The organism is Streptomyces sp. NPDC001890 (assembly GCF_042891445.1).
Lineage (GTDB): Bacteria > Actinomycetota > Actinomycetes > Streptomycetales > Streptomycetaceae > Streptomyces.
Genome location: NZ_JBIATE010000015.1, coordinates 1 through 55,341, shown reverse-complemented (window position 1 = coordinate 55,341; position 55,341 = coordinate 1). Strand labels below are relative to the sequence as shown.

The window sequence follows — 55,341 nt, the reverse complement described above, 5'->3', positions numbered from 1 at the left end:
CCGCTGCTCGGTATTCCGGTGACGGTCAAGGAGTCCTACAACATGGCTGGGCTGCCCACGACCTGGGGCATGTCACAACACCGGGACCATGTGCCGGCCGAGGACGCGGTACAGGTGTCTCGGCTCAAGGCCGCGGGCGCGGTGGTGCTGGGCAAGACCAATGTGCCCTTGGGGCTGCAAGACATCCAGAGCTTCAACGAGATCTACGGCACCACCAACAATCCGTGGGATCACGGTCGCACGTCGGGCGGATCCTCCGGCGGATCAGCGGCGGCCCTGGCATCCGGATTCGGCGCGCTGTCCATCGGCTCCGACCTCGCCGGTTCGCTGCGCACCCCCGCGCATTTCTGCGGCATCCATGCACACAAGCCGACACTCGGACTGGCGGCAACCCGCGGCATGGTCGCGCCGCCGGCACCGCCTTTGCCGGTCGACCTCGACCTCGCCGTCGTCGGCCCGATGGCGCGCACTGCCCGCGACCTCGCGCTCCTGCTCGACGTCATGGCCGGACCGGACCCACTGACGCTCGGCAAGGCGTACGACGTGACGCTGCCGCCCGCGCGCCACCGGCGGCTCTGCGACTTCCGGGTCCTGATCGTCGACGAGCATCCGCTCATCCCGACCGGGTCCGCTGTGCGGGCGGGCGTGAACCGGGTGGCCGACGCTCTTGCCGACGGCGGCGCCCGCGTCGAACGGCACACTTCGCTGCTGCCCGATCTGACCGAAGCCGCCCTGCTCTACACGCAGTTGCTGTTCTCGGGCTTTGTCGCACGTTTTCCCGTCGAGGCGTACGAGCAGCTGCGGGCCCGCGCCGCCGGACTGAGCGCAGACGACCGGAGTCTCGACGCGGCGCGGCTGCGCGGGATGGTGTTCAGCCACCGCGACTGGATCGAGGCGAACAGCCGTCGCGAGCTCCACCGCCACGGCTGGCGGCAGCTCTTCGCCGAGTTCGATGCCGTGGTGTGTCCGATCACGCCGACTCCCGCGTTCCCGCACGACCACAACCCCGATCCGCTGGAACGCCGGCTCGACATCGACGGCGTCGGGTACCCGTACTTCGACCAGCTCGTCTGGGCCGGTCTGGCCACCATGCCCGGCCTGCCCGCCACCGCGATACCAGCGGGCCGGGCCTCCGATGGCCTGCCGGTGGGAGTCCAGCTCATCGGTCCGATGTTCGAGGACCGCACCCCCCTGCGGCTGGCCGAACTGCTCGAACAGAAGATCGGCGGCTTCCAGGCACCGAAGTAGGGCGTACTACCGGGTGTCCGCCGGGGACGAGGTGCGGATGACGAGCGAGGGCTGGGGCCTGGTCCCGACACTCGCGGCCTGGCACGCGGGACGGGCCGTGCCGGCTGTCCAGTCGCCCCGACAGCCGGATCGTGTTCGCACGCCGGCGGGAGACCATGGGCCTGACCGAAGTGCCCGAGGGCCGCGCCGACGACGTCGCAGCAGTACGGGCAAACCGCTGCTGACGTTCAAGCGGATCGCTGCCGCGCTGGGCGTCGAGTCCGGTTCATCAGCCGCCGGCAGGGGTCGACCAGAGCAGCTCGTCGACCTCCTCATCGAGGACCCGGAGGTCGACGACGACGGCGGCGTGGCCGAGTGGGTCGCGTACTCCAAGACCCACCAGGCCGCCGGAGGCGAGGAGACCTGGGTCCCCGCCGACTCGGACAGCCCTCAGGCCTGCCGTGTGCCGGCTCGACGACCTCGCGGAGCCCTAAGTGGCACGCTCCTGAACGGGATCCCGGGATTCCGGATGATCCGGATGATCTGGATCAGCGGCCGGGGCGGCGGCACGCAGCGCCGCTTCGACCCGGCGGTTGCTGGTCATAGTGGCCGTGACGGTGGTCATGGTGAGGAGGAGGCCGGCAGCGGTGTAGAGCGGGGTGCGTACGTCATAGGTGGTGGCCAGCCAGCCGCCGAGGAAGGCGCCGAACGGGGCGGCGCACATGGCGAGCATGCGGGAGGTGGAGGCGACCCGGCCCATCAGGTGGGCGGGGACGATCGCCTGCCGGAGGGAGGGGCCGAGCACCATCGTGGCGCCCATGCCCGCACCGCAGACGGCGAGCGCGAGGCCGGCGACGTACGGGTTCGGGGCGGCGGCCAGGCCCAGGATGGCGAGTCCCTCGACTGCGGCCGTGCAGGTCAGCGCGGTGCCGGTGCCGAGTCGTCGGCCGAGGAAGGAGGCGATGCCCGCGCCGAGCAGACCGCCGGTGGCCTCCGCCGTGAGGAGCAGGCCGAAGCCGAAGGTGCCGATGCCGAGACGGTCGTGCGCGAAGAGGGCGAGTACGGTCTCCACGGCGAGGAAGGCGACGTTCCCGACCGCCGGACGCAGCGCGAGCCCGAGCAGCAACTGATCCCGGAATACGTACGAGGCGCCGGCCCGCGCCTGCCGCAGCAGCGACTCGCGGGCCTGCGGTACGGGCCGGGGTGCGGCGGGCAGCGACCGTACGAGCAGTGCGGAGAGGGCGAACGACACCGCGTCGGCGAGCAGCGGAACCGCCCGCCCGAGCGCGAGCAGGGCACTGCCCGCGGGCGGCCCCGCGAAGCCGGACGCGGCGGTCTGGGTGCCGCGCAGGCGGGAGTTGGCGTGCTCCAGGAGCGCGGGGTCGCGGCCGAGCAGATCCGGCAGATAGGCAGTGGCGGCCGTGTCGAAGAAGAGCCCGCCGAGGCCGAGGAGGAAGGCGACGGTCGCGAGCAGTGGAATGCTCAGCACGTCGAGCGCGGCCGCCGCCGCCGGTATCGCGAGCAGCACCGCACGTGCCGCGTCCGCGACCCACATCGTGCGCCGGCGGTCCCAGCGGTCCACCAGCGCACCGCCGAGCACCCCGAAGAGCAGCCACGGCAGTGTTCCGGCGGCCGTGACGACGGCGAGCGCCATCGGGTCCCGCGTCAACGTCAGCGCGAGCAGTGGCAGCGCGGCATGCGTCACCCCGTCACCGAGCGAGGACACCGTCTGCGCGGTCCACAGCCGCCCGAATCCGGTCGGCGGCTTCCGAACCTCTGAGGTCACTTGGCGTCCCCTTCGTCCCCTTCGACCCCTCCGGCCTGCTTGCGCGATGCCGGGTGGAACAGCGCGAAGACGAGTGACGTGTCCGGCAGCGACGGATCGGACAGCTCCCGGTACTCGTCCGCCAGTGCCTGCAGCCGTGCCCCCAGCTCAGCGAACTGCTCCTCGGTGAGGCGCAGATGCGCCATCCGTACGTGCCGCTCGCCATCGACCGGCGATGCCTCCAGGTCCGCCACCGCATGCCGCATCAGCACATCAGGGCCTCCCTCGCCCGGGTCCGGCAGCTCGATCGCCCGCGCCGCCATCGCGTAGTACCGCTCGGTGACCCCCCGGACCTTCCGCGTCCGCACCACCTTCACCAGGCCGGCCCGCTCCAGCAGTCGTACGTGATAGCTGGAACTTCCCTTCGCAAGGCCCACCCGCTCGGCGATCTGTGTGATCGTCGCGGGCTCGAAGCGGAGCACGGCCATGATCCGGTGACGCGTGAGATTGGAGACGGCGCGCAGCTGCTCGTCAGTCGTGACGTGGAACGTCTCGGGAACATCATCGGTAGGCATGCGAGCAATGGTCAATGATTCTTGACCATTGGGCAAGGGGGTTTCGCGGGGACTTCCGGAATCTGCCGTCCGGCGCGCGAGACCTTCTGCCAAGGCCCCCACCCGCTGCCGAAGCCGAAGCCATCGCGGCCCGAACCCGTACGCATCCGCCGTCCTGGAAACTCCCTCACCCCGAGGAGACCGACCTGCGTGAGCGGCTCCAGCCCCAGCCCCAGCCCCACTCGAAACGCCGAGCTGCAGTACGGGTGCCACCGAGAGGCGCAACCTTGGCGCGAGCGAGAGAGACGCGATCTCGCCCCCCCCACGCCACGACGACCAGCGGACGGGGGAGGATTCGAGCAGTGTGATTCTTCGCTGAGAGCGATCCTGAGCCGAGGCAGCGTTCTCGGGGGCTGATGCTGGTGGGCTCGCCTATTCAACTGTCGCCAGTTCCGCCTGGGGCCCAGCCTGCTGGTGACCGTACGTGGTCGTCGGCGTAGCGACTCCAGTCTTCTCCGACCTCGGATGCGAGGCGGGTCGCGATGACGTCGTGGTAGCCGAGGGCGTCGACGACGGGGCGGGCATCTCCAGGACCCACTGTGGCGGATCGCTCCGGTCCGGGCGGCGGCTGTGGGGACGCCGAGGTCGTTGAGCTGACCGGAGAGGGCAGCCGTTCTTCACGGTGGCGTCGGCGAGGGCGAGCCAGGCCGACATCGACGCCGCGGGCTCAACGAGTCACCCCGACAGGTCGCAACACCTGGTTGCGGCACTAACCTGCGGTGGTGACCGGAACCGAGCTGGATGAGTTGATCGTTGCCGACGGCGCGGCGCTGCGCGCGTGGCTGCTGGACAACCACACCGCCTCTCCTGGCGTGTGGCTCGCCCTGACCAGGAAGGGCGGCACCGTTACCACGCTGACCTGGCAGCAGGCGGTCGACGAGGCACTGTGCTTCGGCTGGATCGACGGGCAGGCCCGCAAGCGCGACGAGGAGAGCTCCTGGCGGCGGTTCACCCCGCGCCGGCCCCGCAGCGTCTGGTCCCAGCGCAACGTCGCCAACGTGGCCCGGTTGGAGGCGGCCGGCCTGATGCAGCCCGCCGGCCGCGCCGCGGTCGACGCCGCGAAGGCCGACGGGCGGTGGACGGCCGCCTATGCGCCGTCATCGGAAGCGGAGGTGCCGGCCGACCTGCGCGTCGCAATCGCCGCCGACCCAGCGGCGCAGGCGATGTTCGAGGTACTCACCAAGACCAACCGCTTCTCCCTCATCAGCCGGGTCAATGCCGTCAAGCGGGCCGAGACGCGAACCCGGAAGATCGCCGAGTGCGTGGCGATGCTGGCCCGGCACGAGACGATCCACCCGCAGAGAGCCAGGCCAGCGGACCCGCCGGCGTCGTGAACGGGCTCCTGCCGGAACGGACAAACCCAGCCTATTGAGCGGAACTGTTCTCGAAGCCCTGCCTCGTCCGCTTCACGACGGGTGAAGGTCTCCGCTGGTGCGCGGCCGGCCGTATCGTTCGACGAGGGCGTTGCCGATCGAGGCCAGGTGGTCTCGGACCCCCGGAGGGCCGGTCACCTCGACCCATTCGACCAGCCCGGAGAGCTCGCCGGCGAGGATGTACTCATTGGGGCCGCGGATCACGACCTCGATGCGGCCATCGGTCGTGGAACCTCCCACGTCGAGCCGGTCGCCGAGCGCCATCCGGAGTATGCCTATCCCGTCGGGTGTGCATACCGCCTGGACCTCCAGCGGCGTTCGTTTGCGATCGACCTCTTTGGCGATCTCATTCCAGCTCTCGGCAAGGTCGAAGTCCCCGGGTCGGTGCACAGGGTCGCCGGTCGGGTCGGCGGACGACACGCGGTCGATCCGGAAGATCCGTCGGCCGGTCTCGGTGTTGGAGACGAGGTACCACGCAGGACCTTTGGCGACGATGCCCAGCGGGTGGACGGTTCTCCGGGTTTCGACGCCTTTGCTGTCGACGTAGCCGAGCGACACCTGGACGCCGCTGATCACCGCGTCCTGGAGTTCGTCGAGGAAGCGAGGCGGCCGGTGCTCGATCCGGCTCGCCCCCCATCGCTGCGGGTCTACGACCAGCGACGCCGCCGCTGCCTCGGCCTGCACCTGGAAGGGCTTCGGTAGAGCATGGACGAGCTTACGCAGAGCTGCTTTCATCGCCGGCGTCGCATCCGAGGCCGGACCGACAGCCAGGAACAGGGCGCGTGCCTCACTGGCGGTCAACCCGGACAGGTCGGTACGAGCGCCGCCCACGAGGCGCCAGCCGCCGCCTCGGCCCTGCACGGAGTACACGGGCACCCCGGCCATGGCCAGGGCGTCGAGGTCACGGCGGGCGGTGCGCTCGGAGACGCCCAGCTCTCGGGAGACCTCTGCGGCTGTCACCTGCTCGCGCCGTTGGAGCAAGAGGAGTATGGCCACCAGCCGATCGGATCGCATACAGACAAAACTCTCAAAAAAACCGGTCATGAGGTGACCGGTTTGGGGAGCAAGCTGGCGACATGACCTCATCGAGGAGGTCGACCGCCAGCGAACGCCCCCAGAGAGGAAAAGCAGTGATCAATCCAGCAGAATTTCCCGAGCCCACCCTCATCCAGGTCAACGGTGTGGAGCTCGAAGTCTTCGAGGCAGGCCGAGAAAACAAGGGCAAGCCCATCGTGCTCTGCCACGGCTGGCCGGAGCACGCCTTCTCCTGGCGTCACCTGATGCCCGTCCTCGCAGCGGCTGGCTACCACGTCATCGCACCGAACCAGCGGGGTTATGGCAACTCATCCCGCCCGACCGAGGTGACGGACTACGACATCGAACACCTGACGGGTGACCTCGTCGCGCTCCTGGACCACTATGGCTACGAGGACGCCACCTTCGTCGGCCATGACTGGGGTGCGTTCGTCGTCTGGGGACTGACCCTGTTGCACCCCGACCGGGTGAACAAGCTGATCAACCTGAGCCTGCCTTACCAGGAGCGCGGAGAAACGCCGTGGATCGAGGTCATGGAAACCTTCCTCGGCGGCGACTTCTACTTCGTCCACTTCAACCGGCAGCCGGGCGTCGCAGACGCCGCATTTGATGCCAACACCTCCCAGTTCCTCCGCAACCTCTACCGGAAGAACGTGCCCCCCGCACCCCCTGAGCCGGGCATGGCATTTATCAACCTCGCCAAGGCGGAAACACCACTCGGTGAGCCCATCATGAGTGACAGTGATCTGGCCGTCTACGTCTCCGCGTTCGAGACGTCTGGATTCACGGGCGGCATCAACTGGTACAGGAACCTCGACCGCAACTGGCACCAGCTGGCGGACGCGGACCCGATCATCAAGCAGCCCGCCCTCATGATCTACGGCGACCAGGACTTCGCGATCCCGAGGTTCGAAAGACTGGCAGAGTTCGTGCCCAACGTGGAAGTGGTCGGCCTGGACTGCGGTCACTGGATCCAGGAGGAAATGCCAGAAGAAACCAACCAGGTGATTTCGGAATGGCTGGAACGGCAGGGCTAGTGTCCTGTGATCCGGTTCGTATCACCTGAAGGCCGAGTTCTCGCATCACACCGATGACAAATGGGCTCGCGCATTCAACTCTCGCCGGTTGTTTTGGGTGCCCAGCCGACCGGTGACCTCCCGTGGTCTCCGGCGGCGTATCGGCTCCAGGTGCCGCCGGTCTCGTTGCGGAGGCGACTGGTGGTCTTGTCGTGGTAGCCGAGAGCGTCCGCGACGACAGGTGCGGGCAGTTCGAGGAGTTGCTGTCGGATGGCGGCGCCGCGGGCGGCGGCGATTGGGATTCCGACCTCGTTCAGGAGCGCGGACAGGTGGTTGGGGCCGAGCGGCTGGCCGGTCCGGCGGCCGGGGAAGAGCCAGCGGGACGTCGGGTTGGTCGCGGTGTTCATGTTGCCGCGGTTCGTGATGTGCTCCAGCCGCAGGGCGGAGACGGGCGCCGGGACGGGCGAGGGTGGCTCACCGAGTCGTAGCAGCACGGCGTCGCCCTCGCGGATGACGTCGTCAAGGGTGAGCCGGACGACGCGGCTCAGCGGTTGTGCGTAGAGAAGAACGATGACTCCGGCGACGCGGAGTCGCATCGGTATCTCCGTGTCGATCAGAAGTCTGCCCAGGGCGGCGAGGCGTTCGTCTTCGCTCAGTGCGGGCCGGCGGGAGATCTTCATTGTGGGGATGGTCAAGGAACGTCGGCAGTGACGGCTCTGCATGGCCCAGTTGAGGAAGCCTCTCAGCCGGGTGCGGGCGTGCTCGGCGTTCTCGGCGAACCAGGCGTCGATGTCGACCTGGCTGCACGACGCGAGGGTGGTGTTCCGCTTGCCGAGCCATTGCAGGAAGGCGGTCGCGTACTTGATCTGTTCGCTGGCGAAGCGGCGGATGCTGGGTGTGATGTGGCTCCGCTCGGCTCGGGCTCGTAGTCCGGGGAGGACGTGCCAGGTCGCGAAGAGCTTGATCGTCTTGGTGTGCTCGGGTTCGGCGATGTCGGAGAGATGGCCGGGGAGCCAGCGCTGGAAAGAACAGATGTGCTTGTCGACCGCGGGCAGGACTCCGCAGGCCATGAGGAGTTCTTCCAGGTGGGAGGCTGCCCGCCAGGGCTGGAGTTCGTGGAACGCATCGTGGGTCAGCGGAATCTCGCCCAGGCCGAGTCGACGAAGCAGCTGCGAGGCGTTTCCCAGCTGCCCGCGACGCATGTCCAGCCAGGCCAGTCCGCTTCCGGGCTTGTCCATCGTCACCAGCAGGTCCAACAGTGGGACCAGCGGGGGACGGACGCGGCCCGTGCCGTCGTCGAGGAGTGCGGTGAGCCGGTCGGTGAGCGTGCAGCGTTCGCAGAGCCGGCCGCGCAGGAGCTTGCCCTCGAAGCCGCAGCGTGAGCAGTCGAAGGTCTGGGAGAAGCCGGCGCAGGTGGTGCAGATCGCGGCCCCGTCACCAGGACGGAGCCCAGGAAGAGCCCGGTCCTCGCCGCATCCCGGGCAGATCCCCCGTGTCCGGACAGCTCGGTCCGAACAGGTCCGGCAGACGTATCCGTCCGGCCAGGTGCCGGCCTTGTGCCTGCGGAGACCGCATCGGCAGCAATCGGCCATGAACCAGCGCTCGTACTGTTCGTCGGTGGCGTAGGGGCGGGTCATGCGTCGGGCAGGATGCGGGCCGCGCGGGGGCGGAGCTTCGCGACGTTCGAAGGCGGGGTAGGAAGGTCGCTGGTGGCGGTCTTGCGGACGCCGGCGTTCTCGGCGGTGGTGGCCACCAGGTCGGCCGGGGTGCAGGACAGGATGTCGCAGAGCGCGGCCATGACCTGCAACGACAGGCGTTCAGGGGTGCCGGAGACCAGACGGTGCACCTGGGAGGCGGAGAGGTCGATGCCGCGTTCGCGCAACAGCGGCACCAGTTCGGTGGCCGTGAAGATCTGGTGCTGGGCCATGACCTCGCGCAGTCGCCAGGTGTAGCCGACCTTGCGTTTCGTGCTTGCCTCCCGGTCTGGGTCTGGAGGGCGGCGGCGATGGTGGAGTCCAGATGCCGCCGCAGGGTGCGGGTACGGAAGTCAGAGGACACGCAGGTGTAGAGCGAGGTGGTGCTGGCGTGTTCGTGGCCGACCTGCTCCTGGACGAAGCGCGGGTCCCAGCCGTCCTCGATCAGGTGGGTGACGTAGGACCTGCGGAAGGAGTGAAAGTCGAGCCCGTCGTCCAGGCCGAGGGCCTTGCGGTAGGCGATGAAGCGGGAGTTGAGGCGCTGGCAGCCGATGCGCAGGCCCCGCTCGGAGGGCCAGGCTGCCGGGTTGTTGTCGGTGCCGAACAGCGGGCGGACCTCGGTGAACCACTCGGCCAGGACGTCCGGGGTCCAGTCAAAGACGGTCAGAACCCCGCGGCGTTTGGGCGGCGAGCCCTTCTTGGCCTTGCCGAACCGGACCTGGCAGCGGCCGTACTCGCCGAACTCGCCGCCGTGCGGGTTGCGGCCGAAGTCGGCGGCGTCGAGCATCCGAGTCTCGTTGCGCCGCGTCCCGAAGGCGTAGGCGGTCTTGAACAGCGTCGCGTCGCGGAAGGCGGGCAGCCAGCCCTTGCGGCCGAAGGCCCGGATGCGGGCGACCTCGTCGTCGCAGTGCGCGAAGAAGGCGTGCAGCTCGGCCTTGGTGAACGCGCGCTTCTTGGCGTCCGCCTCGTTGTCCTGGACATGCACCGCGGTGTTCCACTCGTGCACCACCTGAACCGGGTGGGTCCCGAACCGCTCCTCACAGGTGGCCGTCCACTCATAGAGCGGATCGGTGATGAAGTGGCAGAACGCCCGCACGGCCTCCGCGTACGAGCGGATCGTGGAGCGCTTCAGGTCCCGCAGTGAACGCAGGTCCCCGAGCCACTCGTCGACCATCGCCGGCGTCCAGAACCAGGGATAGGTGTTCACGTAGGCCGCGAACGCCTTGACCGTGTTCTCCCGGCCCTCGACAGTCGTTCGGGCCAGATTTCGGGCGAGCTGCTGGTTGGCGAACCCAGTCAGCATCGCCGTGAAGACCTGTTCCTCGGGCCGCAGCAAGGCGACCCCGTCGACCAGGTGCAGCCCGGCTGCCCCCGGTATCTACCCGTTGAACCCCACCGATTCACCACCCTCCGCGACTCGCATCAGATGCGAGAAAACCGGATCCTATGCGACTCGCCGGAGGAGCCCCAGGTCAACCCCCTACGTAGACCGCGATGAGGTCCGAGACGCGGGTATCGTCACTGCCCGAGACCACGCTCAAGTCCGCAGGTCCGCAGCACGATTGCCCTTGCTTCCTCGGGAGATTCACCGACCATCGCGAGTTCGCATCCGGTGCAATTGGCGGCGGTTGGAACATCCGTGTCAGATCGTGCGCCGAGGGTCCGTCGGCCCTGGTGGGCGGCTGACGGAGCATCGGCTGCGGTGCGGTGTGCTCAGTCCGTGAGGAAGGCGCCTTCACGGCAGGCGCGGCAGACGAAGACATAGCCCAGCTGGCCGCCGAGGTTCATCGCGGTCTGCGCGGAGATCCCTTCCTCCAGATGTGCGGCGAATTCCATCGTGCCGGTGCAGGAGGGGCATGCGGGCCGGCGGTCGTCCTCAAGGTAGGAGGGGCTGCCTCCGAGCGACCCGAGCACTTCGCGTTGCTTCCCGAATCGTTCTTCGGGTTCCCGCTTCCACCCCGAACGGGCAAGATCGTATGCGTCAGGTTTGAGGTCGTCGTGGTCGTCGTGGTCGTCGATCTCTTCGGGCTCAAGTGTCACGACGTGGGTACGGATGGCTGAGGTGACGGGCAGCAGCGTCACTCCCGTCTCGGGCACGGCCACCGGCTGCAGCTCCTCCCGGGGAAACAGACAGACCCGGTTCGCGCCCGAAGTCGCGTCCCAGGATTCACATGCGCCGGGGTCGTTCTGGCACACGAATACCGACAGGACACCGTCCTCGACGGGGAGATGGGCGAAGAACTGCAGCGGCCCTCCGCAGTAGGAGCCGCACATGGGCCAGATGAATCCTGCAGGAGCCAGCGGCACGCCCCCGGTACGCGGGACGTCGGAATCGGCCGGTGCGGTGCCGTCGTAGATCATCAGAGTTGTCTGCATGGCGAGAGGCTACGGGTGGCCTGTGACACGGGCCGCCTGCATGCCGTCCACTCCAGCGGTTGTGCTGGAGCTGAGGATCACCGGCTTGGCGTCAACAGCTGTGCCGACGTTCCAAGCGTCTCTTCGAACTTGTGCCCTTCGGCCGGAAACCGAACTGAAGCGGGGGCTACAGGTCCGTGAGCCAGGGATGCCCCGGGTGTACGCGGGCGAGTAGCCCGGCCAGGGTCTCGCGCTGAGCAGGTGTCATGTGCGGAACGGTCGCGTCGAAGTCTGTTTGGTCCTTCCGGCGGGCGTGCTTGGCCTTGAACAGCAGGACCAGTTCGGGTGCCAGATACGGAATGCCGTCCTGGGTGTGGTGGATGACGTCGCTGTAAGGGAACCGGATCCTCTCATCGCGGCGGCAGATCCAGGTGTCGCCGTCATGCGGTTCGCGGAACACGTCGAGGAGGTAGTCACCGGTGGCCGGATCGCGGAGCCACGTCTGATGTACGGCGGCCAGCGCCTCCGGTGTGGCGTCCTCCCAGATCCGGCCGCTGCCCACCGCGTCGAAGACGTATCCGGGGAAGCGGCAGCGGACCTCGGGGAAACTCGCTGCCGGAATCGCGACCTCGATGTCCCCGTGAACGCGCGTCTGCCTGCCGCGGAACAGGTCCAGCGCCCAGCCTGCGGCCACGTACCAGGGTGTACCGATCCCGGCCAACCGCTGCGCGACCTCGCTCGGTGTCCAGCAGGACGACCACCTGGAGTCCAGGGCTTCGATCTCGTCGGGTGACAGCTCGATGCCACCACTGGGCAGTTGCTCGCTCACCGAAGGAACCTATCAGTGGGCTCGAAGGCCCCTTGGCCGTGATCGATGACGGAGACCCGCAGGACCTGGAGCCGTACGCCGCCGGCGATCGCACCGCGGCCGGCGCCCTGCTGAACCTCGCGATGCACGCACGTACCCATGTTCCGGGCGCACTGCTGGACGCCGGCGCGCACCGCTTCCTCGCCGACCAGCAGGGATGGGCACGGCAGCGGCAGGAGAACGGCCCGACAGCCCGTCAGGGACGGGTCGAGGCACAGCGCGTGCAGCCGCCTCTCCGACGGCCGCACGGCAGCCGTGGCGGACACCGTGACGGGCTGAGCGCTCTTGCCGTCCTTGCCGTTCTTTCCTGCCGGGCCTGCGACACCGAGAGGGCCGGGCACCCCTCAGATGTCTTGGCTGTCGCTTTGCGAGCTGGGTGCTCCGGCTGGAGGAGGCGCTGCGGGCAGCGGCGGCGCTCAGTTGCGGATGAGCAGGACGAGGCCGGCGAGCACCACGGCGAGTGCCACGGCGGCGGCCCCGTATGCGAGCCGGTGTGCACGCAGTCCGGGCAGGAATCGGTCGATGGCGATCCTGCCCGGCCCGGTGAGGGCGAGTCCGGCGGCACCGGCGGCCAGCAGGACTTCGTACTCGACGCCCTGCGGAGCGAAGAAGCCGCCGCCCCACTTGACGGCCAGGGCGTTGATCATGGTGCCGAGGACGGCGGCGCCGGCGAGTGGCGTCAGCAGGCCGAGCACCAGGCCGAGCCCGCCGAGGACCTCGCTCAGTCCGGCGATGGCGGCCATCGTCTCGCCCGAGGGGTAGCCGCTCATCGTGAAGAACTGGCCGGTGCCCTTGAGACCTCCGCCGCCGAACCAGCCGAACAGCTTCTGCGCACCGTGGGCTGCGACGGTCAGCCCGAGGGCGACGCGGATGATCAGCAGCCCGACGTCGTAGGCGTGCGGCGAGGTGCCCTCGGTGACGCCGGAGTGGGAATCGAGGGAACGGGTGAGAGTGGAAGCCATGGTGAACGGATCTTTCTGAGAAGAACGAGAAGGCTTACTTGAGAGTTCAAGCATCCGTTTCACGATAGCCGATGCGTGAAGTTTCAAGTACTTCAGGTGGCATCGGCACCGCACCGCGGGCGCAGTCAGCGGCCTTGCCGCAGCGACCGGGCGTCCAGGCGTCCAGGCGTCCCGACGCCCCGACGTCCCGACGTCCCGACGTCCCGGCGTCCCGGCGTCCGGCGTCCGGGGGTTGTTTCTGCCTACGGGTGGGAGGTCTGCGGGGCCTCGGCGGGGCGGGGTGCGCGGTCGAGGTCGGCGAGCAGGCGTTCGGCGTCGGTCATCAGTGATCCGTAGACGTGCCAGGCGCCCGGCTCGGTCAGGGTGCCGTGCTCGATCTCGCCGGTCATCATCGTGTGCCACTGGGCGGCGTCGTCGATGGCCCGGCGCAGTCGCTCGCGGGCGTCGTCCCGGGCCGGGCCGTCGGCGGGGCCGGGGGCGGCGAAGTACGCCACCGCCTCGCCCGCCGCCTCCAGGGTCGCCGCGTAGCGGTCGAGGAACATCTGCCCCAGGCGGTGGTCGTCGACGGTGTCGGCCAGCGTCCGGGCGATGCCGCGGACCTGGAAGGTGATCCGGTGCAGAGCGCGCAGGGTCTCGCCGTGGCCCGACGGCTCGCGTCGTCCGCGTACCGCGACGCACCGCGTGTTCCAGCGCAGGCTCTCCTGACTCTCACGGACGTCCTCGTAAGCCCGCACCGCCAGGTCCTCCAGGCGCCGGCCCCTCTCCAGCCAGGTGTCCGCGCGGTCGGCGTGCTGCCGCTCCCTGAGCCCACGGCCCATGTCGACGAGCAGTTCCCCCATGGCCACGGCCAGGCCGCGCACCGCGGAACCGGAGGCGCCCAGGTGCACGGGCGGCAGGACGAGGGCGTTCACCGCGACCCCCACCACGGCCCCGGTCAACGCCGCAAGCGTCAGCGAGACCACGTGACCCACGGGAACGGCCGTCGCCGCGGCCAGAGCCAGCACCGCCGTCGAAGCGACCTGCACACGGCCGTCCGAACCCCGGCGCCCGGCCACGACCAGCGCGATCGCCGGAATGGCGGCGGCACTCCCCGCGGCCGGACCCAGCAGCCACACCACGCCCACGGCCACCGCCAGTCCGGCCGCACGGGCACCCACACTGCGCAACGCCTGCGTCACCGACCGGTAGACGTTGGGAGCGCTGGCCATGGCCAGCGCGGTGGCCACGGCGAGATACCGCTGTTCCCCCGGCAGCCACCACGAAGCGGCCTGCCAGGCCAGGAGGGCCGCGATCAGGACCTTGACGGTCCGTACCGCCGCCGGCCGCACCGTCGCGGACCGCGTCGCCGCAGGCCGTACAGTCGTGGACCGTATCGCCGCAGGCCGTACCGACCGGACGACTCGCGGCGGCCACCAGGCCCGGCCCGAGTCCCGCCACCACACAGCGAGGGCCTGACCTCGCGCAAGGACGTGTGCTGTCATGTTTCCGGCTCCTGCCTCATCCTTCATCCGCGACGGCGCTGCGCCGCTCATTCGATCGACGGCCCCCGACGCACCCCTTCGCGGAGCGCTCGGCAGCCTTGCGGTCCTGTGGTTCTGAACGGTGATGTCCTCGCCGCGATGATCGGGTCGCTGCCGTACGACAGAGACCCGGCACGATTGCGGTCCCGGTGCAGGGAGTCCCGGGCAGTCCCGGGCAGTCCCGGGCATTCGGAGGAGTCCCACCCGGGCCCGGCCCTCGTGCCGGGTACGTTCAAGACGCCCCGTTCAGGACGCCCCGTTCAGGAACCGGTCGAGGTGGCCGTCGAGGTCCAGCGCCTCGGCCTCCTGGGCGGCGGGCACCAGCTGGTACGTGCGCAGCAGCCAGTGCTTGAGGGCCGGGAGCGGCGTGACGAGGTGGGCGGAGCCGCCCGGAGAAGTCAGGAGAACGTGCAGGAGGGCGTCCGGGCCGGTCCCGGTCGGCCGTACCCGCACGTCGCCCTCTCCACTGGGTGCCAGCATTCCCCGGGCGAGCAGCTCGCGTGAGATGACCCAGGGCACGGGCCCTCGGACGAGGTCATGGAAGAGGAACTCCACCACCAGCGGGTCCTGGGACCTGTAGAGCAGGTGGGCCGGTACCGGAAACCGTGTGCCCAGGGGCGACACGAGCTCCATGTCGAGCATGCCGTCTACGCAAGTGATCATGGCTTTGTCTTGGTTCGGGGCCGGGGCGGCGCCTGGCCTGTGGTGACAGTGATCGCGGCGCCCACACTGTCCTGGGATGCCCGCCCGCATGCGATTCGCGCCGTGTCACTTGCCCGTCGGTGTACGGCGGACCGGGCGGTGATGGCCCTGATGCCCGCGATTCTCAGCGGTGTGAACGGTCGTGGTGCTCCAGGCTGCCCCAGTAGGTGTGCCCGTGGTCCTCGGCCCAGCGGATCTGGTCGAGGACCCACTGACGGCGGTCTACGTCGATCCGTGCCTGGTAGCCGTGGCGGTCGTCGTACCGGATCCAGTGGCGGCCCCCATCGCGGTCCTGCTTCCAGTGGCCACGGCCGTCGCTGCCCCGGCCGCAGAATGCGCCGTGCCGGTCCCCGTCGTGGTTGTGCCGGCCCCCGTCGTGGTGGTCGGTGATCCGGACGGTGGTGGATACGGCGCCCGGCTGGGTGCTGCTCGGGTGCGTCGCCGCCGAGGCGGTGCCACCGGTGGCGAGAAGCCCGGCTGCGGCGATGGCGGTCGAGGCGATCGCGACGACAGTCCGACGAACGATGCTGCTTGTCATGATTTCCCCTCTTTCTCCACCCTGTGATGCACATGGGCGAGTTAGCGCGTGTTTGCCTTGCTGGCAGTGAAGACACTAACCCCGAATGGTTGAACGATGAACTACATCTGGCGAGTGAGGTCCACCACGCGCCGAAGAGCCGTTGCGTCGGAATATTCACGCGGAACCCGATGTTGCGAGCCGGTTCCGGGGCGGCGGCCGAGGGTCTTCTCACCAGGCGCCACTGGGCTCGATCCGCTGTGACGGACAACCCGAACCAGGCGGGGGCTGAGCCTTCCGGAAACCGGACAGCCGGGCGGGAAACAGCGGTCCGGCCTGTTTGCCCAGGGCTTACAGGGGCGCCGACTCCACCGAACCGCAGGGCCATGCGTTCAGATCCCGCCGAACAGCCGCGGGATCTGGCCCCGGAGCGGCAATGAAGGGCTCGGCGCGGTCTACCGGACGACCCCGGACGCACACTCGGATCGGCAGGCGGTCTGCAGCGTGGTCGCCGACCTCCGACGAACCGTTGTGGCCGCTGTCGCACGGGCCGCTGTGCCGATGCAGGCCACAGCCGTCATGCAGCCCGCGTCCGTTGCGACGGACTCCCGAAGCAGCTGCCCGGTCGCACCGGTGTCTGTTCGGAACCCTGGAACCGCCCGAGGAGCCACCGATCGAGGCAGCGCGGAGGTCCCGGACCAGCGGCCCGCGACGGGTACTACCGCTCACGCCGGACGGTCGTCAGCCCCGGCTCTGGGCCCGGCGGCGGCGCACGACGAGGAGCGTGCCCGCACCCGTGACCACTGCCGCGGCAGCCGCGCCCGTGATCGGCAGCGTCGAGGAGCCGGTCTCTGCCAGGGTGCCGCCGCCGTTCGCCGTGGTCCCGTCGTCGCCGGCCGTCGACGACCCGCCGGCCGAGCCGCCCGAGCCGCCCGAGCCGCCCGAGACATTGGCCGAGCCGCCCGTCGAGCCGGTCGGCTCCCCACCCGTGACGTCCAGCGTGATGTCGGCCTTGTCGTTGGCCTTGTCGGGGTCGAACGGCCGTGGCTCGGTGCTCAGGGCCACCTGGCCCTTGGCGTTCGCCACCCGCTTGTCGATCTTCAGCTCGAAGGTGTAGGTCTCCTGGCTGCCCTCGTTCAGCGACCGCATGCCGCAGACGTACGCCTTGCCCTCGGCCCGGCAGAACTTGCCGCGCTTGACGACCGACGTTCCGGCGGGCGGCGTGATCATGACGCTGACGGACCGTTCCCCCGGTTTGGTCAGGATCCAGGCGGGCCCGGCGTTGATGAACTTCACCTTCATCTTCACCGTGTCACCGACGCTTCCCTTCAGCGCGGCACCCGTCACCTGGTAGTCGGCCGTGTTGACGGAGCTGACGGGCACATTGACCACTCGTGCGGTCCCCTCGCTCCCGGCCTGTCCCTCGACCAGTTTCACCGCGGGCGCGGTTCCCGCCACCGGCTCGGTGCCGTTCTCGTCCGCTCCGGGATCGACGCCCCAGACATTCACTCGCAGCTCGTCGTAGAGCGCGCGGTCCAGTGCCTCGACGCGGAGGGGCCTCTCGGGCGTGTAGACGGTGCCCGGCTCCACCACTTGGTCGAACGCACACACCGCGATCCATCTCTCGGGCATCTCGTCGTAGGGCCAGACGTGCTGTGTCCGGCAGTTGGAGGGAACCTCCTCGAAGTCGAGTCCTCGGGTGACGCCGTAGGAGACCCACACCTTCTCGGCCGACCCGGTGCCCTTGTTCGCCACGGTTGCCGACACATCGAAGCTGCTTCCAGGTTTCACCCCGCTGACCGGCGCGATGCCTCCAATGACCAACTCGGGTGCGGTTTCATCGCCGAAGGCGGCGGGAGCCGCGGCCAGTGCGATCAGGCCGGCAGCGCCGAGGGCGGCGACAGCGCAACGAGAGGCGTGACGGTTGTGCCGGGATATCGGCATAGAGGGATCCTCTGTTGGGACGTGGGTGAACGGACGGTGGCTTCCAAGAGGACAGTCTTCCGGTCGCTAGACTCCTGCCGATCCCGAACGGTTGTGCGTCCGGCGCCTTCTCCGCCTTGCGATCGCACCTACCGAACACCATGAGCCCCGCCTTGATGTCGGCACCGGCTGTGCCCTCGCCGTCACCGAGCCTGAGCCGGCTCCACCGCCAAGGGCTGTCCTGAAAGTGCGGCCGTGTCTTGACCTGAGGTCGGCTCGGTAGGGTCAGGACCGCAGCCGGCGGAAGAGGACCGTTCGATGGCGACGTACGACCAGCTGACCGAGTGGGCCGGTCCGGGGCATGTCACGCGAGCCGGACGGGGCGTGGTGGCCAACTGGCGGATCCCGGGCTTCATGAAGGCACAGCTCGTCGAGGTGGGCATCCCGGTGGCTCCGCGCCTCATCGAGCGGGTCGTGATGCAGAGCGAGGCTGATCCGGTCCTGCTCACGTCCCGCGGCCCGCTCTACTGCCTCACGGAGGACACCGACCCCAGTACGCCGGCCGAGCGGTCATCGTTCGGTGTCGAGCCGGAGACGGGGGCGGTCTACTTCGTCATGCCGGACGGGCAGGCATGGTTCGCCAACTCGGGTGTCGATGTGTGGCTTGACGTCCTGCACCGTTACGGCAGCCGCGTCACCGCCTCGGAGCTTCTCAGCGAGCCGGACGGCCCCGAGGAGTACCTCTCCGAAGAGGAGGAGGAACAGGCTTTCGCCGAACTGAACCGGCTGGCCGAGGAACTGAAGGAGGTCGACCCCGCGGCCTTCAACGGCTACGAGGGGTTTCTCTGGCCGGGGCTCCTGGACCGCTGGCTCTACTGAACTCGACCCGGCAGACCTACCAGGCCCGTGCCGGGCGTTTGCGCAGGTCACCATGCCCGTAGGAGCGTGGTTGGAGCGCTGACGTCCTCTCAGCGCGCCACGTTTCTTTCGCCGTGCTCGCTCTTGTGGGTGATTGTGCGGTGCGCGGCCTTTCGGGAACATCGGGATCACCCGGTAACAGGAGGAGGAGTTGCGCTTGCTTGCAACGATCACGCGCCGCATGGCGATGGTACTCACCGCCGCGATCACCCTGATTCCCCTGACGGCTACGGAGAGCGCTGCGGCGTCCTGCCCAGCCAACAACTTCTGTTTGTGGGAGGACGGTCCGTCAAGCTCGCGCATGGCCCGGTTCGTGAACGGTGCCGATGACACTGGCCGTGCCGGCCTGCCGGACGGCGGCGAAACAATGCAGAACAGGACCCAGACCGACTGGTGCGTGTGGTCGAACCGGAACTACGGAGGGACGAAGAAGGTGGTCCACCCCGGCGAGTTCGTCAGCTTCGGTAAATTCACTGTGTTCTCTCTGCTGCCCGAGACCACGTGGCGCTGCGTTACCTGACAGGCTCTCCGCCCAGTCCATGCTCATCGTCGGCACAGGCCGGGCATAGACCCGCGTGACGTGTCAGGGCCGCGTTCCCATGGGTGGTCAGGCCACCCGAACGCCGTGCGGGGCGCGCCGTCGGAGTCGTCCGCCCACAGCGAGCACACCCCCGTCAGCACCTGCCTGACGGCCGCCCGGGGTCTGCGTACCCTCCGCCGCGCTCCCACCTGGTGTTCGATGTGCTTCCTCGGCACGGTCAGGTGTCTTTGATCCGGCACAGCCAGCCGCTTCGCCCGTGCCGGGACCGCGGCCTCTCGTAACCGCGCTCCCGGCACCAGCCGAGCAAGGACAGCACGCCGCCCGGCGGGAGTTCCACGTGCTCACCGCCGCAGCGCCTCGAAGCAGTTCCAGCCCCCCGCCGACCTCGTCGGCCGCCACCGACGCCGGCGGCCGGTCGTCCACCTGACGACCAACGAGGTTCTCCGCGACGACGCCCACGTCCTGCCACGGCTCGGTGTCCCTCCCTCGCCGCTCCAGGAACCCGTCGCGACGCTGCTGCTGGACCACATCTCCGTACTACAGATGCCTGAATGGCAGTTGGGCGTGGATCCAGGCGTGGCAGGATCGCGACCATGCCGCTCAATGTCCCCCGTCTCCGGATCGGCTCGACCGAGATCATCGCCCTCGCCGACGGCGAGGGACCGTTCTTCTCCCCGCGCGCCGAGGCCTTCCCCGAGGCCACGGCTGCTCAGTGGGCCGAGGCCGACCGCTACGACCCGGGAGCAGTCGACGCCGAGGGCCGCTGGCGGGTCCAGTTCCGCGCGTACGCGATCCGCGGTGACAAGGGGCTCACCGTCGTGGACGCCGGGATCGGGCCTGCGGACGGCCCGGCCGGCTCGTGGGCGCCCGTGCCCGGTGTGCTCCCCGAGTCGCTCGCCGCCGCGGGCATCGACCCGGCCGAAGTCGACACCGTGGTGCTCACGCATCTGCACACCGACCACGTCGGATGGGCGGTCGTGAGCGAGACGGCCGTCCCCTCAGCGGGCGGCGCGGTGGACGGCAACGCTTCGGTCGGCGACACGACGAGCAGCCGCCGCCCCTATTTCCCGAACGCCGAATACCTGCTCCAGCGAGCCGAGTTCGACGCCCTCGACACGCTCAACCCGCAGCTTCGCGAGACCCTCACCGACCCGCTCGCGGCGGCCGGTCGGCTCCGGCTCCTCGACGGGGACACGCCGCTTCGCACCGGGCGCGCGGTCGCCACGCCCGGTCACACACCCGGGCACCAGAGCGTGCTGGTCGCCGACGGGCGCGAACTGGCACTCGTCACCGGCGACCTCCTGGTGCACGCACTCCAGCTGCTCCACCCGGAGCTCGCCTACTCGCACGAGAGCGACCCCGAGGCAGCCAGGCGCTCAAGGGAGCGCATGCTCGGCCGCGAAGCCGCCACCACGCTGCACCTGGCGGCGTCGCATCTGACGGAACCGTTCATCTCGGCGTGACGGCGGCCGTCCGAGCTGAAGGACGGCGTTGTCACCCTGCGGCCACCGGCCCCTCTCCAAACCCCGCCCGGCACGCCTCGGCGTTGGGCCGGCCACGGGGTTGCCTTCCAGGGGGTCGGCGTACACGCGAACGTGGCGCGGGCAAGAATTCCGTGGCCGGAGATCATCTCGGTATGAGGGTCGACCGGTCCGTGATGTGTGCAGTCCGGGCGCTGAGGGTGGACCACTTCGCGCTCGGCAAGCGCTGGACGACAAGCTGAGCGGCTGCCCGAGGCGACCTTTGCCCTGTTCCGGGGGCGCGGCCTCCAGTGCCAGCACTGCGACGTGCCATCTTGGCCCGGACCACTGGAGTTGCTGGGGCGTATCCGCCGCTTCGGCGGTGGGGCGACGGGGCACCGGGGCGCGTTGAGTATCAGGAGTCGGCTGATCTTGTCGCAGATGCGCTGACTTCGTCACAGCAGCGCAACCGCCTTGCTCGCCCCGGCTGTTGCTCTGACTTGCTGGATAAGGTCCCTCTCGAAAACACCGGCAGATCAAAAGGGGGAATCATGGGGCTCAAGCGTGCGGGCCGGTTCGGCACTGCTGGCGTGGTGGTTGCCGGGGCACTGGGTGCGTCGGTCGTCTTCACTCCGTCGTCCGCATCCGCGGCAAGCGACTGGCACTGCTACGGCACCGCAGTCAAGCGCTGCGCCACCGTCTGGTGGGACGAGGCAGCCAACACCTACCGGGCGCGGGCGAAGATCACCGACGTCGCTGGTGGCGGCAGCTACCAGGTCAAGGTCACCAACGTGAAGCTTCAACGCACCAGCAGCAGCGGTGGCTATGTGACGGTGCGTTCCGCGAAGGACTACGACGGCTGGCACGGCACCGAGGACTTGGCCGGCACCAGCACCGTCAACCCGTGCGCCTGGCCTGGGCAGAGTTTCAGCGTGGTGGCGACGTTCAGCTGGAAAGGTGCGTCCGTCGGCGAGAAGACCTGGCGTCCCAACAATGCATGGGGCCATCTCTGCAGCTGACATCGCGCGATGCGTCCGTCCCGCACTGAGCGGTGCGGGACGGACGCGCTCCCCCCGGCGCATGCGCCGAGCTGAAACGCCTCGTCAAGCTCGACGTCCTCACCGAGGTCGACGCCGGAGCTTCATCAGGAAGCAGTAGCCGACGGAAGCTCCGAGACCAGCAGCCTTGCCCCAACCTCACCCAGAAACGGATATCAGCTCTCGAACCCGACCTCTGATCACCTGGCCCAAGCCTCACCTCGACGATCACGGAGGGCATCCGGATCCGTGTGGGTCGCGCTTCGGCTCAGCTCTCCCTCGGCACCTCGATGTCGTAGACCAGCGCATACACGATGTCCCGGGCCTGGCGCAGGTCGTAGTCCGTGGCGTCCAAGATCACCTTGAGCGCCCGGAGGGTGTCGCCACCCAGCATGAACATGCGCGCGTCGGCCTGAGCCTCGGCCGGAACCGGCAGGGCACGGGCTCGCCGTGGATCCACGCTCCGCGGGATCTTCGGCAGCCCGCCCTCCTTTTTTCTGCCCCCGAACACCTTCAGTCCCCAACCCCTCACCCGTACGACCGGTTCGTGGAGCGCATCCTATGCGGACGGGCGCTCCGGCAGATTCAACGTCCTCGCCAAAGCCGGCACCGGCGGCTTCGCCAGGGAGCAGTAGCCGTCCAGGCCGACGACCAGCAGCCTTGCTCCAACTCAAGCGTCCTGCCCGGATCGACCCGGCGTCGTCACTCACCAGTCCGCTTTCCGAGCCGTGGTCCAGCCAGCGGAGCCCGTCAGCACCATTCTGATGGCACACCTGGATGCGGCGGCGCCAGAACGTTTTCTCCGGCTCGACCACCCGCAACTTCACGAACCGTGCCAGCAACGCCGGATCCGCTCTCGGCGAAGCCCATCGCCCGATCGATACCAGCGCAGCGTCGTGGGGTCGCCCCTCGTCCAGGCATCCAACGTCGGCACACCCAGCGCGTTGACACGGGTGCGTGCCTCGGTGAGGAGAGTACGGCCCCGCACGGTTGAGTAACGCCTCAGGACACACGAGTACGGCTACTCACGCGGCACACCACGTCGACATCTACCGTCACACGCATGTCCAAGAGCCCTGTACGCAGAACACAAGTCTCCGGGCGGCCCGTCCTGTGTGCCGTTATAGGACTTGTGACGGTAACGCTGCTGGCCGCCGCCGCGGTGGCGGGGAACGCCGTGTGGAACGGCGCCCCGTACCCTTCGGCCGACCCCGACGCGGTCGCGCAACGACTCAAGGCAAGGTCCGACGAGGTGTACGACGGCTTCGCACTGCCTGAGAAGTACGCAGCGGACACCAGCGAGTTCGATACCAGTGGCTGCTACTACCGCGGGCTGAGGGGCATCGCCCACATCGACAGAGCACGAAGCGATGTCCGCAGCTTCGGTCTCGATTGGAGCGTGCCCGGCGTCCCCGAAGCCGCAGCCCGGGACGCGCAGCGGCGCGTGCGCCAGCAACTGGTACAGAAGGGCTGGAAACTCACCCTCGAAGGCGACCGTGCGGGAACGAACCTCCGCGAACTGGGCTTCCGATTCGAGGAACCGGAAGGCGGCGACCAGATCGACGTGCGGTGGAACGACTCGACCACAACCCTGTTCATCAGCGTCTACGCGCCCTGCGGGCAGGTTCCCGATAGCTTCGTGGACCACAACTGGGGCGAGGCGGACTGGCATCCGAAAAGGCAGCCCACCGGGATCTGAGAAGACCTCCCCGTCCACCGGGCTGCGGATGCGGCAGTGCGCCCCGCTGGTTCGGCTGCTCACCACCCACCGTATGTCGAGTGATCCAGCGGTTGCGACCGCTTCTGGCGATCGAGCCGCCCCGCCGCCCCTCCGGCGCTCAGCTTGTCCTTCAGCTGCCAAGACCTTCCGGGCTTGCCGATGGCCTTGAGGGTCTCGGGACGTTTGACGGTTCTGCCGACGTCGTAGCGGGGTGCCCGGTGCTTGTTCTTGGCGCCGGGCGGCCGTCCGGGGCTGGCTTCTCGGGGGTTTGGGAACACGGGTCGCCGGGCGGTCAGACACTCGTAGAACTCTCCCCTGAAGCGTGACGCTCCCGCGAACGCTGCCCGCCGGACAGCATCGGACAGCAGACTCACCCTCACGGCCTTCGTCGTGGTCACGTGCACCTCGGTCGGAGCACAGGATCAGACGAAGGCCGCCCCCACGTACGGCGAATACCCAGCAGTGCTACCCAGTTCGAGACGTCGTTCGAGACCAGTCGGCGAGCAGACTCAGTCAGGGAGCGCCACGGTGAGATCCACCTCGACGAGTTGTCCGGAAAAGCCCAACTGGGTGACGCCCAGCAGCGTGCTGGCAGTGGTGAACGCCGGGCCGATGGCAGAGCCGGTGAGCCGATCCCACACAGCCCCCAGGACGTCCCTGTCGTCGCTCCGCACGTAGATCACTGACCGCACTACATGTTGTGGCTGAGCGCTCACGGCTGCGAGAGCAACGGACGCGTTCGCCGCAACCTGGTCGACCTGTGTCTCAAAGGAGCCGGCTCCGACGAGGGCACCATTTCCATCGAGCGGACACTGCCCCGCAAGATGGGCCGTGCGGCCGGCCTCGACCACGGTGACATGGTGGTAGCCAGGCGTCTGATGTAACTGCTCGGGGTTGATACGAGTGATCTTTTCAGTCATGCCTGCGAGTCTGACCGGTATGCATGCCGGCATGCACCTCGATTCCACCCACCGGCAGGCACTCTGCAGCGGCCCAAAGTCATAAAGACGAGCTCAGCTTGCTCTTTATGGTCTGAGGTCGATCTTCAACCTCCATACGGGTCAGTCAGTGGTTTCCAGACCGACCAGGAGAGAGGCGACATCGAGGCCCGTGGTGAGGTAGTCCTCGAACATCGGATTGTTCAAGGCCCAGGGCGACCGCCTTTCCCGGATGAGCTGGATCGCCGTCATCGCGGGCTGGCCCAGCTCGATGAGGGTTTGCGCCACCACCAGACCGGAGCGGTTGTAGCCGGCGTTGCAGCGGACCAGAGCCGTACGTCCGCGCCGCATCGCGTGGGCCGCGGTAGTGGCCAGCTGCTGGACGGTCTGGATCTGATCGGCAGTGAGGGGGCCATCGGGGATCTCGGCGATCAGATGGTCCACGCCCGGCTCAGGTCCGTGATCGGGTCGGGTGAACAGGCTGATGACCAGGTCGAACTCGGTGCCAACGACCGCAGCATGGCTCTGCCCAAGAGCGTCGGTCCACTGATGGCCGCCCATCCATAGTCTCGGCGCGACCTCGCTCCATGGAGTCGGCGGCTCAGGCGTGCCCCCACGTTTCTGACGCGTCCTCACCCGAGATCCCCCTTCAACCGGGCAAGCGGGACAGGCGGCAGCCCCTCCCTCAACTCGAATGGTCCCTCGAACATGCTCCTCACGTGAGGATTCTCCGGACAACTGACCGGCCTCCGCCCGATTCTGTGCTCCGGCCAAGGAATGCACCGAACCAGAACGAAGGCCGCAGGAATGAACCTGGCGCACCTTGACGCGCCAGGGAAAGCGTTCGCCGAAGCGTCACGCTTCCGGGGCGACTTCTTCTCGTGCCTGGACGCGCACCGCGACGAACCGTTCGAGCTCACGGACACCCTGCTCTGCGCCGACGGACGGGTGATGACACCAGTGGACCTGACGCTGCTGCCCGAGCACCGGCGTGGGCACGGCGCGTTGTACTCCGCCCTGAACGACGGTCGTATCGACATTGCACGGCTGCGGCGGGTCCTGGCCACTCTGCCGCAGCCCAAGGCTGCGGACCATCGGTCGTTCTGGCCGTGGACGTGAGCAACTGGCTGCGGCCCGACACTGAGGCGCTTCCGCAGGCTGACCGCCACGGCGGCCCGAGCGAGGCCGGGCGGAGGACCCGTGTCGTACCTCCGTGGTACTCATGTCCCATGAGCCAGTTCCGCGACTTCAACCTCAAGCTGCTCGTCATCGAGGAGCTCATGTACGGCCCCGAGCCGCTCCTCCCGGTCTACGACCTGCCCGCGCGGCTGGCCGATCAGGGGATCGGCGACCCCGCGTCCTACGTCCTGGAGAACGGCCTCCACGCGGAGGTGCTGCCGGAGTCCCGGGCCCATTTCGAGGCCCTGGAGATCCCGGCCGAGCTGCTCGCCCGCGTCGAGGAACTGTGCTTCGACGCCGGGGCAGACGTCTTCCGGCACTGTGCCCCCGCCTGGGACGGCGAGGACGACCTGTTCGACGTCCGCTCGCTCGACGACCTCGCCCTGCTGCCCAACCTGCGAGAGGTCACCTTCGTGGAGGACGGCGTCCTGGCGGTGCCGGACGCGGCAGAGGTCTTCGCCGCATCCGGCATCGACACCGACTGAGCCCCGGCACCCGTTCGTCGCCCGCCACCCCGACCGGGGCCCTCAGGAACCCCGCCGGGGAAGGCGACGCACCGCCGTCACGCGGACGCCTCCAGCGCTAAGGCTGCTCCCGACGCTCCCGACGGCCCTGGCTCGCCCAGCTGCTCCGGCAGCGGCGCCGCGTGCGCCACGGTCAGCCGGCTACGACGACCCCGAGTACGACAACTACGACGGCAGCGCCGGTCCGTGCGGATCAGGGGCAGGGTCAGACGCACAGGGTCGAGCGCCAGCAGGACGACATCGGTCCCGCAGCTGCTCCGGCTGCGGTGGCCGTGAGGACCGGTTCTCGTCCAGGGCTGTTCGAAGGCTGACCAGTGTGGATTCGTGGGAGTGGACGACCGACCCGCTCCAGCGGACCAGGCCGTCCACCCCTCGCCCAGCAGACCTTGGGGCAGGACTCATTCTTGAAACCGGCCTTTCTCCTGTTCACGGGACGCCGTCTGGAGGCCAGGCCGCGCTGCCGCCTTCGGGTTCCGGCTCACTTTCCGTGGAGGGCTGACCGAGTGTGATGTCAGTGGTGTGTGGTGGGATGGCCGAACTCTGCTGCCGTGACCTGCTGGGAGCCTGCCCTGATGCCCGTGTATTCGTCTCTGTCCCACGCCCTGGCCGAGGCACTGGTCGACGCCCTGTGGTTCATCGAGGGCAGTGAAGACGAGCAGATGGATCCGGACGACGCCGTCAAGGTCCTGGAGGGTGTCGCCCACCTGGTCAGCAAGCTGTCGAGCGACCAGCGGAGCGAATTGACCCACCTGCTCGGGACGATGGCCGAAGCCGAGTCCGACCCCGCTCGGCGGGAGTTCCTGGAAGGGTTCCCGGAGGGCTTCGGGCTCCTTGATGATGCGGTCCGACCTGTACTTCACGAGTGGAGCAGGACGCGCTTGCGGAGGAGATGAAAGCCGGCCCGGCCGAGCATCAGCTTCCCTGGTAGCCGAGGGGACGATCTCTTCCCACAGCTTCCAGGCATTGGTACAGCCCGCATCCCAGCGGTCATCAAGGTAGGGCTTGTACTCGTCCAGGACTGAGGACCGGTTCTGCCACTGGCCCGTGAGGAGGTCTTCCGGCCGTGGGGCGTCGGCGAATCGCTGGACGGTGCGGCAGGTCATGCCGAGCTGCCGCTGGATCGAGCGTCGGCTGTGCCCTGCCTCTATCAGAGCGTGGATCGTGGCATGCCGGGCTCTGGTGCGGTCGGCGAAGCGGCTGCTGGTCGTCCACGGTGAGGTCGCGTACTCGGCTGCCGGAGCCGGGCGGCCTCAGTTCGTAGGGTGGCGGGAACCAGAATGCGCAGGCAGCGGCGGTGCGGGGAGACGCTTCGCTCCGCGGCCTTGCTGAGGGGCGCCCTTGCTGAGGGGCTCCCTCGCCCTCTACCGGTGCCGGGGAAACGGGGCGCTCGGCCCGGGCGTCGGGGGACGTCCGGGCCGAGGGCTCGTGGTGCGGCTGCCGGGCTACTTGACGCAGGTGCGGTCGCGGGCGGGAAGGCGGCCGGTGGCGAGGTAGGAGTTGACGGTGGAGTCGATGCAGGCGTTGCCGTAGACGCCGTAATTGACGTGCTGGTTGGCGCCGGCGAGGGTGAGGAGGCGGGAGCTGGGCAGACGGTCGTGCAGGGCGACGCTGTTGGTGTAAAGGACGCGGGGGTCACCCGTGGAGGCGACGATCAGGGCCCGGGTGTCGTGGCGGACCCGGACGGGTGCCTCGCGCGGGCGGTCCCAGAAGGCGCACGGGGTGATGCTCTCGGTCAGCGGGGCGAACAACGGGTGGGCAGCGCGGCCCCGTTCGATGTCACTCCAGTACGTCTCGGGGTCGCGCGGGGCGGAAACGTCGCCGCACAGGATCGCGGTCTGGGCGCTCGCGACGGAGGAACCGGCCGGGGTGAACACGCTGCGCAGCAGGCCGGCGAAGGCGGGCGACAGGGTGGTGGGGCGGCCTTCGGCGGCCCGGGCGAGCAGGGACATGTGCTCGGCCAGGGAGGCGCGCGCCGGGTCGGTGTCGTTGGCGAGTTCGGTGAAGAGCAGGGCGGGGACCTGGCTGCCGTCGAGGCGGAAGACGTCGGGGGCGGTGCCGACGGTGAGCGGTTCGCGGGCGGAGACGGCGATCACGTCGTCGAGGGTGGCGCGTACCTGGTCGCGGGTGCGGCCGAGGCCGTAGGTGCCGTGGCGCGCGGCCGTCCAGTCGGCCCAGTCGTCGTACGCCTTCTCGTTCTCGGCGTCGGCTCCCTTCAGGAGGCGGGGGTTGTAGCGGTCGGGGTCCAGGGCGCTGTCGAGGACCACCCGGTCGTGGCGGGTGGGGAACATCTGGGTGTAGGCCGTGCCCAGGTACGTGCCGTAGGAGAAGCCCAGGTAGGAGATCTTCCGCTCGCCGAGGACGCTGCGGACGACGTCGATGTCGCGGGCGGTGTTGCGGGTCGTGACGTGCGGCAGGAGCGGGCCGTTGGTGGCCCGGCACTGCTCCGCGACCCTTCTGGCGCGGGCCGTCTGGCGGTCGAAGCCGGCCCGGTCGGGGCCTGCCGAGAGCAGGCCGGGGCCGGAGGGCAGACCGCAGTCCAGGGGGGTGCTGCGGCCGGTGAAGCGCGGGTCCATGCCGATCAGGTCGTAGCGGGCACCGGTCTCCTTCATCACGGGGCGCACGGCGAGTCCCGTGCCGAGGCCCGGGCCGCCCGGACCTCCGGGGTTGACCATGAGGGAGCCGATCCGGTGACGGGTGTCGGTGGCCTTCAGGCGGGATATGGCGACGGTGATGGTCCGGCCGTGGGGCTTGCCGTAGTCGAGCGGTACGGTCACGTCCGCGCAGCGTGCGCCCGCGGTGTCGAGGGCACGGCCCGTCTCGTCGTTCGCGCCTTGGGCGCAGTGGTGCCAATGGGGGCGCTGCTGGTAATAGCGGCCGAGCCCGGCCGCGGGGGCCGCGGTGGCGGCCGCAGGCGTCGCGGCGGTGGCGGCGGGTGGGGCGGCCAGGCCGGTGGTGAGGCCGGCGGTGAGGACGAGCCCTATGGCCGAGACGCGCCGTACGGCGGTGCTGGGGGTGATCATGGTGCTTCTCCTGACGGTGATGAACACGACCGGTCCGGAGAGCGTCCGGGCCGGTCAGACCGAGCCTTTCAGCGCGCCCCGCCCGCGCACATCGCCGTGCGGCACGAACTGGCGGTACATCAGGTGCAGCAGGGCGGGTCGCCGACGTGCGTCCTGCGTACTACCTCCCCCCGGAGGCGACGGGGAGGCGACGCCGGGACACGCCGGGAAGGAAGCGCCACGGGCTGGTCGGTCCGAGGCCGGGGCGGGGCGCGCATGGTGTGCGGCCCGCTCCCGCGACGGCGGCGGTCTCCCCGCCCGCGGGGAGGGTCCCGTGGTGGAGGTCGGCCGCTCGCAACGGTTCGCTGCTCTCCGCTGCGAGGTGGGCCGCCCCCACTTGGGCGGTCTACTGGTGGGATGGACGGCTTGGACGCCGGTTCCCTCGTAGAGCTCGGGCGTGAGGGCGAGCAGGTAGCGGCAAGCCGACAGGGAAGTCGGCGCAGTGGTGGGCGGTGTGGAATGCGTGGACGGCTGCCCAGGAGCGCCCGGCGTGGAGCAGTCCGGTGGCGGTGAGCTCGGCGGCGGCGTCGAAGGGCTCGATCGTGATGAACCGCAGTCTGTGGATGCGGGCGAGAAGGCCGGGGCGTTCGGTGTCGTCGGTGGTGAGAGCGAGCGCCGGGACGCAGAGGGTGCCCGGGCCGCCGGAGGCTTGTACGTAGAACGCGGCGATGGCCTCGGTGTGCGGGTTCTCGGGCTCGTGGAGGGCGGTGGCGGTCGTGTGGTCCAGGAAGGGCGACCGCCACCCTCCGGGACGAGGCGGCGCGGGTAGGCCAGGACGCCGTTGCGGCCCTCGGCCGCCCCGAAGGGTGACCACCACGGAGTTGGTCCCGCCGATGATCGAGGGGCGCCTGGCGGTGGCCGGCGGCCTGGAGCGCGCCGCCGCGCTGGCCGAGCCGGTCCACCGGATCGCCAAGACCCAGACGGCGCGCGGACTTCGCCGTGCGCTGCGCCTGCGCGGGCCCACCCGGATCGATGGGGAATTACGGGCAGCCGTCCGACTACTGGGAGGTGCCGTCCTGCCACGCGCGACGATCTCTGCCGCAACGGGACCCGCCACCCGTCCCCGACAACGACGCGCAGCCTCCTCCTGCCGGAGCGGGGGAACGACCTCCCGCAGCACGCCCCACAGAGCGACAGGGAAGCTGCCGAAGCAGAGCACGCCCCGGGCACCGAACCGGCCGACGAACCAGCCGACGAACCGGACTTCGGCCCAGTCGGCGACAGCAACCACCTCCCGAACGCTCCGCCGAACCGGCGACGGCAGCCGGGACCGCTGGTCGCGATCGCCGCCTGCACCGCCGCCGGCGTACTGGCCCTGGCCCTCTGTCCACACGACAAACCCTCCGAGAACAACCGCGCGCACAACGCGCCCTCAGCTTGTCGTTTAACCTCGTCTCCGTTGGGGGTGGGGATGGAGCAGGCGGTTGTCGAATCTGTCAGGTACTCCGCTGAGTGCCAGGATTGCGGTGCGGAGCTGGAGTGCTGGGGAGTTCAGGCTCTGGTGGACGGTCGGTTGCGATGGGACGTTGAATCAACCTGTTTCGCGTGTGGATTTGCGGTAGCCGTGTGTGGTGGCGACGTGCCTGCCGAACGGCGGGATCAGATCCTCTCCGAGCATGGACCCGCGAGGCTGCAGGTGAGCAGTCCGCCGACGAAGAACGTCGCCATCATGCGCGTGCTGCGGGCAGAACTCGGCATTGACCTGAAGAACGCCAAGGCTGTGCTGCGCCGTGTAGTGGACGGTGATTACTCAGGAACGCTTCCCGAGATGGAACACCTGGCCCGCACGCTTCGGGAGGCTGACGTCGCTGCTACCGCTACTCGCCCTCAAGGCGTCTGATCTGGTAGCTCTGTGACGTTTCGCCTGGGTTTGGTGCCCTTCTTGTGGTGAGCAGGGCGACTGTATGCCTGGCCTGACTTCATCGAGCAGTAGCGGGTTCTGGCGCAGATCTTGGGGAGTCGTTGCGGAGGGTGACGACCTTGTTCGATTGAGAGGGGTCCGAACTCCGGTTGCCTGACGTGAACGCGCACCTCGTACCCTCCGCACATGACTGACGATCCGTTTGAGTGCCGCTGTGTCCTGTGCCGTGACTATGGTGACCGGGACGAGGTGGATCGCGTGGATTTGACGGTCATCGAGCATGTGCAGCAGCACGGATGGCACGTCGTGATGGTTCCCGAAGACGAGATCGGTCCTGGATTCGCCTATACGATCGGCCTCGCGCACACTCACGGTGGACCTGAACTCGCCGTGTTCGGGCTCGATGTGCACGCTATGCATCGCATGCTCAACACACTCGGAGAGAAGTCTGCCGCGGGCGAAGCACTGGCGGACGGCCAGAGCCATCTTGATGTTGTCGACGGTCATCGAGTTGCGCTCAGGCAGGTTGATCGCGGCTGGTACCGGACCTTCTTCGGACTGGCCATCGGGTTCTACCGGCGGCCACCTCTCCCCGTGCTGCAAGTCGCGTGGCCTGATGCCGAGGGCCGTTTCCACTGGGGTGAACAGGCTGGCGAGAGGCATCGCGAGTCACAGCCTCAGTTGTGGCTGCCTCCGAGTGACCACCCTGTCGGGATCTGGACGGCCGAACTCTGATCTGAAGGCGCTGGGAAGCGGCGATCCAGCACGCGTGCGATGCACTACTGAAGCGAGATCATTTTGCGTAGAAGTTCAAATCCGGCTCGGCCGTAGAGCGGCCTCTTGATCTTCTTGATGCGGTTCACGGCTCCCTCGACGCTGCCCGAGCTCCAGCCCAGGGTGAGGCCGGTGGTCACGGCGTCGAGGACTCGGCGCAGGTGGAGCGCGAAGCCGGTGAGCCCGGGCAGCAGGCTGGCATCGACCGCGTCGATCCAGACAGGGAGCGTGGCGCCGAGGCGGCCGGGGAGCATCTCGCCGAAATCGCGGACGTGCCCGACGGCTTTGTCCAGTTCGGGGCAGCGGGCCAGGGCCTCCGGAAACCCAGCACCGGGTACCGAACTCGCCGACGAATTCATCGCCATCAGCTGCCGGCCACCGGTCAGGATGCTTCGCGACTTCGACGCAGGTCCTGCACCGCACCCCGCGCCGCTGCGGACGGCAGACCTCCCATTGCATCCGCAGCGAGCCACTCCAGCCGTACGTACCGCATCCGGCACCCGGGGGGCGGCTCAGGGCCAGACGATATTCAGGACCGTCAAGCGGCGCAGCGGCCGGTTCACCCGGAAGGTGAGGGTGACGATGCGTCCACTTTGTGAACGTCGGACGGATCTGCCGTAACAGGAGGTCAGTTCGCGTACACGATGATGAGGCACAGAGCCGCGAAGGGCACGACGGACCCGCCGAGCAGCGCCAGCACCGCCGGTACCGCCGCTGTCAGCCGCTTCTTGCCCTTGCGTCGGCCCGAGCGGAACACCACGCCGGCCAGGACGAGCGGCAGCGCCATGAGGGCGAGAAAGGTCGCCGGCACCAGGAACCGGCTGTACGCGGTGGTTTCGGCGTCAGTGACCAGATGCCAGGCGTTCGTGCCGCAGAACACAGCCGGGCCGGCCAGCAGAAAGAAAGAGAGGCCCAACGCCACGGCGACGGTCACTCCTTCCGTCAGTCGCTCGGCCCACGCGTGCTCCCGACGGACTTCCGCCATCTCTCCGTTCTCCATGCCGACTCCTCCAGTTGCCGCAGTTTGGTGTCGCCGCAGCTGGCGCTTCGGTTGAACTGCTCAGTCCGTGGCCCGCAGAAGAAGATAGCGTCAGGGCCCAGGGCTGCGGACATGGCGCTGTCGTTCTGCTGAGCTTGCCGTTTAACCTCCTCCCGACCTTGACCGTTGCCGATCGCGATAGGGGTCGGCAGGATGACGGGCATGGCTGTGTCACCAGCAACACGTCAGCTTTGCGACGCCACATTTTCGGATGCCGAAGCTGCGAGCGTCCTGTCACTCCTTGATCTCTATGCAGGCGCGGAGCGTGAACGCGTGCATCAGGCTGTCGTCCGGCTGAGCGGAGGACGACTCGGCACGCTCCGCATGTGGCTCGATGAGGCCAAACGCAACCCGGAGACCGTCCTGTGGTTCGGCGAGTCGCCCTCCGACGTCTCTCAGAACACACACGCCTTCGGAGTGGAGTTCATCAACGCCTTTCTTGACAGGCACCTCGATACTCCTGCGGAGCCTACGGACGAGTGACAGACGTCTTTCGGCATACCGCGCCGCAAAATCGAGCGACTGCCTCGAACTTGTTCGGCGTTTTCGCAGTTCAGCGGACAAACAGGCGGCCTTCGCGTGGTCCTGTGCTCGCTCACGGAGTGGATCTGCGCGAAGGCCGTGGTCGTGAGTCCGGTACATCAGGGCGTCCTGCGGGATGCGTTTGCGGAAGTGTCACACTTCCGGGCGGTGCTGTACGCGTGCCTGACCGCGCGGGGCGACGCTTTGTTCGAGTTGTGCGACGCGCTGCTGTGCACGGACGGGCCGGTCCGCACGCTGGTTGATCTCGCGCTCGCGCCCGAACACCGCCGTGGGCACGGGGCTCTGTACGGCGGGCTCAACCAGGGCCAGATCGACGTCGCACGGCTACGTCGAGCCCTGATTGGGGTGCCGTTGCCGCGGGCGGCGGACGGTCGGCTGGTGCTGGCGGTTGATGTGTCGCCATTGCTGCGGCCGGACGCCAACACGTGTGTTGACCGGTCCTTTTGCCACACCTTCGGGCGAGGTGAGGGCAAGCACCAGATGGTGCCGGGCTGGCCGTACTCGGTGGTGGCCGCGCTGGAAACCGGCCGCACGTCCTGGACGGCAGTGCTGGACGCAGTCCGCCTGCAGCCCGGCGCCGACGTCGCCGCGGTGACCACGGCCCAGATCCGCGAGGTCATCGAGCGGCTGATTGCCTCCGGCCAGTGCAAGCCGGGTGATCCGGAGGTCCTAGTCGTGCTGGATGCCGGATACGACGCTCCGCGCATCGCCCACCTGCTGGCCGGCCTGCCCGTTGAGATCCTCGGCCGACTCCGCTCAGATCGAGTGATGCGGAGTCCGGCACTTTCTCGCACAGAGTCCGGCCTGGCCAACCCCAGAGGCGGCTGGCCGCCCAAGCACGGCGGCGAATTCGTCTTCGGTGACCCCGCAACCTGGGGTACTGAGCAGGCCATGACGACCACGGACACCCGCTGAGTGCGTGCTTTCGAAGTCCGGCGCGTGATCACTCGGCGGCTGTAGGCCGTCCCGAACTGGGGACGTCAGCGCCGGACGCGGTCTCTGTCACTCGACTGCAGAGCAGCGCATGCCACTTGGCTGAGACCGCGCTGCCGTGGTGGCTACGCCGTCTGACGGAATGCTGTTCCGTCCGGAACGCCAGGGCTTCGGCGGCGAAGCCGGTTGAGATGGCACCCTTGGTGAGGAAAGCTCTGTGACCATGGAGTACTTCTGCTACCACCGAGACCGGCCGGGCTCCCTCGCGTTGCGCGAGGAACTGCTGGAGAAGCACTGGTCCTACATGGACCGGTACGCGAAGGAACTGATCGCCCGCGGCCCGACCTTCACCCATGACGGTGAGACGCTGACCGGAAGCGTGCACATCATCGATCTGCCCGACTCCGCCGCTGCACGCGCGTTCGCCTTCGACGAACCCAACTACCAGGCCGGAGCGTACCGGGACGTGCTGCTGCGCCGATGGCGCAACACGCTGGGGCGCACCATGTGGGACTTTCCCGGTGGCCGAAGCAGTGGCAGCCAGTACTTGGTCCTCGGCCTCGGCGAGGGCCCCGCCGCAGACCTCACCCCGCCACCCGACCAGGACGAACTGATCGCGTACGGGCCACTGCTGGCCGACGACGGCGACACATGGCTCGGCACGGCCGCGCTGGTCCGGGCCCTGGACCCGGATGCGGCACGCACCGTCCTGACCCCGGACCGGTACGCGGACATCGAGGTCCACGCCTGGGAGTTCGGCGGACGCCGATGAACCACGGAGGCACCGGCCCGATGCCACCCCCGGAACACATCGACCTGGGACAGGAACGGTAACGGTGACGATGCGGATGGTCCCGTTGGTGGGCGGACCGGTGGAGTTACGGGGTGCGCTGGACCTGGAGACCACAGCGGCAGGGGTGATGCCGCGCCGACTGCCCGCGTGGACCAAGGAGCAGTACCAGGACCCGTCGGTCTACGGGGTGACCGTGATGCCTTCGGGAGTGCGGCTGGTGTTCCGCACCGATGCACGCGCCTTGGAGTTGGAGATACTCACCTCCACCGGCCAGCTCGCCACCGACCCCCACCCTCGCCCGACCGGGATGCTGGAGTTGTTGGTGGACGGTGCCCTGGCCGGGCGCCGGCAGGCACCGGTGGGCAACGTACTGAGAATGGCGGGCCCCGGAGCCGCACAGCGACTCATCCCGGGCAAACCTGGAACCGTACGGTTCGCCGGACTGCCGGCCGGCATGAAGAACGTCGAGTTGTGGCTTCCGCAGCAGACCCCTACGGAACTGGTGGCACTGCGCGCCGACGGCGACGTGCTGGCGCCGCTGCAGGGCGGGCGGCGCCGCTGGGTGCACCACGGCAGTTCCATCAGCCACTGCATCGAGGCTGACGGTCCGACCGGGACCTGGCCGGTGGTGGCAGCCGCGCTCGGAGGGGTGGAGGTGATCAACCTCAGCCAGGCGGGCAACGCACTGCTGGACCCCTACGTCGCCCGGACGATCCGCGACACGCCCGCCGACCTGATCAGCCTGAAGGTGGGCATCAACATCGTGAGCCTGTCCGCCTTCCGGCTGCGGACGTTCGGCCCGGCGGTACACGGATTTCTGGACACGATCCGGGACGGTCACCCGGACACCCCGCTGCTGCTGATCTCCCCGGTGAGCTGCCCGGCCCTTGAGCAGGTTCCCGGCCCGACCAGGACCGGACCGGACGGGAGGATCACCGCCCTGGGCGACCCGGCCGATGTGGCCGACGGCGCACTGTCGCTGACGGTGGTCCGCACCGAGCTGGCCCGGATCGCCGCAGCACGACAGGCATCTGATCCCCACCTCCACTGTCTCGACGGACGAGCACTGCTCGGCCCGGACGAGACGGACGACCTGACCGACGGCCTTCACCCCACCGCCGCCGCGTACCGCCGAATGGGCAAGCGCTTCGCTGCCCACGCCTTCACACCCGACGGTCCCTTCCGCTGAGCTGTTCTTGCCCTCCGGTGTCGAAATGCGCTTCGAACTGGGCCGCCGGCCTGGGCATTCGCCGGACGCTGAGGCGGCCTTCGTCTGATCATGTGCCCCGACCAGGGACGAGTCAGGAGCGTCAGCTCGACCGCCGAGTGCATCGCACCCGGCGCGCACAGCACCGCGTCCACCAGGAGGGGATCGAGGGGCCGCAACTGGCAAGTTCAGAGAATCCTGCATCAGATGTCCGATGCTGCAGGTCCCACCACGCCAACGAGCCCGGCTCGTGGAGATCGTCCACAACCTCGTCGAGCGCATCGAGGAGGCCCGATTGAACGGCTGGCTCGGTGAAGTCCAAGGACTCCAAGTCAGCCTGATCAAGGCCAAGGAGAAGTTCGTCGCGCTCGACCGCAGCATGAAACGAAACTGTGGGAACGGCCCCACCAGTCTGGGAATGCCAGGCTTGGGTGGGATGCGGTGAGGGCCCGCGGTCTCAGGTGCTCGAAAGGAAGTCCCGCCAGAAACCGACGGTTGCTTGTGGGCGCCAGTTCTCAGGAGTGTGGGCATCAAAGTCGTCGAACTCGTGGTTGACGTAGTCGACCAGGTCAGTGCCGTAGCAGATGATGTCGGTGCCCCAGATCGACAGGACCGGATGTCCATACGAGCCAGCGCCAGCGGGTAGGAACCGGTGAGCGTACACAGGAACGAGCTTGGGTACCCGCGCCAACAATGCCTGGGCCTCCACCAAGGCGTCGTCGGGATCTGCCGGACGCTGTCCCCAGGCCGAGTGCCAGTACCCGTGCTGGACTGCCAGGACGATGCCCTCGACCGGCCAGTCCAGCTGCTGCCGGATCGCCTCTGGCTGGCCATGGCGCCAGTTGGGCCAAGGGTTTTCCCAAGTGGCGCCCTCTTCGGGCGGCTCGCTGACCGGCAGACCCGCAGCTAGAAAGGCACGGTGGTCGTCGGCGAACTCAAAGCCGTACTCCCGCTCGATGCGCTGGAACTCGGTGTCGCTCAGACCCGGCTCGATCTCGCAGCAGTCGGCAGCTACAAGGAGGCGGGCTGCCTCTATCCCCAGCTTCATCCCGTTCATCACGCTCGAACACTAGCGCCAGCCACTTCGAGTCCACACGGAATAAGGCCCGCTCAGACCGCCAGGGCGTAGTCCGGATAATCGTCGCTCATCGCCTTGAACGCGACGTCCGGCCGACGCAGCAGACCGGTGGTTACCTGCGCGGCGACGTGCTCGTCCCGGGTGCCCACCGCAAGCCGTCCGGCCACCGGCGAACCCGCTTCCTCCCCGGCCGCCTCGCCGGTCGACCACGACGAGACGATCCCCACCCCCACCCGGACCCCCACCCCACACGGACGGTTCTCTCCGCCCGGCTACCGGCTGCCGGACGGACCGACATCCATCCCGCCTTCGCCCCCTCGCGGTGCCTGACCGAGGGCCGCGAACGCAACGGGCGCACCGGCCGCGAGATCGCCGTGCAGCACTCCTGCACCGACTCCCCCCAACCACGCGTCAAACTCGAAAGCTGAGCGGGCAGACCTACCGCATCCAGTGGGACCACCCCAGCAACGGCATCGGCTGCCTGGCAGTCGACGACGCCTCCACCTCCCCCGGCGCGCTGCTCGCCCCGAGAGACCGTGCAGAAAGCGACAGCCAGAAATTCCGCCTGGAAGCATCCAGCGGCGGCTTCCGGCTCCGGCCGCTTTACAGCGGCCTGTGCATCGGGTTTCTCCCCCCGGTCGAAGACGGCGCCGAGGCCATGCAGGTCGCGTGCACCGGAACCCCCGACCAGGCCTTCACCTTCACCTCAGGCTGAGAAGGCCTGGAGTGCCGTGTCTCCGCCTCTGCGCCGGCATGCTCGGCCGCCTCGCCTTCGGTGGCGACATCATCGAGACCGGCACCGACTCCTACCGCCTCACCGCCACCCGCGCCCGCGCGGAACAACAAGCCTTCGGCTGAGAAACCGCTCGGGACGGGCAGACCGTCGAGACCTACTCTTCACGCAGAAATGCCCGCAGTTCCGCGGCTACGGCCGTCATTTCTTCGCCGGCCTCGATCACGGTCGTCACGGTGCAGTTCCAGTCGCCGGGGAAGAAGCCGGATCGCAGAGTCCAGCCCAGATACACATGACCACCCGAGCCGAACGTAGCTGTCACGACCAGGTTGTTGTTGCCCCAGACCCGCTCGCCCTCCCATCCACGGAAGTCGCGCGCGAGGCCATCAAAGAACTCGCTCATGTTGTCCCAGACCGTCACGGTCACGGACTCGATCCGTGCACGCACACCGTCATCGATGGCCTCCACGGCGAAGGCGAACTCGTACTCATCCGCCCGCGACCAATCGAACAACCGGACGGAGGGTGCCAGTGCCCCCGACCTCCCGACGACGAGCTCGACCTGCCCTGGAACAACCTCGATCAGACTCACCCACCGAAGGATACGGACACCGCCAAGTCGACGTCATCGCCATTCCCGGGAACCGCAACGACTGCAAGGCGTGGGAGGAGTCCGGCGCGAAGGCCGCCGTCGGCACGACGATGACCACCGCCGACGGCGGCTATCCAGGCACCGGGAGTGGGGTCTCCTCCTGCTTGAGCGCAGCCGGCGCCTGAACGCCGCCGACGGGACGCGGGTGGAGATCCACCCGCTGAACCAGTCACTGGTGCCGCGGCGACCGTGCACGTCGACGGCTGATCCGTCGCGCGGGATTCGGCCAGGGCCTCATGGCTTTGTGCCATTTCCCGGCAACCCGCCTCCGACATCACCACGACCCCGCTACACAGGAAGGCGGGGCGGCACAGCGGCCTCACCTGTGTTCTTGGCCGATCGTGCGGGAGGTCTGGGCGGTTGCTGACCATCAACGTAGCTGTGCTGCTCGCAGTCGTCGTCTTCCTCCGGTTGCGCCGGCGGACCGAGGCCCGCAGCCGCTTCGACGAGAAGATGACCGTCGTCATCGTCCTGGCGCTCGGGATCCTCCTGGCTCCCACCCCGGTGGGCCAGGGCATCCTGAGCTTCCTGGGGCAGGTCGCGAGCGGCGTGACACAGGCCAGCCAATGAGCCCCCGCAGGCGCCGACCCGCGGCGGCCAGGCGCTCCCCGGTACGGCGGCGTACCCGTAGGCGCGGCAGGCGGCAGCGTGCGAATGAACGGCTGGTCAGGCTTCTTGTGGTCGCGGTTCTGGCCGTCGCCGTGGTGGTGGCCGTGGTCAACTGGCTGCTGGTCCACTGGTGGGTCCTGGTCGCCATCGGTGTCCTGGCCGTGCTGGGCGGTGGTGTCCGGCTCCATCAGAAGCAGCAGCGGGCACGGTGGGAGGCGGTCCGTACGCAGGGCCTGCGTTACGGCCTGCCCCAGCTGGACTCCCTGCACCACGCCCGGTTCGAGGATGCGGTACGGGAGCTGATGCACCGTGACGGCTGCCAGGACGCGGTCCGCGTCGGAGGCGCCGGTGACCTGGGCGCCGACGTGAAGGCCACCGACCCCTACGGACGGCGCTGGGTCATCCAGTGCAAACACCGCCGCAACGGCCTCGCCGGCTCCGCCGTCGGCACCCCGGACCTCCAGGTCCTCAATGGCACCGCACGCCAGGTCCACGGCGCCGACATCGCGGTGATCGTCACCAACGGCCGCGTCACGGCCCCGGCCGTCACCTTCGCCAAACAGCAGCGCCTCCACGTCGTCGACCGCGACACCCTCGGAATGTGGGCGTCCGGCTCCCGCCCCTTGTGGGAACTCCTCCGCGCCGTACCGCCACCCCGCAAACCGACCTCGCTCTCCTGAAGCCGCGCGGCCGTGCCGGCGAGAGTCGGTCCATGGAGTTTTCTCAGCTGTCTCACGAACCGCGTCGGCGGGGCCGGGAAGGTCCTCGACCTCCCGGCCCCGCCGGTTGCCTCGGTTGTTCAGCTCAGGCTGTCGGTACGTTCACCTTGGTGCGGCCCGGCACCTGCAGCGGCCCGTGGCCACCCACCGGCTCTCCGCCGGGCATCCGGGCCTTCCGAAACCGCCGGTCCTTGAGGTCCTTGAGATCCTTGCGGTCCTTGAACCGCAGGGAGAAGCGGTAGCCGAGCATCTTGAAGACGCAGAGGAGCATGTCGGAAATCCCTGCCATGGCCGACGCCTGAGAGCGCGCGATCGGTGCCGGTACATCGACCAGCACAGGGCGTCGATCTGATGAAGCAGATGCGCCGGTCGGTCAGCCGGCGAGGGCATCGGCGGGGGACATCGGCGGCGGCGCACACCGCAGCCCCGACGAGCCCCGGAACCGAACCGGGTGCATGTGATGTCCCTTCGGGGTACGTATGGGGTGTCGATTCGCAGGGAGCGGATGTGGAAGCCGAGATCGTCCAGGCAGTCGATCAGATGGGCCCGTACGTGGCCGCCGCGCTCGCCGCTTACGGCGCCAACGTCTTCTCCCGGGCCGAGGATGCCGCCGCCGATGCGGCGGTGAACACTGGACGGCAAATCCTTCTCAGGGTCTGGAACCGCATCTCACCGACGCGCCGCGCCATGCTGCAGCAGGCCGTCGAGGATGCGGTGACGACCGGGCCCGCCGCCGACGACGGAGCCGCGGCCCTGCGCATGCAGCTCAGGCACGCGATGAGCGAAGATCCCCAACTCATTGAGGAGTTGAGGAATCTGCTCGCGAGCGCACCACGAACGGTCACCGCGTCCGGGGAGCGATCGGTGGCCGTCGGCGGCGAAAACACCGGCGTCGTCAGCACGGGCGACGGAGCCCGCATCACGGTTCACGGCGGTCACACGACGGACCCGACCTCGTCATGACCGCCTCGGGCGCGCACCATGCCTCCGGGGCCCGGTCCATTGCGGCCGATGCGCTTTCAGGATTCGCCAACACCGGTGACCACGTCAGCGTCACCGTGCTGACACAGCAGGACCTCCAGAGCGCGAAGGAGGTCACCGCGCCTCCGCACTGCGGGAATCTGCCGTACCCGCCGGATCGGGCGTTCGTCGGCCGCGACGCCCAACTGACAAAGCTGTGCGAGCTGTTCAGGCCGTACGAGGGTGTGGAGCAGACCCGCTCCCACGTGGTGCACGGCATGGGCGGAATCGGCAAGAGCACCCTCGCCGTGCATTACGCGCACCGCAACCGGGAGCACTACAGCCTGATCTGGTGGATCAACGCGGACTCCCCGGCGCAGATCGATGCCTCCCTGGCCGGCCTCGCTGCGTACCTGCACCCCCAGTGGGCGGCCGGCGCCGGTGTGGAGGCGCGGGTGGCCTGGGCAAGCGTCTGGCTGCAGTGGCACCCCGGATGGTTGCTCATTTTCGACAACGTGGACGAACCGCGCGACGCCGAACCGTACCTGGGCGGGCTGACCGGCGGCCACCATCTGATCACCAGCCGCCGCGCCCATGGCTGGTCCAGCGCCCGGGCCGTCGGCCTGGACGTGCTCGACGACACCTCGGCGGCCGACCTTCTCCACGAACTTGCCTGCGGCGAGTCCCCCGACCGCCGCAGCCCGCAGTACGCCGACGCCCGCGCGCTGGCCACCGCCCTGGGCAACCTGCCACTCGCCCTCCACCAGGCCGGCGCCTATCTGCGGCAGACCGGGACGACCCTGGTCTCCTTCTACAACGACCTGGGGCTGATGCTCGACGAGGCCGCTTCCGGCATCGACCCCGAGCGCACCATCGCACGGGTGTGGAACGTGACCTTGGCCGCCATCGAGGAACAGAGCGACGCGGCGATCACTCTGTTGTATGCCCTGGCCTGGCTGTCCCCCGACGACTGCCCACGCGGACTGCTCACCCCGCTGTGCCCCGACGGACGCACACTGAACAAGGCCCTGGGCGTCCTCGCGACCTACAACCTCGTCCACCTGACGGGCCCAGTGGTGCGCATCCACCGCCTCCTGCAGCTCACCCTGCGCCGCACTCCGGATCCCGCCGGGCTGTCGCTGACGATCCTGCCCGCTGCGCGGGGGCGCGCCGAGGCAACCCGCGTCCTGCGCCACGCCCTGTACCCCGAGGGTGCGGAGAGCCCGGCACCGCAGGCGACATGGGATCTGTGCCTGTCCCACCTTTTGGTGCTGGTCTCCACGGTGCCGGACGGCTACGACGACGCTCCCGCCCTGCCGCTGTACCTCGACACCGCCGAACACCTCCACGAGCTGGACCTGGACGACCAGGCGCTGCCGCTGTGGGAAGGCATCCTGCACGTGTACGAGCGCTCGCTCCCGCCCGGCACACCCGAAGTACTCCACGCACGGCACCGCATGGCGGGGGCCCTCATGAAAAGCGGGGAGCCTCACCGGGCCCTGAGGCTCCTGGACGGGGTCGTCGCCGATCGCACGCGACTGCTGGGAGCCGACCACCCCGACACCCTGGAGAGCCTCAACGATTTGGGTGCCTGCCGACTCTTCGAGGGTGAGGTGCAGTCCGCCGAGGCGGTGCTCACTCGCGCGGCCCGGGCCCGCGAGCGCGTCCTGGGGCGAAGCCATCCCCAGACGCTCAAGAGCCGTGGCTACCTTGCCACCTGCTACGCAATGCAGCGACGGCCGGACGAAGCGGTGTCCCTTCTGGAACAGGTGGCCGCCGAAGCGGCACACGTGCTGGGCCCCGACCACCTCGACACGTTGGAGTACCGCGATCTGCTCGCCGGGAGTCTCGTGGTGACCTCGCGCCTCGACGAGGCAGTGCGCCTCCAGGAGGCCCTCGTAGCGGACTGTGAGCGCGCGTTGGGCGGCGACGACCCGCACACGCTGAGCGCCCGTACGGACCTGAGCGGGTTCTACGCCATGGCGGGGCGGACGCAGGATGCGATCGCCCTTCAGGAACGGGTCGTCCGTGACCAGGAGCGGGTCTTCGGCACCGTCCACCCCGGCACCGTGACCGCGCGCGTGTCATTGGCCGACACATACCGGGACGGTGGGCAGAAGGAGGCCGCAGCCGCCCTCCTTGAGGTGGCGGTCGCCGACTGCGTGCGACACCTGGGCGCCGACCACCCCCACACCCTCAGGGCCCGGGCCAAGCTCGCCGACTGCTACAAGAACGCCGACCGGGTGGCGGAGGCAGTCATGCTGGGGGAAGGGCTGGTCGCTGACTACGAGCGCGTCCTCGGCGCTGACCACCAGGAGAGTCTGGGAGCCCGCAGCGGCCTTGCGGACATCTACATGTGCGCCGGCCGCTTGGAAGAGGCGATCAGCCTCCACGAACAGGTCGTCGCGCACTTCACGCGCGTACTGGGCGACAACACTCTTTTCACCCTGGTGGCAGTGACCGAGCTCGCCTATGCCTACTTCCTGGCGGAGCGGTTCGACGACGTCGTACGCATCGGAGAATCGGCGATGGCAGCCCTCGGCCGCGCCCACATGCTTACCTCACACTTCCGCTACGTGCTCACCCTCTCGTACGCGAAGCTGGGAAACATGGATGAAGCCATTGCCCAGGGTGTTCAGGCATCGGAGGACTGGAAGCACATCCAGGGTGCCGACCCCTCCAATGCGCTCATCCTCCGTCGTGTCCTCAGCGACTGCTACTGGGCGGCGGGGCAACAGGAGAAAGCCATCGAGCTGATGGAGCAGCTGCTCGCCGACAGCGAGAGGGTGCTGGGCCCCGACCATCCCGACACCCTCATGTTTCGCTACAACCACGCGTGGAGTCTTGGTGCGGCGGGTGAGCGCGGGGAGGCGGCGAGGTTGTTGGCTGGGGTGGTTGCCGATCAGGCACGCGTTCTGGGCCCCGACCACCCCGACACCCTCCAATCCCGCCACCTTCACGCTGTCCTTGCCGAAAGCGCCATCCGTTGAGGCATGCGGCATGTCGGTACTCGCGGAGAAAGCCGCCGAGGCGATCGCGGCGGCGTACGTCGAGGCGGGCGATCGCGTCCGGAACCGTGATCGGCGTGGGCGATGGATACAGCGGGCGGGCATTCCCGATGCCCTGATGCGGCCGATGGGAGCCGTGGAACTGTTCGAACGCACGCAAGGCGTGGAGTGGTCCTCCTGTGACGTTCGCCCTGAACCCCCTCACGCGGGCTGCAGACCGAGCGCGGTACGGGCTTCGCCCACGAGGCGCAGCGAGCCGAAGACGACGATCAGGCCGCCGGGTCCGGCGAGTTCTGCGGCCCGGCGCAGCGCCGATGGGGTGTCTTCGGCTGTCAGGCATGGCGCCTGGCGGCCCGGGGACAGCCGACTGTGCAAGGTAGCGGTGCCCGCGGCCTCGTGCGAGCCGGTGCGGGTGAGGACCAGAGGCCAGTGGGAGGGGAGTGGGGCGAGCATGCCGACGACGTCCTTGTCGTCCATCGCGGCGAAGACCAGCACGGGCGGGCCCGAGCGACCGTCGGCGCGGGCGTGGCGCAGGATCTCCGGGGCGACGGTCGCGGCACCTTGCGGATTGGTGGCGCCCTCCAGGAGGACGCGGCCCGTCCAGTCGTCCAGCCGGGCGTGGGGGAGCAGTTCAAGGCGGCCGGGCCAGGATGTTGCCGCCAGTCGTGTGCGGAGTCGTTCGCTGTCGGGCTCGCGGATGTGCCCGCGTTCGGCCATCGCGTCCATCGCGGCGATGGCGACCGCGAGGTTGTGGTGCTGGTGTGCCCCGGACAGCGGGCAGGGCAGATCGCGGTGCACGGCGCGGGGAGTGGTGACGTCGACCAGCGTCCCCGGGCCGCGGTTGCCGTCGCGGCCGGCGGCACGGGCGGTGTAGTGGATCTCCTGGTCCATACGCCACACGGCCAGTCCCGTCCGTTCCTTGAGGACTTGCTCCGCAGCGGTGGACGCTTCGGGGGCCAGCCGTCCGAGAACGACATGGTCCCCGTCCCGCGCGGCTGCGATCTTGGCCTGAGCGATCCGGGTCAGGGAGCCGCCGAGCAGTCGGGTGTGGTCGAGCCCGATGCCGGTGAGGACCTTCACGTCCAGGCCGAGCTCCGCAGCTGCGGCCTTGCTCCCGCCGATGCCCGCCTCGGCCACCGCCAGCCTCACGCCGGCCCGTCGGAAATGTGCGGCCGCGGTCGTCGTGAAGATGCCCTGGGCCAGGACGGGCAGGCCGTGCCGCTCGATCGTCTGCCAGATCTCGGCGAACGCCGCGGTGTACTCGGCACGCGTGACAGGGACCCCATCGACCCGGATACGCTCCCGGGGCTCCTGCAGGTGCGGGCTGGGCATGCTGCCCACCCGTGCCCCGGTCGCGGCCACCGCCGACACCGCGAACGCGCAGGTCGACCCCTTGCCGTTCGTCCCCACCACCAGCATCCCGCGCAGCCCCTGCTGAGGACGGCCCAGCGCCTCCAGCAGCCTGGAGACATTCGCCTGACGCACCTCCCGAGGAAGCCCGTGGGGGTTCTCATGCATCTTCGCCAGAATGTCCACACAGCGTAAGTAGTCCACGCACCGGATCATGCCACCTGGCGCGACGGATCAGAGGCGCTGGCCGAGGGCTTCCGGGCCCTACGGTTGCTTCCCTTGTCGTAGTCGACATCTGCCCACTGGCCTGCACGCATGCCCCTGCCGAGTGCGACGCTCAGCCCCGCCAACTCAAGCACTCATCCGCCCACTCGGGCGCTCAGTCACGGATCTGGACTGCGGGTAGGGCTGTGACCTGCGGCGACCAGATCAACTGCCGCACCTGTGGGTCGAAGCAATTGAGGCCCATCGACCAAGCAACTCCCGCCGCGTAGGCGGATGCCTCCCCAGCCATGCTCCAGCGCATGGGGAAGTGGATCAGCGGCCCACGGGCCTCTTTGATCAGCGGACCAGTCGACCAAGGCGAGGCGTCGTCCTCGTCCTCGGTGAGATCGGGCCACCGTTCCAAGAGGGCGGAGACGAAGGCCGCTATTTGCTCCACCGGAGGAACCGCAGGCTCCTCCGTGTCGACGTACCGGTCGTACAGATCGGTGAAGCACCGGGCCGCAGCGGCGTCATCCGCCGGCCGCTCGCCCTCCCACACGGCAAGGTCGTAGCTCATGGGCGCAGCCTGCCACTCGTCACCGACAGCGGCACCGTCGGACCAGATCATCTGAGACAGGGGCCGGATCGCCTGAGACGAGACACCACGCGGGCCCGCGCGGCGACGGCAGGCCCGCCTGAATCCGCGCCCGCGTACACGAGCCCCTGGGTTCATCCGTCCGGGCCATCCGGTCCGTGGTCGGGCCGACCAGCGGGCCGTGGTCGGACCGGATGGCCCGGCCCAGGCGCGCCGGGACGAGCGGTTCCCCGACCTCATCCGCTCTGCAACCAGCGTTCACTGGGAACAATCCTGATCAGGTAGGGGAGAACCTGCGTCCACGCGCCGGTCGGAGGGGCGCGGACTGCGCCTGTGGCCGGTCGGCCGCCTGCTCGCGCCGGCCGGGTCCGGCCGGCACGGCGCCCTCGGCAGAGGCACTTTCCGTGCTCGTGATCGTGATCACGATCCGGGCAGTCCGCCACGCGAAAGCCCGAGACCAGAACCCGTTGTCGGGATCGGTCAGTTGTTGCGGGGTTTGCCGAACTCCTCGATCAGCACGGGATACTGCTCCCCACCGTGTCCGGCGGCGATCGAGCGGTCGGCCATCGCCTTGATCAACTTCGGCAGTTCGGCGTTGACACCCAGCGCCTCGCTCTCCTCGATCAAGTGCGCCATCGACCGCACCTCGGTCTCCAGGGCCGACACCTCGGCCGGGAAGGAGCCGCTGTCGATCTGCTCGGCATACCCAGGCAGCCATTCGGCCACACCGGCAGCGATCTGCTGGGCGAACGGCGCATACGCTGCGGCGTCGACACCGGCCGTCCTGAGCAGGGCAGTGCCCTGGAGCCAGGCGTTCAGGACGCTCCACATCATGGCCAGGCCGGCCACGTCGTACAGGGACGCCAGCCCATGGTCCGCACCGAGGTAGGTGACGGTACCGAGCGCGTCGAGTGTTGACTTGTGTGCCTCGAAGTCCGACTGCGGCCCGCTGTGCAGAATCACCGCCTCGGCGGTCCCGATCGCCGGCGGGATGGCCATGATGGCGCCGTCCAGGTAACGGGCGCCACGCTGCGCGGTCCATCGGGCGGCTTTCCGGGCCTGGGCCGAGTCGCCCGAGGTCAGGTTGATCAGCATCGTGCCGTTCAGCTCGATGCCGCTCGCGCCGAGCAGCTCGCGCATGGCCTCGTAGTCGGTGACGCAGAGGACCGCCAGGGAACTTTCCTTGAGCGCGTCACCAACCGTCGGCGCCAGCCGCGCACCCCCGGCCACCAACTGGTCGGCCTTGGAAGCCGTACGGTTCCACACGGTTGTAGGATGTCCGGCCTTCAGGAACGCGCCGGCGAGTGCCTGGCCCATTCGTCCAAGTCCGATGACTGTCACGGGCGTACTGGTTCTGTTGATGTTCATGGCAGCATCGTCAACGTTGATACCGGTGTGAAGGTCAAGCGAGGTTTTTGATGCGGATCGGGGAACTGAGTCGTCGGGCGGGCGTCAACGCCCATCAGTTGCGCTACTACGAGGCCCAGGGCCTGCTGGAGGCAGACCGCAGCGCGAACGGCTACCGCGAGTACGACGAGACCGCCGTGCTTCGGGTGAAGCAGATCCGGCACCTGCTTGGTGCCGGTTTGTCCTCCGAGGACATCGCGTACCTGTTGCCCTGTGCAGCCGGAGAGACCCCGGAGCTGCCCGGGTGTCCCGAGTTGCTGGCCGCGATGCGGTCACGGCTGCAGCGACTGGACGATCAGATGGACAGGCTCGCTCAATCCCGCGACGCCCTTGCCGAATACATCGATGCGGCCGAGCGAATGGGCAACGAGAGCTATCCACCCTTTGACGATGCCGGCCTGGAGCCCGTCCCCGCCTGAGCAGCCGGGGTACCCCGGCTTGCGGACCGTCTCGACCAGCAGCACCTCGGCGGCCTGCGAGACCACCGCCGACGGCGTCGACCTCGTGGCGATCCAGCACATGCTCGGTCACTGGACCGTCAGCTCGACCATGAGACACGTCCGGCCGTCCGCAGCCTTCATCGAGGACGCCTGTCAGCGTGCCGTCGCCAGCACTTTGGCCGAGCTGAGTGGGAAGGACACCACGGCGTGGAGATCCAATGGCGGCTGCGGACGGCCGCTGCCCAGCGCGAGGTGTGGACCGGCCCCGAACTGCGGCGACTGCCGGCCGAGAAGGCCGGCCCGGAACTGTCCTCGGCATCGGTGTCCGCCTTGTTCACCAAGAAGCCCTCGCAGGTGAGGATGACCACCCTTGCTGCGTTGTGCACCGCGCTGGAGTGCAATCCCAACGACCTGATCGAGGTCGGCACCACCCCCGTCGAGCAGCCGATCGCACCCCCTCGCCCGGTCGCCGACCTGCCCCCGGCCGCCTCGGCCCGGGGCCGGTCGATGCCGCCCCTGTGACGGCGGGCCGCGATGGGCAGGAAGCAACGGGACTGCGTCACCTGCGGCGGACCAGTCGGACAACTCGACCGCCAGCACTGCTGCCTGTGCCGGCGCCGTATGAAGGAACAGGCAGCCAGGGCACCTTGCCCCCGCGTCGGCGTCGAGTACTTCCCTGACCGTGGTGGCCATTCCCACGCCATGACGCTCGACGAACTCCGTGTGATGGTTCCGCAGCGCGACGTACCGGGGCCGTCCCGCGGCCATGCGCCCTGAGGGCTGTCCCGTAATCAGATCTGCCGACCGCTCGGCCTCAGCCGCCACTGCGGCTGCCGCGCTCGGCCGCGGACACATGGCCTTCGGCCGCGACAAGGTCTCCCGCTGGAAAGCCTGAGCACCGGATTGCGGCGGAGCTGGAGGGCGGGGCGTGCCGCCCGGGCCAGGGAGAGGAGGGGCCCGGCCGCGCGTGAGGCGGAGGGGCGCTCAGCTGAGGCCACACTTAAATGTACGTACAATTTCTGCGATATCCCAGGGGGCGGCTTGCTTGTCGGCGCCGGGCCGCCTAACTTAAATGTACGCACATTTGATCGGAGGGTTCCCTTGGTGACCAAGCAACACCACCGGACCGTGATCATCGGCGGTGGGACCGCAGGTATCTCGGTCGCGGCTCGGCTCCGCCGCGCCGGTGAACAGGACGTAGCAGTGCTCGACCCGAGCCTTCACCACTACTACCAACCGTTGTGGACGCTGGTAGGCGGCGGACGAGCGCCGCTGAAGGAGAGTGTCCGCCCGCAGGAGACCGTGATGCCGAAGGGCGTGCGGTGGATCCGCCGCGCCGCGGTCTCCATCGACCCCGAAGCCCAGGCGGTGACGCTGGATGACGCCGGCACCATCTCCTATGACCACCTGGTGGTCTGCCCCGGCATCCAGCTGGACTGGGATCGGGTACCGGGCCTGGAGGCCGGGCTCGGCAAGGACGGCCTGTCGAGCAATTACCTGCCGCACACTGCTCCCGCGACCTGGCGCTTCATCCGCGGGACCCGCTCGGGCAGCGCGGTGTTCAGCATGCCGACGGGAGCCATCAAGTGCGGCGGTGCCCCGCAGAAGATCGCGTACCTCGCCGCCGACTACTGGCGGGAACAGGGTGTTCTCGGCAAGATCGACGTCCACCTCGTGATACCCGGTGCCGCCATCTTCGGAGTTCCGGAGTTCGCGCGCGTGCTCGATGACGTGGTCCGCCGGTACGGCATCAACGTCCACTACGGAAGCGAAGTCACCGAGGTGCGTCCCGAGGCCCGCGAGGTGGTCGTCACCGAGCTGGGCACCGGAGACAGGAAGACTCTGCCGTACGACATGGCCCACCTCGTCCCACCGCAGAGCGCCCCGGAATGGATCAAGCGCAGCCCGCTCGCCGGAGCGGACGACCCGGCCGGCTACGTCGAGATCGACAAACACACCATGCGACATGTCAGGTACCCCAACGTCTGGGCCCTCGGAGACGTCGGATCGTCCCCGAACTCCAAGACCGGCGCGGCCGTGCGCAAGCAGGCACCCGTGGTCGTCGCGAATCTCCTCGCCTCGATGAACGGCCGGGAACCCACCGCCGCCTACCACGGCTACTCCTCATGCCCGCTGACCACGGCCCGCAACAAGATGCTGCTCGCCGAGTTCGACTACAGCGGTCAGCCCACCCCGTCGATCCCGGTGATCAACACCATCCGTGAACGCACCGACATGTGGTACCTCAAGCGGCGCGGCCTGCCGTTCCTCTACTGGAACCTCATGCTCCGCGGGCTCGCCTGATCCAACACCCGAAAGCGGGAACCCGACCGCCGCACCGGCCGGGGAACCGGCGGGTCGCACCCGCGGTCCCGGCCCCGGCGCACATCGCCGCCCTGCTTTCCGGCCACCTTGCCGTCGCCGCGCTGCACAGACGGCGCACGGCTCGCCCGACCTCGTCACCCGCGCCCCGGGCCCGATGCCCCGGCGCACCCTCACCGCTCATCCTCAGGAGCCCGTCATGACGAACCACACCGGACCGCTGGTCTTCGTGCAGTTCTACCTCGACTGCCTCTCCCACGCCTCGTACCTCGTCGGCGACCGCACCACCGGCCGGGCCGTCGTGGTCGACCCGCAACGCGATGTCATCGACTACATCTCCACCGCCGAGCGTCACGGCCTGACCATCGAACGGGTCCTGGAGACCCACATCCACGCCGACTTCCTCTCCGGTCACCTGGAGCTGGCCGAGCGCACCGGCGCCCGCATCTCCTACGGCTCGGCCGGCACGCTCGACTTCGACACCGACCCCCTGGACGATGGCGAGCACCTCAGCCTCGGCGAGGTCGACCTGGAGATCCTGCACACCCCTGGCCACACCCCCGAGTCGATCTGCATCGTCGTGCGCGAACATGCCGACGACGCCATCCCCTACGGTGTCCTCACCGGAGACACGCTGTTCATCGGCGATGTCGGCCGTCCCGACCTGCTCAGCGCCCGCGGCCGGTCCGCCGAGGACATGGCTCGCGCGCTGTACCACTCCACCCGGGAGCGCCTGCTCACTCTCCCCGACGACACACGTGTCTACCCGGCGCACGGGGCCGGCTCGGCCTGCGGCAAGAACCTCTCGACCGAGCTGAGCTGCACGATCGGCAACCAGCGTCTGAACAACTACGCCCTGGCCGACATGACCGAGGGCGAGTTCGTCTCCGTCGTGACCGAAGGCCAGCCCGCCGCGCCCGCCTACTTCGCGTTCACATCCGTGCGCAATCGCCAGGCCCGTCCGGTCCTGGACGAAAACACCCACGTCGTCTCCCTCGACCCGGCCGCCTTCCTCGACGCCCGGGCGCGCGGCGCCATCGTCCTGGACACGCGGGACCCGGAGTCGTTCGCCTCCGCCCACCTGCACGGCGCGGTCAACGTCCCCCTCGGCGGGCGCTTCGCCGAGCTCGCCGGCGAGGTGCTCGACGCCCAGGACAGCATCATCCTGTGCGGCGACCCGGCCACCGCGCGCGAGGCCCGCAACCGGCTCGCCCGCATCGGCTTCGACCGCGTCCTCGGCGCCTTGGCGACCCCGGTCGACGCCGTCGGCGCCGAATACCTGACCGCCGCCGTGCGCGTGGAGGCCGCCGGCCTCGATGACCGGCTCGCCAAGGACGCGGACGGCTTCGAGCTGCTGGACGTGCGTGGCCCGGGCGAAGTGCGTGAAAGCGGCACCATCCCCGGCGCTCGCCTCATCCCGCTGCCCGAACTGGTCGGCCGCCTGGACGAGCTGCCGGCCGACCAGCCGCTGACCGTGTTCTGCGCGAGCGGCAACCGCTCATCGGTGGCCGCGTCCGTACTGCGCGCCCGCGGCTTCGACACCACCGACCTGCGCGGCGGCTTCTCCGCCTGGCGCGGTGAGGTCGAGTACCCCGCCGACACGACCCCGGGTGGCGTTCCGGCGTGAGCGTGCTGATCCTCGCCCTGCTCTGCGGAGCCGTGGTCGGCCTGGCTCTCGGCGCGCTCGGCGGTGGTGGGGGTGTGCTCGCGGTCCCGGCCCTGGTGTATCTCCTGGGCGTCGCACCCGCCGACGCGGGGACCACCAGTCTGGTCGTCGTCACCATCACCTCCGTCATCGCCCTCGTCCGCCACGTCGGTACCGGCAACATCCGCTGGCGGACCGGTGTCCTGTTCGCGGCGGCCGGCGTGGTACCCGCTATCGGGGCGTCCATGCTTGCCCACCGCATCCCGCAGGCCGTGCTGACCACTGCGTTCGCCGTCCTGGCCGCTTTCGCCGCCGTGGTGATGCTGCGTGGTCTCCGCGCGGTGCACACCCGCCGGGCCCCCGTGTCCGAGGCGGCCTCGAAGGCCACCGCACCCGAGCCGGCGGTGGGATCCGGGGCGCCCTTCTCCGGCCCGCCCGGGCCCGCGGATGCGGCCGTCGTCCGGGCAGCCGGCGGAACCAGCGTGACCGCACAGCGTGCGGGCGGTCACGCGCCGGAAGAGACGGGCGGCGCCGACACCGCCGACAGCCACGTGAGGACGGTCGGCCGGGCCGGGTACCTGCGCACCGGCGCGGCCGGAGCCGGCCTGGGTGCGGTGACCGGGTTGCTGGGTGTCGGTGGCGGCTTCCTGGCCGTACCCGCCCTGGTGTCGGTGCTCCGTCTGCCGATGCGGGCGGCCGTCGGCACGAGCCTCGTGGTCATCCTCATCAACTCGGTTGCGTCCCTCGCCACTCGCGCAGCCGCCGGAGGAATGTCCCTCGACCTCGCGATCTTCGGTCCGTTCGTGGGCGCCGCCATCCTCGGCGCCTGGGACGGCAAGCGGCTGGCAGCCAAGCTCTCCGGCGCCGCCCTGCAACGGACTTTCGCCGCCCTGCTGCTCGCGATGGCTGTGTTCATGCTCGTCGACGTGATCGTCTGAGTTCCCCGCACGGCCGCGGTTGGCACACCCTGCGACGGGTGACGGCCCACACTGATCGGCTGCCACCCGGCAACGGGCAATCCGAGCCTGTCGCGCGGCCTTCGGCGTACACCACCCGCCGGCGGTACGGGTGGCGGTCACGTCCGCCGACACCCCTGCGGGCCAGGTCCACCACCTTTGCCTGGGGAACCGGTGAGCGCGGGTTTGCGTAGCCCCTGCGAATGTACGAACATTCGCCTTGCGCCAGTAGCATACGTCCCACCCCCCCCGAGCCCCAGGAGGGCAACGGTGACCTCCCGACCCGATCCCCGTCCCCTCACCCGATCCGCGGGCAAGCCGCTATGGGCACAGCTGCGCGCCGACCTGCTGCGCCGCCTCGAAGACGGCGAGTTCCGCGACGTCTTCCCCGGCGAGCACGACCTCGTCGCCGAGTACCAGGTGAGCCGGCACACCGTTCGCGAGGCACTCCGTCAGCTTCGTACGGACGGCCTCGTCACCGCCCGGCGCGGCAGGGTCTCCCGGTTCACTGCCGGACGCCCGCTGGAACAGAAGGTCGGTGAGGCGTACAGCCTTTTCCGGTCCGTCGAGGAGGTCGGCGCAGTCCAGCGCAGCGTCGTTCGTGTGCTCGACCAGCGCGCCGACGGTGTCATCGCCGCCCGCCTGGGACTTGAGGAATCCACACCGCTCGTCTACCTCGAACGCCTCCGTCTCGCCGACGAGAACCCGCTCGCCGTCGATCGCGTGTGGCTGCCTGCGGACGTGGCCCGCCCGCTCCTGGATGTCGACTTCACCCACACCTCGCTCTATGACGAGCTCGAACGCCACTGCGGCACGCGCATCAGTGGCGGCTGGGAGCGCATTCGGGCCGTCACGCCCGGCCGCGGAGAGCGCACCCTGCTCGACTGCCCGGAGTCCACAGCGCTGTTCGCGATCGACAGACTCGGTCACGACACCAGCCGACGCCAGGTCGAGTGGCGCCAGACACTCGTCCGAGCGGATCGCTTCGCCGTCGCCGCCGAGTTCTCCACCGACGACGGCTACCGGTTGGGCGCTCCGGTCCGTATGCCCTGACCCGCGATCGCTCCTCAGAGGTCCGATCCTGAGGGCTGTCCCGTAATCCCTGGCGGGCGTGCGACGACTGCCACGGCACCTCGCCGCGTTGTCGGAACGCCCGAATACATCCAGTATTCGGGCGTCCCTCCGCCTTGCGATGCACCGCGTCCGACGCCGCACGCTGATCCACCAGGGATCACGGGACAGCCCACAGGAGAACTCGGGATGGGGAATTGCGTGATGCTCAAACCTTCCCTCGTGGGGAAACGGGTGAAGGCTCGCACGGCCCCAGGATCTGGTCGATGTGGTAATCGAGCAGGCGTTGGGCGGCATCCGGTGTGCGATATCCAAGGGCGACGTCCACTCCGAGACCTGCGGCAAGTGACCAGGAGATGTCGGCGTCAAGGTGCTCCGAACCGCGAGGTTCGCTGCCTCGCTCCTGCCGGGCCGCGGTGATGAGCCCGGCGGTGAAGGAGAGCAGTTCGTCGTCACCCGGGGCAAGGACTCTGGCCATCGTCGGATCGGAAACGGCCCGGCCGGCCGCCGCGAGCGAGAACCGCATGAGGCGCACGCTGGCTTCGTCCGAACTGATCAGGGCGTGGAGGCAAGCGCTGAGGACGGCTTCCGGGCTCGTCGCGCCGGCTGCTCCGACCGCGTTCTCGATGTTCGCGTTCACGGCTCGGACGGCCCGGTCGAGCGCGTCGCGGATCAGGGCCTGCATCGAGGAGTAGTAATGCTGCACCTGCCCCATGGAGACGCCCGCTTCGTCGGCCACCTTGCGCAGTGTCACCTGCTCGATGCCACCTCGAACCGCCAGTGCCCAGACCGCCTCGACCAGACGCCTCCTGCGCTGCTCGTGATCCACAATCTTCGGCACGCTGCATCCTTCCCTACCGGTTGCCATGCAATCGCATTGCAACCGATCGCCCATCGCGTTACAGTGCAAGTGCATTGTAACCGTCCCCGGAAGCGCCTGCGGAAGCGCGGAAACCGCCCCTGACGCGGTGCTTCTGCGCGACAGCGCCATTCCAGGAAGGCATCACATGAAGTACGACATCTTTCAGGGCCTTGGTGTAGTTCTTTTCGTCCTCGGGGCGCAGGGAGCAATCCGCCAGCTCGCCGACCACGACAATGCCGGCCTGCTCGGCTGGTTACCAGGTGGATTCGCAGTCGGCGTCACTGTCCACGTTCTCGTTGCTGTGGCAGGCGCAGTTGTTGCGAGCCGGGCCCGCGGTGCCGCGAAGGCGGACGGCCGTCGCAGATGAGTCGCAGATGACAGGTCGGCTGGAGAGGTCGGGCAGTGGGCACGGTTGCGGCCTTGTGCGTTCGTGTGTGCGCCGGCACCGGCTGGGGCGTGCCGGGCTGCAGGCCGGGCCGGGTGCCTCGGTTACAGAGGGGTGAGGAGCATGAGGACCTCGTCGTGGTCCTTGCCGTCCGCGAGGCGGAGGGCGCCGGGCCAGCGGCCTGTCTCTTTCCAGCCCAGCCGCCCGTAGAAGGTTTCCAGGCCGATGCCGCCGCGGGCGGCGAGGTG

The 55,341-nt window shown here is 68.9% G+C and carries 54 protein-coding genes and 7 pseudogenes (1 of these 61 only partly in view); 32 read left to right on the top strand and 29 right to left on the bottom strand.

From position 1 onward, the window contains the following. On the top strand, positions 1-1,248 hold the 3' portion of the coding sequence (locus ACFYY1_RS29000) for an amidase (RefSeq protein ID WP_388590833.1). It extends 204 nt beyond the left edge of the window; only the last 1,248 of its 1,452 coding nucleotides appear in the window; its start codon lies beyond the left edge, outside the window; the stop codon is at positions 1,246-1,248. 469 nt (positions 1,249-1,717) lie between these two features. Here the strand turns inward: ACFYY1_RS29000 and ACFYY1_RS28995 are convergent, their stop codons facing one another. After that, positions 1,718-3,013: an MFS transporter gene (locus ACFYY1_RS28995; protein WP_388590832.1), complete on the bottom strand. Its 1,296-nt coding sequence runs from the start codon at positions 3,011-3,013 to the stop codon at positions 1,718-1,720. Further along, the gene (locus ACFYY1_RS28990) at positions 3,010-3,567 is read right to left on the bottom strand and encodes an ArsR/SmtB family transcription factor (RefSeq protein ID WP_388590831.1); all 558 of its coding nucleotides are present in this window, start codon (positions 3,565-3,567) and stop codon (positions 3,010-3,012) included. The genes ACFYY1_RS28995 and ACFYY1_RS28990 overlap by 4 nt, the downstream gene beginning before the upstream one ends. A gap of 758 nt (positions 3,568-4,325) precedes the next feature. Here ACFYY1_RS28990 and ACFYY1_RS28985 point away from each other — a divergent pair. After that, positions 4,326-4,940: a YdeI family protein gene (locus ACFYY1_RS28985; protein WP_388590830.1), complete on the top strand. Its 615-nt coding sequence runs from the start codon at positions 4,326-4,328 to the stop codon at positions 4,938-4,940. 72 nt (positions 4,941-5,012) lie between these two features. Here ACFYY1_RS28985 and ACFYY1_RS28980 read toward each other — a convergent pair whose 3' ends face one another. After that, positions 5,013-5,993, bottom strand: a complete 981-nt coding sequence (locus ACFYY1_RS28980; protein ID WP_388590829.1) for a helix-turn-helix transcriptional regulator — start codon at positions 5,991-5,993, stop codon at positions 5,013-5,015. 116 nt (positions 5,994-6,109) lie between these two features. Between ACFYY1_RS28980 and ACFYY1_RS28975 the strand changes: the two genes are divergently transcribed. Beyond that, a complete protein-coding gene (locus tag ACFYY1_RS28975; RefSeq protein WP_388590828.1) occupies positions 6,110-7,051 on the top strand; it encodes an alpha/beta fold hydrolase in 942 nt (313 codons plus the stop codon). Positions 7,052-7,125: 74 nt separating this feature from the next. Here the strand turns inward: ACFYY1_RS28975 and ACFYY1_RS28970 are convergent, their stop codons facing one another. The 11 genes and pseudogenes from ACFYY1_RS28970 to ACFYY1_RS28920 all read right to left on the bottom strand — a co-directional run bounded on the left by ACFYY1_RS28970 (position 7,126) and on the right by ACFYY1_RS28920 (position 17,592). Then, positions 7,126-8,667, bottom strand: coding sequence for a hypothetical protein (locus tag ACFYY1_RS28970; RefSeq protein ID WP_388590827.1), 1,542 nt, complete (start codon positions 8,665-8,667; stop codon positions 7,126-7,128). Continuing rightward, positions 8,664-8,969 carry a helix-turn-helix domain-containing protein gene (locus ACFYY1_RS28965; protein ID WP_388591069.1) on the bottom strand — a complete coding sequence of 102 codons (306 nt, stop codon included), beginning with the start codon at positions 8,967-8,969 and terminating at the stop codon, positions 8,664-8,666. The genes ACFYY1_RS28970 and ACFYY1_RS28965 overlap by 4 nt, the downstream gene beginning before the upstream one ends. 176 nt (positions 8,970-9,145) lie before the next feature. Continuing rightward, positions 9,146-9,511 (bottom strand): annotated as a pseudogene (locus ACFYY1_RS28960) (site-specific integrase); the annotation flags it as partial. Positions 9,512-10,437: 926 nt separating this feature from the next. Continuing rightward, on the bottom strand, positions 10,438-11,100 hold the full coding sequence (locus ACFYY1_RS28955; RefSeq protein WP_388590826.1) for a hypothetical protein: 663 nt from the start codon (positions 11,098-11,100) through the stop codon (positions 10,438-10,440). Between the two features lie 166 nt (positions 11,101-11,266). Further along, on the bottom strand, positions 11,267-11,908 hold the full coding sequence (locus ACFYY1_RS28950) for a nucleotidyltransferase domain-containing protein (RefSeq protein ID WP_388590824.1): 642 nt from the start codon (positions 11,906-11,908) through the stop codon (positions 11,267-11,269). Next, positions 11,905-12,288 carry a hypothetical protein gene (locus tag ACFYY1_RS28945; RefSeq protein WP_388590822.1) on the bottom strand — a complete coding sequence of 128 codons (384 nt, stop codon included), beginning with the start codon at positions 12,286-12,288 and terminating at the stop codon, positions 11,905-11,907. The genes ACFYY1_RS28950 and ACFYY1_RS28945 overlap by 4 nt, the downstream gene beginning before the upstream one ends. A gap of 75 nt (positions 12,289-12,363) precedes the next feature. Beyond that, positions 12,364-12,909 (bottom strand): DoxX family protein, encoded by a 546-nt coding sequence (locus ACFYY1_RS28940; RefSeq protein WP_388590820.1) that lies wholly within the window; start codon positions 12,907-12,909, stop codon positions 12,364-12,366. A gap of 242 nt (positions 12,910-13,151) precedes the next feature. Continuing rightward, positions 13,152-14,237: a hypothetical protein gene (locus ACFYY1_RS28935; protein ID WP_388590818.1), complete on the bottom strand. Its 1,086-nt coding sequence runs from the start codon at positions 14,235-14,237 to the stop codon at positions 13,152-13,154. Positions 14,238-14,675: 438 nt separating this feature from the next. Further along, entirely contained in the window at positions 14,676-15,092 is a 417-nt protein-coding gene (locus ACFYY1_RS28930; protein WP_388590816.1) for an SsgA family sporulation/cell division regulator, read from the bottom strand. Between the two features lie 163 nt (positions 15,093-15,255). Then, positions 15,256-15,669 carry a hypothetical protein gene (locus ACFYY1_RS28925; RefSeq protein ID WP_388590814.1) on the bottom strand — a complete coding sequence of 138 codons (414 nt, stop codon included), beginning with the start codon at positions 15,667-15,669 and terminating at the stop codon, positions 15,256-15,258. A gap of 720 nt (positions 15,670-16,389) precedes the next feature. Next, complete coding sequence (locus ACFYY1_RS28920) at positions 16,390-17,592, bottom strand: hypothetical protein (RefSeq protein WP_388590812.1); 1,203 nt, start codon at positions 17,590-17,592, stop codon at positions 16,390-16,392. 297 nt (positions 17,593-17,889) lie between these two features. Between ACFYY1_RS28920 and ACFYY1_RS28915 the strand changes: the two genes are divergently transcribed. The 4 genes from ACFYY1_RS28915 (at position 17,890) to ACFYY1_RS28900 (ending at position 21,509) form a co-directional block, all read left to right on the top strand. Further along, the gene (locus ACFYY1_RS28915) at positions 17,890-18,450 is read left to right on the top strand and encodes an SUKH-4 family immunity protein (protein ID WP_388590811.1); all 561 of its coding nucleotides are present in this window, start codon (positions 17,890-17,892) and stop codon (positions 18,448-18,450) included. Between the two features lie 196 nt (positions 18,451-18,646). Next, a complete protein-coding gene (locus ACFYY1_RS28910; protein ID WP_388590809.1) occupies positions 18,647-19,009 on the top strand; it encodes a peptidase inhibitor family I36 protein in 363 nt (120 codons plus the stop codon). 614 nt (positions 19,010-19,623) lie between these two features. Beyond that, positions 19,624-20,493 carry an MBL fold metallo-hydrolase gene (locus tag ACFYY1_RS28905; protein ID WP_388590807.1) on the top strand — a complete coding sequence of 290 codons (870 nt, stop codon included), beginning with the start codon at positions 19,624-19,626 and terminating at the stop codon, positions 20,491-20,493. Between the two features lie 548 nt (positions 20,494-21,041). Next, positions 21,042-21,509, top strand: a complete 468-nt coding sequence (locus ACFYY1_RS28900; RefSeq protein WP_388590805.1) for a hypothetical protein — start codon at positions 21,042-21,044, stop codon at positions 21,507-21,509. A gap of 286 nt (positions 21,510-21,795) precedes the next feature. Here ACFYY1_RS28900 and ACFYY1_RS28895 read toward each other — a convergent pair whose 3' ends face one another. After that, positions 21,796-21,987, bottom strand: coding sequence for a hypothetical protein (locus tag ACFYY1_RS28895; RefSeq protein ID WP_388590804.1), 192 nt, complete (start codon positions 21,985-21,987; stop codon positions 21,796-21,798). A gap of 672 nt (positions 21,988-22,659) precedes the next feature. On the opposite strand from ACFYY1_RS28895, the gene ACFYY1_RS28890 reads away from it, so the two are divergent. Together ACFYY1_RS28890 and ACFYY1_RS28885 are read left to right on the top strand one after the other, a co-directional pair. Next, on the top strand, positions 22,660-23,226 hold the full coding sequence (locus ACFYY1_RS28890) for a hypothetical protein (RefSeq protein WP_388590803.1): 567 nt from the start codon (positions 22,660-22,662) through the stop codon (positions 23,224-23,226). A 16-nt stretch (positions 23,227-23,242) separates the two neighbouring features. Beyond that, positions 23,243-23,357 (top strand): annotated as a pseudogene (locus ACFYY1_RS28885) (transposase family protein); the annotation flags it as partial. A 399-nt stretch (positions 23,358-23,756) separates the two neighbouring features. Here ACFYY1_RS28885 and ACFYY1_RS28880 read toward each other — a convergent pair. Further along, positions 23,757-24,167 carry a RidA family protein gene (locus tag ACFYY1_RS28880; RefSeq protein WP_388590801.1) on the bottom strand — a complete coding sequence of 137 codons (411 nt, stop codon included), beginning with the start codon at positions 24,165-24,167 and terminating at the stop codon, positions 23,757-23,759. Between the two features lie 141 nt (positions 24,168-24,308). Beyond that, positions 24,309-24,746, bottom strand: a complete 438-nt coding sequence (locus ACFYY1_RS28875) for a protein phosphatase (RefSeq protein WP_388590799.1) — start codon at positions 24,744-24,746, stop codon at positions 24,309-24,311. 246 nt (positions 24,747-24,992) lie between these two features. Here ACFYY1_RS28875 and ACFYY1_RS28870 point away from each other — a divergent pair. From ACFYY1_RS28870 to ACFYY1_RS28860, 3 genes and pseudogenes are all read left to right on the top strand, one after another. Beyond that, positions 24,993-25,351: pseudogene (locus ACFYY1_RS28870) on the top strand (transposase); the annotation flags it as partial. A gap of 63 nt (positions 25,352-25,414) precedes the next feature. Further along, positions 25,415-25,849 carry a DUF6892 domain-containing protein gene (locus tag ACFYY1_RS28865; protein ID WP_388591067.1) on the top strand — a complete coding sequence of 145 codons (435 nt, stop codon included), beginning with the start codon at positions 25,415-25,417 and terminating at the stop codon, positions 25,847-25,849. A 611-nt stretch (positions 25,850-26,460) separates the two neighbouring features. Beyond that, positions 26,461-26,781 (top strand): hypothetical protein, encoded by a 321-nt coding sequence (locus tag ACFYY1_RS28860; protein WP_388590797.1) that lies wholly within the window; start codon positions 26,461-26,463, stop codon positions 26,779-26,781. 549 nt (positions 26,782-27,330) lie between these two features. Here ACFYY1_RS28860 and ACFYY1_RS28855 read toward each other — a convergent pair. Then, on the bottom strand, positions 27,331-28,908 hold the full coding sequence (locus ACFYY1_RS28855) for an alpha/beta fold hydrolase (protein WP_388590796.1): 1,578 nt from the start codon (positions 28,906-28,908) through the stop codon (positions 27,331-27,333). A gap of 385 nt (positions 28,909-29,293) precedes the next feature. Continuing rightward, positions 29,294-29,860, bottom strand: coding sequence for a hypothetical protein (locus tag ACFYY1_RS28850; protein ID WP_388590794.1), 567 nt, complete (start codon positions 29,858-29,860; stop codon positions 29,294-29,296). A 666-nt stretch (positions 29,861-30,526) separates the two neighbouring features. Here ACFYY1_RS28850 and ACFYY1_RS28845 point away from each other — a divergent pair. Together ACFYY1_RS28845 and ACFYY1_RS28840 are read left to right on the top strand one after the other, a co-directional pair. Continuing rightward, positions 30,527-30,787, top strand: coding sequence for a hypothetical protein (locus ACFYY1_RS28845; protein WP_388590793.1), 261 nt, complete (start codon positions 30,527-30,529; stop codon positions 30,785-30,787). A gap of 207 nt (positions 30,788-30,994) precedes the next feature. After that, complete coding sequence (locus ACFYY1_RS28840) at positions 30,995-31,543, top strand: DUF4262 domain-containing protein (protein ID WP_388590791.1); 549 nt, start codon at positions 30,995-30,997, stop codon at positions 31,541-31,543. A gap of 44 nt (positions 31,544-31,587) precedes the next feature. Here ACFYY1_RS28840 and ACFYY1_RS28835 read toward each other — a convergent pair whose 3' ends face one another. Then, the gene (locus ACFYY1_RS28835; protein WP_388590789.1) at positions 31,588-31,947 is read right to left on the bottom strand and encodes a transposase; all 360 of its coding nucleotides are present in this window, start codon (positions 31,945-31,947) and stop codon (positions 31,588-31,590) included. Positions 31,948-32,210: 263 nt separating this feature from the next. Beyond that, a complete protein-coding gene (locus tag ACFYY1_RS28830; RefSeq protein WP_388590787.1) occupies positions 32,211-32,582 on the bottom strand; it encodes a hypothetical protein in 372 nt (123 codons plus the stop codon). A gap of 201 nt (positions 32,583-32,783) precedes the next feature. Between ACFYY1_RS28830 and ACFYY1_RS28825 the strand changes: the two genes are divergently transcribed. The 5 genes and pseudogenes from ACFYY1_RS28825 to ACFYY1_RS28805 all read left to right on the top strand — a co-directional run bounded on the left by ACFYY1_RS28825 (position 32,784) and on the right by ACFYY1_RS28805 (position 36,542). After that, positions 32,784-33,104, top strand: a complete 321-nt coding sequence (locus ACFYY1_RS28825) for a hypothetical protein (protein ID WP_388590785.1) — start codon at positions 32,784-32,786, stop codon at positions 33,102-33,104. 144 nt (positions 33,105-33,248) lie between these two features. Then, positions 33,249-34,076, top strand: a pseudogene (locus ACFYY1_RS28820) (transposase); the annotation flags it as partial. A gap of 244 nt (positions 34,077-34,320) precedes the next feature. Continuing rightward, entirely contained in the window at positions 34,321-34,869 is a 549-nt protein-coding gene (locus ACFYY1_RS28815; RefSeq protein WP_388591066.1) for a YciI family protein, read from the top strand. 70 nt (positions 34,870-34,939) lie between these two features. Then, entirely contained in the window at positions 34,940-36,079 is a 1,140-nt protein-coding gene (locus ACFYY1_RS28810; protein ID WP_388591064.1) for a GDSL-type esterase/lipase family protein, read from the top strand. 268 nt (positions 36,080-36,347) lie between these two features. Next, entirely contained in the window at positions 36,348-36,542 is a 195-nt protein-coding gene (locus tag ACFYY1_RS28805; protein ID WP_388590783.1) for a hypothetical protein, read from the top strand. A 12-nt stretch (positions 36,543-36,554) separates the two neighbouring features. Here the strand turns inward: ACFYY1_RS28805 and ACFYY1_RS28800 are convergent, their stop codons facing one another. Both ACFYY1_RS28800 and ACFYY1_RS28795 read right to left on the bottom strand, forming a co-directional pair. Continuing rightward, the gene (locus ACFYY1_RS28800) at positions 36,555-37,154 is read right to left on the bottom strand and encodes a hypothetical protein (protein WP_388591063.1); all 600 of its coding nucleotides are present in this window, start codon (positions 37,152-37,154) and stop codon (positions 36,555-36,557) included. Positions 37,155-37,234: 80 nt separating this feature from the next. Next, a pseudogene (locus ACFYY1_RS28795) lies at positions 37,235-37,318 on the bottom strand (DUF6192 family protein); the annotation flags it as partial. Positions 37,319-37,913: 595 nt separating this feature from the next. On the opposite strand from ACFYY1_RS28795, the pseudogene ACFYY1_RS28790 reads away from it, so the two are divergent. Continuing rightward, positions 37,914-38,033, top strand: a pseudogene (locus tag ACFYY1_RS28790) (AAA family ATPase); the annotation flags it as partial. A gap of 32 nt (positions 38,034-38,065) precedes the next feature. Here the strand turns inward: ACFYY1_RS28790 and ACFYY1_RS28785 are convergent. Beyond that, positions 38,066-38,500 (bottom strand): DUF6228 family protein, encoded by a 435-nt coding sequence (locus ACFYY1_RS28785; protein WP_388590781.1) that lies wholly within the window; start codon positions 38,498-38,500, stop codon positions 38,066-38,068. 41 nt (positions 38,501-38,541) lie between these two features. Between ACFYY1_RS28785 and ACFYY1_RS28780 the strand changes: the two are divergent. The 3 genes and pseudogenes from ACFYY1_RS28780 to ACFYY1_RS28770 form a co-directional block, all read left to right on the top strand. Further along, positions 38,542-38,646 (top strand): annotated as a pseudogene (locus tag ACFYY1_RS28780) (IS5/IS1182 family transposase); the annotation flags it as partial. A gap of 274 nt (positions 38,647-38,920) precedes the next feature. Next, the gene (locus tag ACFYY1_RS28775; RefSeq protein WP_388590780.1) at positions 38,921-39,130 is read left to right on the top strand and encodes a hypothetical protein; all 210 of its coding nucleotides are present in this window, start codon (positions 38,921-38,923) and stop codon (positions 39,128-39,130) included. After that, positions 39,127-39,849 carry a restriction endonuclease gene (locus ACFYY1_RS28770; RefSeq protein WP_388590778.1) on the top strand — a complete coding sequence of 241 codons (723 nt, stop codon included), beginning with the start codon at positions 39,127-39,129 and terminating at the stop codon, positions 39,847-39,849. Before ACFYY1_RS28775 ends, ACFYY1_RS28770 begins: the two co-directional genes overlap by 4 nt. Before the next feature lie 124 nt (positions 39,850-39,973). Here ACFYY1_RS28770 and ACFYY1_RS28765 read toward each other — a convergent pair whose 3' ends face one another. Further along, positions 39,974-40,177 (bottom strand): hypothetical protein, encoded by a 204-nt coding sequence (locus ACFYY1_RS28765; protein WP_388590777.1) that lies wholly within the window; start codon positions 40,175-40,177, stop codon positions 39,974-39,976. Between the two features lie 218 nt (positions 40,178-40,395). Between ACFYY1_RS28765 and ACFYY1_RS28760 the strand changes: the two genes are divergently transcribed. Next, positions 40,396-40,851 (top strand): hypothetical protein, encoded by a 456-nt coding sequence (locus ACFYY1_RS28760; RefSeq protein ID WP_388590775.1) that lies wholly within the window; start codon positions 40,396-40,398, stop codon positions 40,849-40,851. Further along, positions 40,848-43,838 carry an FxSxx-COOH system tetratricopeptide repeat protein gene (fxsT, locus tag ACFYY1_RS28755; RefSeq protein ID WP_388590773.1) on the top strand — a complete coding sequence of 997 codons (2,991 nt, stop codon included), beginning with the start codon at positions 40,848-40,850 and terminating at the stop codon, positions 43,836-43,838. The genes ACFYY1_RS28760 and fxsT overlap by 4 nt, the downstream gene beginning before the upstream one ends. 219 nt (positions 43,839-44,057) lie before the next feature. On the opposite strand, the gene ACFYY1_RS28750 is transcribed toward fxsT, so the two are convergent. The 3 genes from ACFYY1_RS28750 to ACFYY1_RS28740 form a co-directional block, all read right to left on the bottom strand. Beyond that, positions 44,058-45,374, bottom strand: a complete 1,317-nt coding sequence (locus ACFYY1_RS28750; protein WP_388590771.1) for a bifunctional folylpolyglutamate synthase/dihydrofolate synthase — start codon at positions 45,372-45,374, stop codon at positions 44,058-44,060. 211 nt (positions 45,375-45,585) lie between these two features. Continuing rightward, complete coding sequence (locus ACFYY1_RS28745) at positions 45,586-46,038, bottom strand: hypothetical protein (protein WP_388590770.1); 453 nt, start codon at positions 46,036-46,038, stop codon at positions 45,586-45,588. Positions 46,039-46,485: 447 nt separating this feature from the next. Continuing rightward, positions 46,486-47,373, bottom strand: a complete 888-nt coding sequence (locus ACFYY1_RS28740) for an NAD(P)-dependent oxidoreductase (RefSeq protein ID WP_388590769.1) — start codon at positions 47,371-47,373, stop codon at positions 46,486-46,488. A 50-nt stretch (positions 47,374-47,423) separates the two neighbouring features. Between ACFYY1_RS28740 and ACFYY1_RS28735 the strand changes: the two genes are divergently transcribed. From ACFYY1_RS28735 to ACFYY1_RS28710, 6 genes are all read left to right on the top strand, one after another. After that, a complete protein-coding gene (locus ACFYY1_RS28735; protein ID WP_388590767.1) occupies positions 47,424-47,831 on the top strand; it encodes a MerR family transcriptional regulator in 408 nt (135 codons plus the stop codon). Positions 47,832-48,059: 228 nt separating this feature from the next. Continuing rightward, positions 48,060-48,374, top strand: coding sequence for a helix-turn-helix domain-containing protein (locus ACFYY1_RS28730; protein ID WP_388590766.1), 315 nt, complete (start codon positions 48,060-48,062; stop codon positions 48,372-48,374). Between the two features lie 579 nt (positions 48,375-48,953). Further along, positions 48,954-50,156: an FAD/NAD(P)-binding oxidoreductase gene (locus ACFYY1_RS28725; protein ID WP_388590765.1), complete on the top strand. Its 1,203-nt coding sequence runs from the start codon at positions 48,954-48,956 to the stop codon at positions 50,154-50,156. 217 nt (positions 50,157-50,373) lie between these two features. Beyond that, a complete protein-coding gene (locus tag ACFYY1_RS28720) occupies positions 50,374-51,801 on the top strand; it encodes a rhodanese-like domain-containing protein (protein WP_388590763.1) in 1,428 nt (475 codons plus the stop codon). Next, positions 51,798-52,757, top strand: coding sequence for a sulfite exporter TauE/SafE family protein (locus ACFYY1_RS28715; protein WP_388590761.1), 960 nt, complete (start codon positions 51,798-51,800; stop codon positions 52,755-52,757). The genes ACFYY1_RS28720 and ACFYY1_RS28715 overlap by 4 nt, the downstream gene beginning before the upstream one ends. Positions 52,758-53,045: 288 nt before the next feature. Next, a complete protein-coding gene (locus ACFYY1_RS28710) occupies positions 53,046-53,828 on the top strand; it encodes a GntR family transcriptional regulator (protein WP_388590759.1) in 783 nt (260 codons plus the stop codon). Between the two features lie 226 nt (positions 53,829-54,054). On the opposite strand, the gene ACFYY1_RS28705 is transcribed toward ACFYY1_RS28710, so the two are convergent. Then, positions 54,055-54,687 carry a TetR/AcrR family transcriptional regulator gene (locus ACFYY1_RS28705; protein WP_388590758.1) on the bottom strand — a complete coding sequence of 211 codons (633 nt, stop codon included), beginning with the start codon at positions 54,685-54,687 and terminating at the stop codon, positions 54,055-54,057. Positions 54,688-54,853: 166 nt separating this feature from the next. On the opposite strand from ACFYY1_RS28705, the gene ACFYY1_RS28700 reads away from it, so the two are divergent. Next, positions 54,854-55,075 carry a hypothetical protein gene (locus ACFYY1_RS28700; protein ID WP_388590756.1) on the top strand — a complete coding sequence of 74 codons (222 nt, stop codon included), beginning with the start codon at positions 54,854-54,856 and terminating at the stop codon, positions 55,073-55,075. Positions 55,076-55,341: the final 266 nt, after the last annotated feature.

Excerpts from the sequence above, each read along its gene's own strand:
- ACFYY1_RS28770 (WP_388590778.1), top strand. The coding sequence starts at position 39,127 with ATGAGCCCCCGCAGGCGCCGACCCGCGGCGGCCAGGCGCTCCCCGGTA.
- fxsT (WP_388590773.1), top strand. The coding sequence starts at position 40,848 with ATGACCGCCTCGGGCGCGCACCATGCCTCCGGGGCCCGGTCCATTGCG.
- ACFYY1_RS28825 (WP_388590785.1), top strand. The coding sequence starts at position 32,784 with ATGGCTGTGTCACCAGCAACACGTCAGCTTTGCGACGCCACATTTTCG.
- ACFYY1_RS28835 (WP_388590789.1), bottom strand. The coding sequence starts at position 31,947 with ATGGCGATGAATTCGTCGGCGAGTTCGGTACCCGGTGCTGGGTTTCCG.
- ACFYY1_RS28920 (WP_388590812.1), bottom strand. The coding sequence starts at position 17,592 with ATGCCGATATCCCGGCACAACCGTCACGCCTCTCGTTGCGCTGTCGCC.
- ACFYY1_RS28955 (WP_388590826.1), bottom strand. The coding sequence starts at position 11,100 with ATGCAGACAACTCTGATGATCTACGACGGCACCGCACCGGCCGATTCC.
- ACFYY1_RS28900 (WP_388590805.1), top strand. The coding sequence starts at position 21,042 with ATGGGGCTCAAGCGTGCGGGCCGGTTCGGCACTGCTGGCGTGGTGGTT.
- ACFYY1_RS28860 (WP_388590797.1), top strand. The coding sequence starts at position 26,461 with ATGCCCGTGTATTCGTCTCTGTCCCACGCCCTGGCCGAGGCACTGGTC.
- ACFYY1_RS28930 (WP_388590816.1), bottom strand. The coding sequence starts at position 15,092 with ATGATCACTTGCGTAGACGGCATGCTCGACATGGAGCTCGTGTCGCCC.
- ACFYY1_RS28720 (WP_388590763.1), top strand. The coding sequence starts at position 50,374 with ATGACGAACCACACCGGACCGCTGGTCTTCGTGCAGTTCTACCTCGAC.
- ACFYY1_RS28840 (WP_388590791.1), top strand. The coding sequence starts at position 30,995 with ATGACTGACGATCCGTTTGAGTGCCGCTGTGTCCTGTGCCGTGACTAT.
- ACFYY1_RS28830 (WP_388590787.1), bottom strand. The coding sequence starts at position 32,582 with ATGGAGAACGGAGAGATGGCGGAAGTCCGTCGGGAGCACGCGTGGGCC.
- ACFYY1_RS28750 (WP_388590771.1), bottom strand. The coding sequence starts at position 45,374 with ATGCATGAGAACCCCCACGGGCTTCCTCGGGAGGTGCGTCAGGCGAAT.
- ACFYY1_RS28990 (WP_388590831.1), bottom strand. The coding sequence starts at position 3,567 with ATGCCTACCGATGATGTTCCCGAGACGTTCCACGTCACGACTGACGAG.
- ACFYY1_RS28880 (WP_388590801.1), bottom strand. The coding sequence starts at position 24,167 with ATGACTGAAAAGATCACTCGTATCAACCCCGAGCAGTTACATCAGACG.
- ACFYY1_RS28745 (WP_388590770.1), bottom strand. The coding sequence starts at position 46,038 with ATGATCTGGTCCGACGGTGCCGCTGTCGGTGACGAGTGGCAGGCTGCG.
- ACFYY1_RS28810 (WP_388591064.1), top strand. The coding sequence starts at position 34,940 with ATGCGGATGGTCCCGTTGGTGGGCGGACCGGTGGAGTTACGGGGTGCG.
- ACFYY1_RS28740 (WP_388590769.1), bottom strand. The coding sequence starts at position 47,373 with ATGAACATCAACAGAACCAGTACGCCCGTGACAGTCATCGGACTTGGA.
- ACFYY1_RS28915 (WP_388590811.1), top strand. The coding sequence starts at position 17,890 with ATGGCGACGTACGACCAGCTGACCGAGTGGGCCGGTCCGGGGCATGTC.
- ACFYY1_RS28855 (WP_388590796.1), bottom strand. The coding sequence starts at position 28,908 with ATGATCACCCCCAGCACCGCCGTACGGCGCGTCTCGGCCATAGGGCTC.
- ACFYY1_RS28800 (WP_388591063.1), bottom strand. The coding sequence starts at position 37,154 with ATGAACGGGATGAAGCTGGGGATAGAGGCAGCCCGCCTCCTTGTAGCT.
- ACFYY1_RS28765 (WP_388590777.1), bottom strand. The coding sequence starts at position 40,177 with ATGGCAGGGATTTCCGACATGCTCCTCTGCGTCTTCAAGATGCTCGGC.
- ACFYY1_RS28735 (WP_388590767.1), top strand. The coding sequence starts at position 47,424 with ATGCGGATCGGGGAACTGAGTCGTCGGGCGGGCGTCAACGCCCATCAG.
- ACFYY1_RS28940 (WP_388590820.1), bottom strand. The coding sequence starts at position 12,909 with ATGGCTTCCACTCTCACCCGTTCCCTCGATTCCCACTCCGGCGTCACC.
- ACFYY1_RS28865 (WP_388591067.1), top strand. The coding sequence starts at position 25,415 with ATGAGCCAGTTCCGCGACTTCAACCTCAAGCTGCTCGTCATCGAGGAG.
- ACFYY1_RS28925 (WP_388590814.1), bottom strand. The coding sequence starts at position 15,669 with ATGACAAGCAGCATCGTTCGTCGGACTGTCGTCGCGATCGCCTCGACC.
- ACFYY1_RS28905 (WP_388590807.1), top strand. The coding sequence starts at position 19,624 with ATGCCGCTCAATGTCCCCCGTCTCCGGATCGGCTCGACCGAGATCATC.
- ACFYY1_RS28875 (WP_388590799.1), bottom strand. The coding sequence starts at position 24,746 with ATGGGCGGCCATCAGTGGACCGACGCTCTTGGGCAGAGCCATGCTGCG.
- ACFYY1_RS28970 (WP_388590827.1), bottom strand. The coding sequence starts at position 8,667 with ATGACCCGCCCCTACGCCACCGACGAACAGTACGAGCGCTGGTTCATG.
- ACFYY1_RS28980 (WP_388590829.1), bottom strand. The coding sequence starts at position 5,993 with ATGCGATCCGATCGGCTGGTGGCCATACTCCTCTTGCTCCAACGGCGC.
- ACFYY1_RS28700 (WP_388590756.1), top strand. The coding sequence starts at position 54,854 with ATGAAGTACGACATCTTTCAGGGCCTTGGTGTAGTTCTTTTCGTCCTC.
- ACFYY1_RS28815 (WP_388591066.1), top strand. The coding sequence starts at position 34,321 with ATGGAGTACTTCTGCTACCACCGAGACCGGCCGGGCTCCCTCGCGTTG.